The sequence below is a fragment of the Sedimentitalea xiamensis genome, assembly GCF_030164465.1.
Taxonomy (GTDB): Bacteria; Pseudomonadota; Alphaproteobacteria; order Rhodobacterales; family Rhodobacteraceae; genus Sedimentitalea; species Sedimentitalea xiamensis.
Map to the genome: position 1 here is coordinate 341,785 of NZ_JASNJE010000001.1, position 54,861 is coordinate 396,645.

Annotated in this window: 51 protein-coding genes, 1 tRNA gene and 1 pseudogene (1 of these 53 only partly in view); 21 read left to right on the plus strand and 32 right to left on the minus strand. The window is 62.8% G+C overall.

From position 1 onward, the window contains the following. Positions 1-143 carry the final stretch of a Smr/MutS family protein gene (locus tag QO034_RS01575; RefSeq protein ID WP_284483739.1) on the plus strand. The gene continues 424 nt to the left of window position 1, outside the view, so only the last 143 of its 567 coding nucleotides appear in the window; its start codon lies off the left edge, out of view; it ends in the stop codon at positions 141-143. On the opposite strand, the gene QO034_RS01580 is transcribed toward QO034_RS01575, so the two are convergent. The 11 genes from QO034_RS01580 to regB form a co-directional block, all read right to left on the minus strand. Continuing rightward, the gene (locus tag QO034_RS01580; protein ID WP_284483740.1) at positions 140-1,357 is read right to left on the minus strand and encodes an MFS transporter; all 1,218 of its coding nucleotides are present in this window, start codon (positions 1,355-1,357) and stop codon (positions 140-142) included. The genes QO034_RS01575 and QO034_RS01580 overlap by 4 nt on opposite strands. Positions 1,358-1,416: 59 nt before the next feature. Beyond that, the gene (gene hslU / locus QO034_RS01585; RefSeq protein WP_284483741.1) at positions 1,417-2,724 is read right to left on the minus strand and encodes an ATP-dependent protease ATPase subunit HslU; all 1,308 of its coding nucleotides are present in this window, start codon (positions 2,722-2,724) and stop codon (positions 1,417-1,419) included. Between the two features lie 125 nt (positions 2,725-2,849). Next, the gene (gene hslV / locus QO034_RS01590) at positions 2,850-3,407 is read right to left on the minus strand and encodes an ATP-dependent protease subunit HslV (protein ID WP_284483742.1); all 558 of its coding nucleotides are present in this window, start codon (positions 3,405-3,407) and stop codon (positions 2,850-2,852) included. A gap of 122 nt (positions 3,408-3,529) precedes the next feature. Further along, positions 3,530-3,850 (minus strand): thioredoxin, encoded by a 321-nt coding sequence (gene trxA / locus QO034_RS01595; protein ID WP_284483743.1) that lies wholly within the window; start codon positions 3,848-3,850, stop codon positions 3,530-3,532. Positions 3,851-3,889: 39 nt separating this feature from the next. Then, positions 3,890-7,273, minus strand: coding sequence for a double-strand break repair helicase AddA (gene addA, locus QO034_RS01600; RefSeq protein WP_284483744.1), 3,384 nt, complete (start codon positions 7,271-7,273; stop codon positions 3,890-3,892). After that, positions 7,270-10,209 (minus strand): double-strand break repair protein AddB, encoded by a 2,940-nt coding sequence (addB, locus tag QO034_RS01605; protein ID WP_284483745.1) that lies wholly within the window; start codon positions 10,207-10,209, stop codon positions 7,270-7,272. The genes addA and addB overlap by 4 nt, the downstream gene beginning before the upstream one ends. Beyond that, entirely contained in the window at positions 10,202-10,894 is a 693-nt protein-coding gene (locus QO034_RS01610) for a nucleotidyltransferase family protein (RefSeq protein WP_284483746.1), read from the minus strand. Before QO034_RS01610 ends, addB begins: the two co-directional genes overlap by 8 nt. Next, complete coding sequence (locus tag QO034_RS01615) at positions 10,891-11,889, minus strand: aminoglycoside phosphotransferase family protein (RefSeq protein WP_284483747.1); 999 nt, start codon at positions 11,887-11,889, stop codon at positions 10,891-10,893. The genes QO034_RS01610 and QO034_RS01615 overlap by 4 nt, the downstream gene beginning before the upstream one ends. Further along, positions 11,882-12,340: a tRNA (adenosine(37)-N6)-threonylcarbamoyltransferase complex ATPase subunit type 1 TsaE gene (gene tsaE / locus QO034_RS01620; protein WP_407696706.1), complete on the minus strand. Its 459-nt coding sequence runs from the start codon at positions 12,338-12,340 to the stop codon at positions 11,882-11,884. Before tsaE ends, QO034_RS01615 begins: the two co-directional genes overlap by 8 nt. A gap of 65 nt (positions 12,341-12,405) precedes the next feature. Continuing rightward, positions 12,406-13,953 (minus strand): PAS-domain containing protein, encoded by a 1,548-nt coding sequence (locus QO034_RS01625; RefSeq protein ID WP_284483749.1) that lies wholly within the window; start codon positions 13,951-13,953, stop codon positions 12,406-12,408. An 82-nt stretch (positions 13,954-14,035) separates the two neighbouring features. Then, positions 14,036-15,433, minus strand: a complete 1,398-nt coding sequence (gene regB / locus QO034_RS01630) for a sensor histidine kinase RegB (protein WP_284483750.1) — start codon at positions 15,431-15,433, stop codon at positions 14,036-14,038. 91 nt (positions 15,434-15,524) lie between these two features. Between regB and QO034_RS01635 the strand changes: the two genes are divergently transcribed. Next, positions 15,525-16,145, plus strand: coding sequence for an SCO family protein (locus QO034_RS01635; protein WP_284483751.1), 621 nt, complete (start codon positions 15,525-15,527; stop codon positions 16,143-16,145). Between the two features lie 80 nt (positions 16,146-16,225). Then, positions 16,226-16,780 carry an ActR/PrrA/RegA family redox response regulator transcription factor gene (locus QO034_RS01640; RefSeq protein ID WP_284483752.1) on the plus strand — a complete coding sequence of 185 codons (555 nt, stop codon included), beginning with the start codon at positions 16,226-16,228 and terminating at the stop codon, positions 16,778-16,780. A gap of 14 nt (positions 16,781-16,794) precedes the next feature. On the opposite strand, the gene QO034_RS01645 is transcribed toward QO034_RS01640, so the two are convergent. After that, entirely contained in the window at positions 16,795-17,391 is a 597-nt protein-coding gene (locus QO034_RS01645) for an HD family hydrolase (RefSeq protein ID WP_284483753.1), read from the minus strand. 165 nt (positions 17,392-17,556) lie between these two features. Between QO034_RS01645 and ahcY the strand changes: the two genes are divergently transcribed. After that, complete coding sequence (ahcY, locus tag QO034_RS01650) at positions 17,557-18,951, plus strand: adenosylhomocysteinase (protein WP_284483754.1); 1,395 nt, start codon at positions 17,557-17,559, stop codon at positions 18,949-18,951. Between the two features lie 57 nt (positions 18,952-19,008). Here ahcY and QO034_RS01655 read toward each other — a convergent pair whose 3' ends face one another. Beyond that, positions 19,009-19,794 carry a hypothetical protein gene (locus tag QO034_RS01655; RefSeq protein ID WP_284483755.1) on the minus strand — a complete coding sequence of 262 codons (786 nt, stop codon included), beginning with the start codon at positions 19,792-19,794 and terminating at the stop codon, positions 19,009-19,011. Positions 19,795-20,098: 304 nt separating this feature from the next. Between QO034_RS01655 and QO034_RS01660 the strand changes: the two genes are divergently transcribed. Further along, positions 20,099-20,440, plus strand: a complete 342-nt coding sequence (locus QO034_RS01660; RefSeq protein WP_284483756.1) for a DUF2853 family protein — start codon at positions 20,099-20,101, stop codon at positions 20,438-20,440. A 250-nt stretch (positions 20,441-20,690) separates the two neighbouring features. Here the strand turns inward: QO034_RS01660 and QO034_RS01665 are convergent, their stop codons facing one another. From QO034_RS01665 to tsaD, 4 genes are read right to left on the minus strand one after another with little or no spacing between them, the layout of a single operon-like run. Beyond that, the gene (locus tag QO034_RS01665; protein ID WP_284483757.1) at positions 20,691-21,113 is read right to left on the minus strand and encodes an EVE domain-containing protein; all 423 of its coding nucleotides are present in this window, start codon (positions 21,111-21,113) and stop codon (positions 20,691-20,693) included. Continuing rightward, a complete protein-coding gene (locus QO034_RS01670) occupies positions 21,113-21,385 on the minus strand; it encodes a YciI family protein (protein ID WP_284483758.1) in 273 nt (90 codons plus the stop codon). The genes QO034_RS01665 and QO034_RS01670 overlap by 1 nt, the downstream gene beginning before the upstream one ends. 1 nt (position 21,386) lies before the next feature. Continuing rightward, positions 21,387-22,349 (minus strand): NAD(P)H-dependent glycerol-3-phosphate dehydrogenase, encoded by a 963-nt coding sequence (locus QO034_RS01675; protein ID WP_284483759.1) that lies wholly within the window; start codon positions 22,347-22,349, stop codon positions 21,387-21,389. Further along, on the minus strand, positions 22,346-23,443 hold the full coding sequence (gene tsaD, locus QO034_RS01680) for a tRNA (adenosine(37)-N6)-threonylcarbamoyltransferase complex transferase subunit TsaD (RefSeq protein WP_284483760.1): 1,098 nt from the start codon (positions 23,441-23,443) through the stop codon (positions 22,346-22,348). The genes QO034_RS01675 and tsaD overlap by 4 nt, the downstream gene beginning before the upstream one ends. Positions 23,444-23,546: 103 nt before the next feature. Between tsaD and QO034_RS01685 the strand changes: the two genes are divergently transcribed. From QO034_RS01685 to QO034_RS01695, 3 genes are read left to right on the plus strand one after another with little or no spacing between them, the layout of a single operon-like run. Further along, positions 23,547-24,260, plus strand: a complete 714-nt coding sequence (locus tag QO034_RS01685) for a uroporphyrinogen-III synthase (protein WP_284483761.1) — start codon at positions 23,547-23,549, stop codon at positions 24,258-24,260. A gap of 53 nt (positions 24,261-24,313) precedes the next feature. Continuing rightward, positions 24,314-25,699: a COG4223 family protein gene (locus QO034_RS01690; protein ID WP_284483762.1), complete on the plus strand. Its 1,386-nt coding sequence runs from the start codon at positions 24,314-24,316 to the stop codon at positions 25,697-25,699. A 10-nt stretch (positions 25,700-25,709) separates the two neighbouring features. Beyond that, entirely contained in the window at positions 25,710-27,200 is a 1,491-nt protein-coding gene (locus tag QO034_RS01695; RefSeq protein WP_284483763.1) for a heme biosynthesis protein HemY, read from the plus strand. 422 nt (positions 27,201-27,622) lie between these two features. On the opposite strand, the gene QO034_RS01700 is transcribed toward QO034_RS01695, so the two are convergent. Genes QO034_RS01700 through QO034_RS01710 form a run of 3 tightly spaced genes read right to left on the minus strand, consistent with a single transcriptional unit; the run spans position 27,623 to position 30,293 of the window. Further along, complete coding sequence (locus QO034_RS01700) at positions 27,623-28,321, minus strand: hypothetical protein (RefSeq protein ID WP_284483764.1); 699 nt, start codon at positions 28,319-28,321, stop codon at positions 27,623-27,625. 28 nt (positions 28,322-28,349) lie between these two features. Further along, entirely contained in the window at positions 28,350-29,087 is a 738-nt protein-coding gene (locus QO034_RS01705; protein ID WP_284483765.1) for a DUF5058 family protein, read from the minus strand. 42 nt (positions 29,088-29,129) lie between these two features. Continuing rightward, a complete protein-coding gene (locus QO034_RS01710) occupies positions 29,130-30,293 on the minus strand; it encodes an amidohydrolase (RefSeq protein ID WP_284483766.1) in 1,164 nt (387 codons plus the stop codon). Between the two features lie 144 nt (positions 30,294-30,437). On the opposite strand from QO034_RS01710, the gene QO034_RS01715 reads away from it, so the two are divergent. Both QO034_RS01715 and QO034_RS01720 read left to right on the plus strand, forming a co-directional pair. Further along, complete coding sequence (locus tag QO034_RS01715) at positions 30,438-30,938, plus strand: MarR family winged helix-turn-helix transcriptional regulator (protein WP_284483767.1); 501 nt, start codon at positions 30,438-30,440, stop codon at positions 30,936-30,938. A 200-nt stretch (positions 30,939-31,138) separates the two neighbouring features. After that, on the plus strand, positions 31,139-31,495 hold the full coding sequence (locus QO034_RS01720; protein WP_284483768.1) for a hypothetical protein: 357 nt from the start codon (positions 31,139-31,141) through the stop codon (positions 31,493-31,495). 105 nt (positions 31,496-31,600) lie between these two features. Here the strand turns inward: QO034_RS01720 and QO034_RS01725 are convergent, their stop codons facing one another. From QO034_RS01725 to QO034_RS01750, 6 genes are all read right to left on the minus strand, one after another. Beyond that, positions 31,601-32,230 (minus strand): glutathione S-transferase family protein, encoded by a 630-nt coding sequence (locus QO034_RS01725; protein WP_284483769.1) that lies wholly within the window; start codon positions 32,228-32,230, stop codon positions 31,601-31,603. A 10-nt stretch (positions 32,231-32,240) separates the two neighbouring features. Continuing rightward, positions 32,241-33,068, minus strand: coding sequence for an SDR family oxidoreductase (locus QO034_RS01730; RefSeq protein WP_284483770.1), 828 nt, complete (start codon positions 33,066-33,068; stop codon positions 32,241-32,243). 1 nt (position 33,069) lies between these two features. Beyond that, on the minus strand, positions 33,070-35,061 hold the full coding sequence (locus QO034_RS01735) for an acetyl/propionyl/methylcrotonyl-CoA carboxylase subunit alpha (RefSeq protein WP_321169979.1): 1,992 nt from the start codon (positions 35,059-35,061) through the stop codon (positions 33,070-33,072). 93 nt (positions 35,062-35,154) lie between these two features. Continuing rightward, a complete protein-coding gene (locus QO034_RS01740; RefSeq protein ID WP_284483772.1) occupies positions 35,155-36,315 on the minus strand; it encodes an acyl-CoA dehydrogenase family protein in 1,161 nt (386 codons plus the stop codon). 12 nt (positions 36,316-36,327) lie between these two features. Further along, entirely contained in the window at positions 36,328-37,935 is a 1,608-nt protein-coding gene (locus QO034_RS01745) for an acyl-CoA carboxylase subunit beta (RefSeq protein WP_284483773.1), read from the minus strand. Positions 37,936-37,947: 12 nt separating this feature from the next. Then, on the minus strand, positions 37,948-38,802 hold the full coding sequence (locus tag QO034_RS01750) for a BKACE family enzyme (RefSeq protein WP_284483774.1): 855 nt from the start codon (positions 38,800-38,802) through the stop codon (positions 37,948-37,950). A 146-nt stretch (positions 38,803-38,948) separates the two neighbouring features. Between QO034_RS01750 and QO034_RS01755 the strand changes: the two genes are divergently transcribed. Together QO034_RS01755 and QO034_RS01760 are read left to right on the plus strand one after the other, a co-directional pair. Next, positions 38,949-40,100 (plus strand): acyl-CoA dehydrogenase family protein, encoded by a 1,152-nt coding sequence (locus tag QO034_RS01755; RefSeq protein WP_284483775.1) that lies wholly within the window; start codon positions 38,949-38,951, stop codon positions 40,098-40,100. 2 nt (positions 40,101-40,102) lie between these two features. Next, the gene (locus QO034_RS01760; RefSeq protein WP_284483776.1) at positions 40,103-40,687 is read left to right on the plus strand and encodes a TetR/AcrR family transcriptional regulator; all 585 of its coding nucleotides are present in this window, start codon (positions 40,103-40,105) and stop codon (positions 40,685-40,687) included. 103 nt (positions 40,688-40,790) lie between these two features. On the opposite strand, the gene QO034_RS01765 is transcribed toward QO034_RS01760, so the two are convergent. From QO034_RS01765 to QO034_RS01785, 5 genes are read right to left on the minus strand one after another with little or no spacing between them, the layout of a single operon-like run. After that, positions 40,791-40,919, minus strand: a complete 129-nt coding sequence (locus QO034_RS01765; RefSeq protein ID WP_284483777.1) for a hypothetical protein — start codon at positions 40,917-40,919, stop codon at positions 40,791-40,793. A 57-nt stretch (positions 40,920-40,976) separates the two neighbouring features. Continuing rightward, positions 40,977-41,120: a hypothetical protein gene (locus QO034_RS01770; protein WP_284483778.1), complete on the minus strand. Its 144-nt coding sequence runs from the start codon at positions 41,118-41,120 to the stop codon at positions 40,977-40,979. Beyond that, complete coding sequence (locus QO034_RS01775; protein WP_284483779.1) at positions 41,117-43,264, minus strand: 3-hydroxyacyl-CoA dehydrogenase NAD-binding domain-containing protein; 2,148 nt, start codon at positions 43,262-43,264, stop codon at positions 41,117-41,119. Before QO034_RS01775 ends, QO034_RS01770 begins: the two co-directional genes overlap by 4 nt. Positions 43,265-43,284: 20 nt before the next feature. Beyond that, complete coding sequence (locus tag QO034_RS01780; RefSeq protein ID WP_284483780.1) at positions 43,285-44,493, minus strand: acetyl-CoA C-acetyltransferase; 1,209 nt, start codon at positions 44,491-44,493, stop codon at positions 43,285-43,287. A gap of 26 nt (positions 44,494-44,519) precedes the next feature. Beyond that, positions 44,520-45,140, minus strand: a complete 621-nt coding sequence (locus QO034_RS01785) for a TetR/AcrR family transcriptional regulator (protein ID WP_284483781.1) — start codon at positions 45,138-45,140, stop codon at positions 44,520-44,522. Between the two features lie 140 nt (positions 45,141-45,280). Here QO034_RS01785 and QO034_RS01790 point away from each other — a divergent pair, with 140 nt between their 5' ends. The 9 genes and pseudogenes from QO034_RS01790 to QO034_RS01830 all read left to right on the plus strand — a co-directional run. Next, positions 45,281-46,156 carry a branched-chain amino acid ABC transporter permease gene (locus QO034_RS01790; RefSeq protein WP_284483782.1) on the plus strand — a complete coding sequence of 292 codons (876 nt, stop codon included), beginning with the start codon at positions 45,281-45,283 and terminating at the stop codon, positions 46,154-46,156. A gap of 4 nt (positions 46,157-46,160) precedes the next feature. Next, positions 46,161-47,255, plus strand: a complete 1,095-nt coding sequence (locus QO034_RS01795) for a branched-chain amino acid ABC transporter permease (RefSeq protein ID WP_284483783.1) — start codon at positions 46,161-46,163, stop codon at positions 47,253-47,255. Further along, the gene (locus QO034_RS01800; RefSeq protein WP_284483784.1) at positions 47,252-48,022 is read left to right on the plus strand and encodes an ABC transporter ATP-binding protein; all 771 of its coding nucleotides are present in this window, start codon (positions 47,252-47,254) and stop codon (positions 48,020-48,022) included. The genes QO034_RS01795 and QO034_RS01800 overlap by 4 nt, the downstream gene beginning before the upstream one ends. Positions 48,023-48,161: 139 nt before the next feature. Next, positions 48,162-48,923 carry an ABC transporter ATP-binding protein gene (locus QO034_RS01805; RefSeq protein WP_284483785.1) on the plus strand — a complete coding sequence of 254 codons (762 nt, stop codon included), beginning with the start codon at positions 48,162-48,164 and terminating at the stop codon, positions 48,921-48,923. Next, the gene (locus QO034_RS01810; RefSeq protein WP_284483786.1) at positions 48,914-50,743 is read left to right on the plus strand and encodes an AMP-dependent synthetase/ligase; all 1,830 of its coding nucleotides are present in this window, start codon (positions 48,914-48,916) and stop codon (positions 50,741-50,743) included. The genes QO034_RS01805 and QO034_RS01810 overlap by 10 nt, the downstream gene beginning before the upstream one ends. Before the next feature lie 30 nt (positions 50,744-50,773). Continuing rightward, positions 50,774-51,937, plus strand: coding sequence for an ABC transporter substrate-binding protein (locus QO034_RS01815; RefSeq protein WP_284483787.1), 1,164 nt, complete (start codon positions 50,774-50,776; stop codon positions 51,935-51,937). A gap of 74 nt (positions 51,938-52,011) precedes the next feature. Then, entirely contained in the window at positions 52,012-53,169 is a 1,158-nt protein-coding gene (locus QO034_RS01820) for an acyl-CoA dehydrogenase family protein (RefSeq protein WP_284483788.1), read from the plus strand. 341 nt (positions 53,170-53,510) lie between these two features. Then, positions 53,511-53,586 (plus strand) — tRNA-Thr (locus QO034_RS01825). A gap of 192 nt (positions 53,587-53,778) precedes the next feature. Beyond that, a pseudogene (locus QO034_RS01830) lies at positions 53,779-54,084 on the plus strand (IS1 family transposase); the annotation flags it as partial. A 127-nt stretch (positions 54,085-54,211) separates the two neighbouring features. Here QO034_RS01830 and QO034_RS01835 read toward each other — a convergent pair. Beyond that, a partial coding sequence (locus tag QO034_RS01835) for a biotin/lipoyl-containing protein (protein ID WP_284483789.1) occupies positions 54,212-54,861 on the minus strand: 650 nt, incomplete at its 5' end.

The following is a 54,861-nucleotide window of genomic DNA, read 5'->3' on the forward strand; positions in this document are numbered from 1 at the left end:
GAATGCGGGGCATCTTGCGGCGCAACGTGCCGATCTGGCTGTCGATGCCGCCCCTGGCGCAGGCGGTCATGCAGGTCACGCCGGCGCATGTCAGCCATGGCGGCGAAGGCGCGGTCTATGTCTATCTGCGGCGCTCGCGCTAAGGCGTCAGGTCCGCCCGCGCCTTCCGGATGCCCGCGAACATCAGAGCCGAGGTGATCAGGAAGTAGATCGAAATGCCGACGAATTGCCGTTCGAGCCCGATCCCGAGATCGATCAGCAGGCCGGTCACGCCCGGCCCCAACGCCGATCCCAGAACCATGACCGCCGCAGCCATGGCCTTGATCGCCCCGATATGTGCGGTGCCGTAGAATTCTGCCCAGAACGCGTTGGGCAAGGTCGAATTCGACCCGGTCGTCATCGCCAGGAACAGGAAGCCGATCAGTGCGCCCAGAAAACCGGACGCGGTCGAAAAGACGAGAAAGCTCAGGACCATGGGGAGCTGGTAGAACGGCATCAGCCGGGCGGTGCCGACCCGATCCAGTGCCCAGCCGGAAAGCACCATCGAAACGATTCCCATGGCCGTGAAGACCGGGAAGAATGACACCAGCTCCACATGGGACCAGCCCTTGATATCCGCGAAATGCACCTGGTGGAAAAAGAAGGCCGTGTTGAACGCCGACGGGCCGAGGATCGCCGGAACCATCATCCAGAAAAGCGGATGTCGCAGGGCATCATGCCGCGTCCAGTGCCGCCCCTGCATACCGGTGGAGGAATACTGCTCCGCCAGGCTTTGCAGGGTGCGTTCCTGTTTGAGCAGTGCAAGCAGCACGGGAATGCCCAGGAGGCTGAATGCGGCCGCCGCCAGCCACAGGAGATGCCAGTCCACAACGGTCATCAGGGCCACGAAACTGACGGGCAGGACCGCTTCGCCCAAGGCGAAACCCAGCGTGGCAATCGACAGCGCCCGGCCCCGCGTCGCGGTGAACCAACGGGCCATCGCAACGACCGCGATGTGGCTGCACATGCCCTGACCGAACAGGCGCAACGCGAAAACCACCGCCGGCAGGACCCAGACGGCGGAATTCACGGACATGGCGATACAGGATACCGCAAGGCCGACGAGGACGACCGGACCCAGCACCCGGACACGAAACTGATCGGTCAAGGCGCCCGACCAGACCATGACCACGGCAGCGGTGGCGGTTCCGAGCGAATAGATCCCGCCCCAGGCGCCGTGGCTCAGCCCGAAAGCGTCCCGGATTTCTCCGGCGAAGATCGAAATGAAGAAGGTCTGTCCGAAACTGGACATGAGCGTCATGAGACCGCCCGCCGCAAGCCATGGCGCATTCTGGTGCAGGAACGAAAGCAGGCGCATGGGTCCGGCTTTGCCGGTTCCGACCCCTCCTGGCAAGTCTTGATTCAGCGTCCGTTTCTCTAGAGGACGTATTGGCTGATGTCGGTGGACCGGGCCAGGGTGCCAAGGTTGGTTTCGACGAAGGCGGCATCGACAGTGATCTCGTCGCCCGCCCGGTCCGGCGCGGTGAAGGACAGTTCCTCGAACACCCGTTCCATGACGGTATAGAGCCGTCTTGCCCCGATGTTCTCGACCGCATGGTTCACTTCGGCGGCGATCTTGGCCAGCGCGGCGATACCGTCTTCGGTAAAGGCGACCGTGACCTGCTCGGTTCCCATCAGCGCGGTGTATTGCAAGGTCAGCGCGTTGTCCGTTTCAGTCAGGATGCGCACGAAGTCCGCTTCGGTCAGGGCGCGCAGTTCGACCCGGATCGGCAGGCGGCCTTGCAGTTCGGGCAACAGGTCGGACGGTTTGGCGATGTGGAACGCGCCAGAGGCGATGAACAGGATATGGTCGGTTTTCACCGGACCATGCTTGGTGCTGACGGTGGTGCCTTCGATCAGGGGCAACAGGTCGCGCTGCACGCCTTCGCGGCTGACGTCGCCACCACGCGCGTCCGAGCGGGCGCAGACCTTGTCGATCTCGTCGAGAAAGACAATGCCGTTCTGTTCGACCGATTCCAGCGCCGCGCGGGTCACCGTTTCATCGTCCAGCAGCTTGTCGGCCTCTTCCCCGATCAGGGTTTCATAGCTGTCCGCGACGGTCATCTTGCGCCGCACCGTGCGTCCGCCGAATGCCTTGCCGAAGATGTCGCCAAGGTTCATCATCCCCATGCCCGCGCCGGGCTGGCCCGGAATGTCGAGCATCGGCATCGGGTTGCTGGTATCGGCGAGGTCCAGTTCGATGACCGTATCGTCAAGCTCTCCGGCTTTGAGCTTCTTGCGGAACATCTCGCGCGTGCCTTCACGCGCATCCTCGCCGGCAATGGCGCTGATCACCCGCTCTTCGGCGGCGGTGTGGGCCTTGGCCTTGACCTCTTCGCGCATGTAGTCCCGCGTCTGGGCAATGGCGGCGTCCACCAGGTCGCGGATGATCTGTTCGACGTCGCGCCCGACATAGCCGACCTCGGTGAACTTCGTCGCCTCGACCTTGATGAAAGGCGCGCGGGCGAGCTTCGCAAGACGACGGCTGATTTCCGTCTTGCCGACGCCGGTGGGGCCGATCATCAGGATGTTCTTGGGATAGACCTCGTCTCGCAGGTCGTCGGAAAGCTGCTTGCGCCGCCAACGGTTGCGCAGCGCCACGGCGACGGCGCGCTTGGCGTCTTTCTGGCCGATGATGAATCGGTCAAGTTCACTGACGATTTCGCGAGGGGTGAGGTCGGTCATCAAGCGGCTCCTATCATTCGCGGAACACATACGCATCTGGTGCGGAATTCCAAGGGTGAAGGCGGTTCAAATTTCCCGAAGCCGACTGTCCGGGCTTCTGCGACGGGGTTCCTTGCGCCCGTCGTCTAGCCGCCGATCTTTTCCACGGTGAGGTTGCCGTTGGTGAAGACGCAGATGTCCGCCGCGATCGCCATGGCGTCGCGGGCGATCTGTTCGGCATCCCGGTCGCTGTCCATCATGCCGCGCGCTGCCGCCAGCGCATAGTTGCCGCCCGACCCGATCGCGGTCACGTCATGTTCCGGTTCCAGAACGTCCCCGGCCCCGGTGATGACAAAGATATCCTTGCCGTCGCTGACGATCAGCATCGCTTCGAGTTTTTGCAGATACTTGTCCGTTCGCCAGTCCTTGGCCAGTTCGACGCTCGCGCGGGCAAGCTGGCCCGGCGTGGATTCCAGTTTCTTTTCGAGCCGTTCGAGCAGGGTGAACGCGTCCGCCGTGGATCCGGCAAACCCCGCGACGACATCGAAACCTCCCGGCGACAGGCGTCGCACCTTGCGGGCCGATCCCTTGATCACGGTATTGCCGAGAGACACCTGACCGTCGCCCGCGATTACCACCTCGCCGCCTTTCTTGACGCCGATGATGGTCGTGCCGTGCCAGCCGGGAAAGGATTCTTTGGACATTGGGAGTCTCCAGTCGTTGGCCATCTATATGGATCGGCACCGATCGGGCTGCAAGGTGCCGGTCCGGCAACAGAAAGGGCGCCCGAAGACCGGACGCCCTGAAAAGCAGGCGAAAGATCCGGTCAGATCGATTCGTCGATCCAGTTTTGCAGCGCCGCTTTCGGTTTCGCGCCGGCCATGTTCGATACGACCTGGCCATCCTTGAAGATGAACAGGGCCGGGATGCCGCGCACGCCAAGGGCTGCGGCGGCATTCGGGTTGTTGTCCACGTCGACCTTGGCGATCTTGATCTTGTCACCGTATTCGGCGGCCAGTTCTTCCAACGCCGGGCCGATCTGCTTGCAGGGGCCGCACCATTCGGCCCAGAAATCCACCACGACGGGGATATCGGAATTCTTGACTTCGGCCTCAAAAGTGGCGTCCGTGACGGCAACGGTGGACATATTCGGGCTCCTGAATGAAAATGTCTTGGAGTGTTAGACCTAAGTAGACGCGCGGTCCGCGTCAAGACGCGGCGAACGCAGGAGCGCTTCGGTCACAAGATCGTCGGGCATCCGCATCAGCGTCGCGGTCCGGGTCCAGAGCAGGCTGGTGAGGATCCTGCGGTCCGGATAGATCTGCCGCAGGAGTTCGACATAAGCGCCCATCTGGCGCAGCAACCCTTCGGGACAGGTTTCGGGCTGGCCGGGAACGGTCGCGTTGGTCTTGAAGTCGATCGCGTGGATGAAATCGTCGCCGATCACAAGCCGGTCGATCACGCCATGGGTGCGCAGGCCGTGAACATCGCCGGAAACCGCAACTTCGCCCAGCGTTCCGGGCGCGAAAAGCGGACGGAGCGCCGGGTCGGCCAGCACCGCCGAGGCCTCGGCGAAGACATCTTCGCGTTCCGGGTCCGTGCAGTCGGGCAGCAGGAGCGGCAAGGCGGATGGCCAGGTGCGCGGCGCCAAGTCCGGCAGACGCTCCAGCAAGGTGTGAATCCGCGTGCCGCGCTGTTTCGCGGCCTCTTCGTCCAGCCCCGCGTCGCCAGGCAGCGCCTTTTCCCCTCCGAGATCGGACGGGCTCAGGGTGGCGGGAACAGGATCGGGCGGACGCGCCGGTGTCTTCAGGAACCCCGGCGCGGGCACCACGTGCCGCGTTGTTCTTGGCGGCGCTATCGGTTCGAGCGCGCCCCAGTCCGCGTGGGACAGGCGCAGTCCGGGGCCGAACGGGAACACGAACGGGTCCGCTCCGGCAGCGTTCAACCCGGACTCGATGATCTGATACCAGGTGTCCCCGTTCTTGTCCAAGTCGCCCGCCGCCGCGACGATCAGCCATTTCTCGGCGCGGGTCATCGCCACATAAAGCAGCCGCAGCCGTTCGTTCATCTGCCGGTCGCGCGTCTGGTCGCGGGCGTCCTGCAACGTGTCGGGCATTTCGGCGGCATTCATCCGCCAGAGCGGTCTGCCCCGGACGGTGACGATCTCGCTCCCCTGCGGCCCCCGACGGGCGGCGGTATCCGGCAGGATGACGATCGGCGATTCAAGCCCCTTGGCGCCGTGCACTGTCATCACCCTGACCATGTTTCCGACGCTGCCCATCTCGCGCTTTATTTCAAGATCGTCGGTTTCCATCCAGACCAGGAATCCGGTCAGGCTGGGAACGTCCGATTTCTCGTAGGCGAGAGCCTGTGACAGCAAGGCGTTGATTCCGTCCTCAGCCTCGGTTCCCAGCCGCCCCAGAAGTTTCCTGCGTCCGTCGTGCCGCGTCAGAATCCGTTCGATCAGATCGTAAGGGCGCATGAAATCGGTCCGGGACCGCAGGTCGTTCAGGATCGCCATGGTTCCTGGGTAATCCTGGTGCCGTTGCCGCAAGGCGGTCCATAGAAACGGCGTGTCGCGCCGGTGGGCGAGATCGAAAAGATCCTGTTCGCTCCAGCCGAACAGGGGCGACCGGAGCGCGGTCGCCAGCGACACGCTGTCTTCAGGCGTGGCAAGAAAGCCGAGCAGGGCGGCAAGGTCCTTGACCGCCAGTTCAGCGCCGACCTTGAGCCGGTCCGCCCCGGCGATTTCGAGCCTTTCCGCCTTGCAGGCCCGGATAATTTCAGCGAACAGATCCGACCGGCGCTGCACGAGGATCAGGAAATCACCGGCCTGAACCGGGCGTTTGCAAAGCGCGCCGGGCGTGTCGCCGTCAACCGGAATGGTTTCGCCGGTTTCGATCATCGTCCGGATGGTCCTGGCGATCCGTTCCGCCAGGATCAGGTTGTGGTTCTTTGGGCTGGGGCGATCGACCGGGTCGGTCCAGACGCGGTCATCCACATCGGCGGATTTTTCCACCACCGGCCACAGGTCCACCCGTCCGGGCAGGTTCGACTTGAACGCGTGATGCACGGAACCCACCGGAAACCCGGCTTCGGCGCGTCCCGTGAAGACCAGGTCAACCAGGTTCAGAATGGCCTTGGAGGAACGGAAGGAATATTCCAGCGTCCGGTTCTGCAGGCCTGTTCCGCTATGCCGCAACCGTTCGTCGAATTCGATCTGCATGCGGTCGAATTCATCCGGATCGGCACCCTGAAACGAATAGATCGACTGTTTCTTGTCTCCGACAACGAAGATGGTTCTTTGGACATCCGCGCGGGCGCCCATGCCGCTGGAGAATTCCTGCGCCAGCTTTTCCACCACGTCCCACTGGGCCGGGCTGGTATCCTGGGCCTCATCCACGAGAATATGATCAATCCCGCCATCCAGTCGATACAGCACCCATTGGGCGACCGACGGATCGTTGAGCAGGCGCCGCGCCTTCTGGATAAGATCGTCGAAATCGAGCCATCCGCGGATCTGTTTTCGCCGCGCATATTCCTTCAGGAACGCTGCGGCAAAGCGGTGCAGCACGAAGGATTTCCGCGCCGCCGCCAGCCCGATACGCAGGGCGCGCGCGGCTTCCACCCGCTGCATGAACGGATCGAGTTCCGACATCAGCATCGCGTGCGCGGCCTGAACGGGCTTGGTCGGAAAGGTGCCGACCTTGGCGGAAAAAGGGGTTTTCGCGCCGGCCCCGGTCAGGAACACGCTTTCCAGAACCGGCAGGTCGGCCAGTGTCGGCGTTGCAATGCCGGTCAGCTTGTCGAGGGCATTCTGGTCGAGCTTCGAGCCGGTTTGCAGCGCTTCCCGCAGATCCGCCAGGAGGCTTGCTTCGGACCCGAGAAACACGCGCCGCGCCAATTCGTCCTCGTCCAGGTCTGGCGGCAGGTCCAACAGGTTCTCAAGCGCCTGCCAGTCCATGGGGTCCTGAAAGGCTTCGTTGTGCTGAACGATGTTCCTGGTGAGGGTTTCAAACCCGGTATCGGTGACATGAACGGCCAGATCGTCGATCAGCGGCGCATTCGGCCCGCCGGCGAAATCCTCGACGATCTCCGCCTGCAAGAGGTCGGCGGCGCGGGTGCTCATTTCCGTGAACTGCGGGCTGACGCCAGCTTCAAGCGGGAACCGCCGCAAGAGCGATGCGCAGAAGGAATGGATGGTCTGGATCTTCAGGCCGCCCGGAGCCTCGATCGCGCGCGCGAACAGCGTTCTCGCGTGGGAAAGCCGTTCTGGCGGAATGGGATGGTCCGCTCCGAGGTCCGCAAGCGTGCGTTCCAGCGTATCGTTATCCAGCATGGACCATGCGCCGAGGCGTTTGAACAACCGGTTCTGCATCTCGCTGGCCGCGGCCTTGGTGTAGGTCAGGCACAGAATCTGTTCGGGCCGGACTCCGTTCAGCAGCAACCGGGCGACCCGGTCGGTCAGCACATGGGTTTTGCCGGATCCGGCATTCGCTGCCAGCCATGTAGAGGCATCCGGGCGGGCAGCGATGACCTGCGCCTCTGTCGCGTCGTTCCGAACAGTCATTCCAGATCCTCCGGAACCGGTTCGGCGCTGTTGTCCCATTCGCCGAACCGCGCCAGGTGATCGTAATCGCCATTGTCGGAATCCCTCTGCAACATGCGGCGCGCGGTAAATCCCTGATCCGGTTCAAGATAGGCGCCGATCAGAGAGATCAGATCGGCCAGCACCTTGGCAGCGGGTTCGCCTTGCAACGGTGCGGGAACTTCCTTGACGGACCCGCCGACGCCAAGGAAAACCGCCTCGGCGACCGGGGCCGGATCGAGATCCATGAAACCGCCCTGCTCCGCGATGGCGGCTTCGATCAGCAGCTGCTTGTCGAACCTGGCCTGCTCCGGTGCCGATGGCGGGTTTCCGGTCTTGTAGTCATAGATACGCAGCGCGCCCGACCTGTCCTGATCGATACGATCCGCGCGCCCGGTCAGCGTGAAATCCAGCGGCAGCAGCCTTGCGTTCATCCCGGCTTCGAACGCGATCGGAACCGCCGTGGCACGTCGCCGGATCTCGCCTGCCAGAAACGCATCCGCAATGCGGTCAAGACGCGCGAGCCACAGCCGGCGCGCGGCCGGCCAGGGGACAACCCGTTCCAGAACGTCGCGGGCCATGTCCATGAAGGCCTCACGGTTCAGCTGTTCCGGGTGGATCAGGCTGTTTCGGATGAAGTCTTCGAACAGTTCATGCACGGCATTGCCGCGGACCAGCGCGTCCGGCACCTTGACCAGCGGATTGAGCGGGTGCAGCCGCAGGACATGTTTCGCGTAGATGGCGTAGGGGTCGCGGATTAGCCTCTTGATCTCCGTCACCGACAGCCGCCTCGGGCGCGCGGCGACCGGAGGACGGGGCGATGGGCGAAGCGCGGGCGCGATTCTGGGGGCGGCGTCGAGTTCGGCGGCCCAATCGAGCCAGGTCTGGCCGCGCGCCTGCATATCCTGAACGGCCTTGGGGCCGTTCTGATCCGGCAATCCCTGAAGCAGGTTCAGGACCCGATTGAGCCAGCGCGCCGGAACCGTTTCCGCGTCTTCCGAGCGCCTGGACCGAGTCAGCCAGACCTCGGGCGCGCTGGCGGCCTGCTGGAAATCATGCGCCGACAGACCGACGCGCCGTTCCGGCAGCAGCAATCCCGCCCGCGCCCGCATGGTCCGGTTGAGCCAGGGATCGGGCGCGGTCGATTCCGGCCAGCTTCCTTCGTTCAACCCGCCGAGGATAACAAGGTCGGCCCCCTGGACCCGCGCCTCCAGCGTGCCCCAGATCATGATCCGGTCATGCGGCGCGTCCCTGTCGCGAACCTCTTCTCCGGACAGCAGTGATCCCAGCAGATCGGAGAATTCGCGCGGCGTCATTGCTCCGCCATGGGCGGCTTCGGATTCGAGGTCGGACAGGACCGCCAGGGCCTTCTGTCCGGCGTTCCTGTCCCAGAGCGTTCCGCAGCCGGTTCCGCCTGCCCCTGCCGCCAGTGCCTCGGCCGTTGACCGGAGCCGCCTTGTCCAGTCGGACAGGTCGAGCGTCGTCGCACCGTCCTGAGCGCAGAGCACTCTGCCAAGCCAATCCACCCAATCCTGTGGCGGGGCGTCCTTCAGCTGAAGCCGGATGTCTTTCAGGGCCGCTGCAGTTGGAAACGGCGGTCCATGGCGGCGCAGATGCAGTTCCAGGTCCCGCGTGTGCCTGAGATGATTGCCCCGTTCCGGACCGTCATGGCACAGAGGGTGCTTGAGCAGGGCAAGCAGCATTTCCACCGTCAGGGGTTTGGTGAACAGTTCCGCGACATGGCGCAGGAAACGGCCCGGCGGGGACAGTTGCAACGGCAGTCCGGCGCTGTCGTCGGGCAGGATATCCCACCGATCCAGCGCCGCGCTGACCCTGCGCGTCAGCATCCGGTCCGGGGTGATGAGCGCAGCGATCTGTCCGGTTTCGGCGGCCTGGCGCAGCCGCAGTGCAATCGCCAGCGCCTCGGTTCGGGGATCGGGTGCCTGGAGGATCGTGACATCGGAGGTCGCTATGTCGATATCGCGCAACAGCGGGCCTTCCGTCAGCCAGGCATCGGTGACAGGGGCCGGACGAAGCGCCAGGGATATCAGCCTGTTGCGACCGGGGGATGGCGGCGTCGCCCCGGTCCATGGCGCGATGTCGCCGGGTTCGATGCCAAGGATCTGCGTCAGTTTCTTAAAACGGAACTGCGGGTGGTCTTCGCAGTGAAGCGCGTTGTCCATCCCGTCCCAGACCGGTAGGGGCTGGTCGAAATCGAAGCCCGGCAAGACGATGGCGCCCTGCGGCAGGCGTGACACCGCCGCCATCAGCATCGCCGTGGTTCCCCGCGAGCCGGTCGAACCCGCAAGGATCAGCGGCGTTTTGGGAGGCGCCGTTTTCCAGGACCCGATCAGGGACCTGACCAGCAGTCTCTGCCTGGCCTGCCCGTCCAGTTCCATGTCGCCCTGTGCTGTGACGTAGTCATCGACGATGCCCAGGAACTGCTTCGTTCTTGCCCAGTGTCCTGACATGTCGCTGACATCGAGTGTCTGGATCACATCAGGGGAAATGCCTTCGCCCTGCATTTCGTCGAGAAGCTCCGCGAGACTGTCCGCAAGGCCAAAGATCGATTCCCGTGCGGCCAGGTCCGGTTCCCGGTCCAGCATTCGCCCGACCAGCTGCGCCAGTTCCAGCCTGCGGCGCAGCGGTGGGACCGGCGGCGGAAGCGGAGCTTGGCCGGGGGGCGTTTGGAGGCTGGTCAGCAAGCTGATGCGCGGCAGCAGCCTCGGCGGGCCCGCATCGAAGATTTCGCGGATGCGACGCGCCATGCGCCGGGTATTGACGACAAGGTTCACGCGCGCCAGGTCTTCGGGACGGGACGCATCGCTGCGTTCGGCCAACCCGTCGATCAGCGCCTTGGGAAAATCCACCCCCGGCGGCAGACCGAAGACGCGCGGCTTGTCGCCTGGTTCAAACATTCGCATCCTTCAGCAGGTCTTCCGCCAGTTCGAGCCCGGCGGGATGGCCGACGTCGCACCAGCGTCCGGGATAGGACAATGTGCGCAGCCTGCCCTTTTCCATCATCGCATCCCAGAACAGGTTCAGGGAAAAAGCCTTTTGAGGGATGGAGGCAAGCCCGTCGGTCTTGAGGATCTGCGCACCGCCATAGACAAGCCCCGCGCCACGGTGGATTCGTCCGCCTTGATCGCATGTGAAATCGCCAACCCCATCGTATCCGAAGGCCGAAGCGACCGGGACGCACATCAACAGAGCGTCCATTTCGTCGGGACGCCAGGCATCGCGCAGCAGGCGCAATGGATTCGGCCCGATCCAGATTGCGTCGGTGTTCATCGCAAAGACCGGCCCGGAACCAAGCAGCGGCAGGGCCGCCTTGAGTCCCCCTCCGGTTTCCAGGATTTCCGGCTGTTCCGAAGAGATTGCGACGCCGAGCGGCTGCAGGTGGCGTTGCATCTGGTCCGGTTTGTAATGCGTGTTCGCAACGATCCTGTCGGGCGCGATTTCCCTGGCCAAGGTTAGCGTATGGTCGATCAGGGCGCGACCCGCGACCGGGATCAGCGGTTTTGGCCGATCCTTGGTCAGGGCGCCCATACGGGTGCCGAATCCGGCGGCAAAGAGCATCACGGCCTTGGGCAGTCCAGTCATGGCATCCGCAATTTCTGAAGGTTTTCCGCTGTCGGCTGCGGCAGGGCGTCGTTCAGAATGAGGGCAACAGAGGCCAGGGCGGGATGTTGCAGCCCGCTTAGCAAATACCGCCAGACCCGTGGAATGAGGTCAACGTAGTGCGGTTTTCCGTAGTCTTTGCCAAGCCGGGCGAAGACCCCGAGAATGCGCAGGTTTCTCTGCACGCCGAGGCAGGTATAGGCGATATCGAATGCCGCGCGGTCGATGCCGGAGCCTTCGATGTAGCGGTCTTTCATCCCGGACTGAATGGCGTCCGGCACGTCGCGTCGGGCGTCCTGCAACAACGACACCAGATCATAGGCCGGATGGCCCGACATCGCGTCCTGAAAATCGAGAAGACCGACACGGGCAACGCCTTGCCGATCCGGCAGCCACAACAGGTTTTCCGCGTGATAGTCCCGCTGAATCAGGACCGGATCGGCCGGTTCGATGCGCGACAGGATGCCCGGAAACTTTTCCCGAAACAGGTCTTCGCCCGTGTTGTCGCCGACAATTCCCTGCCGGTATTTCGAAAAGGCCAGCGCCGCCATGTCGGTCATCCGTGCCGCGTCATAGGGATCGAGATCCGGCATCGGCGCCTTGTGCAACTTTAGCAGAACGTCCGTGGCGGCCTCGTAGAGAACAGGCTCCAGATCGGGGCGTTCGGGAATGACGCGGGCGAACAGGGCGTCGCCCAGATCCTCGATCAGAAGGAAACCGTGCACCGGATCCTCGGCCAGGATCCGGGGGGCGCTGAGACCGATCTTTTTGAGGTGCCTCGCGATCCGCAGGAACGGGCGCACGTCCTCGCCGCGTTCGGGCGGGGCATCCATCAGGACCGCGGTTTGTCCGGTGCCCGGTCTTGTCAGGCGTTCATAGCGCCGGTTGGACGCGTCCCCGGCGAGCGGCGCGCGATCGGTCGTCGCCCAGTCCGTGCCGGACAGGAAGGTTTCTGCAAGCGCATTTCTGTCAGGCACTGGTCAGGCACTCCGTTTTCAGGTCCCATTTCGGATCGTGCCAGACGAAATGCAGGCAGCGCAGGGTCTCCTGATCCGGGTCGGTTTCGATCCTGAGGTCAAGCGCGTTCTCCGGCGCGAGCGGGCCGAGATTTTCCGGCCATTCGACCAGGCAGATCGCCGTATCGAAAGCGTCCGTCAGGCCAAGTTCCTCGATTTCGTCCGGATCCGTCAGGCGATAGAGATCGGCATGCCAGATTTCCCCGTCCGGGATGTCGTAGGTCTGAACCAGGGTAAATGTGGGCGAAGGAACGTCTTCGGGCGTTTCCAGCCGCGACTGGATCAGGTGGCGTGCGAAATGGGTCTTTCCCGCGCCGATATCGCCGGTCAGCAGAATGCAGTCGCCGGCGGCCATACGTGCGCCGATGGCCCTGGCCAGTTGGGCGGTTTCATCCGGAGACCGGACGGCCATGGATTTGTGCCTGATCGTCATTGCGCCACAATGCAGGCGCGTGAATCCGGTCGCAAGCGGGAACGTCAGTCGGCGTTCAGTTCCAGCGCGGGTTCCCGGATCGGGGCCGGCGCCGCGGCCGACCGGCTGAAGTTGATCAGCGTGGACCCGCTGTGAATCGGATGGATGCTGCAAATCAGGACTTCACCCGATGTCAGGGCGATCTTGGCCCACCATTCCGCCCGGTTTTCCTGGATCAGGACAAAATCCCGGATGTCTCCCCAGACCGGTGTCGCCATGCATTTTTCCTGCCATACCCGGATCGCATCCAGAACGCCGGTCTGCGCAAAGCTCTTTTCCGGGTCCACGTTCCAGAGCTTCTGATAGGCCTTGTTGGAAAACGTCAGGTTGCCCTCCATCGAGAACACAGCGATGGCGTCGTCGATCTTGTCGAGGATCGCCTGGCCGAGTTCCAGGTCGGAACGGAACCGCCGGGTCAGGGTGATTTCCGCGGTTATGTCTTCGATCAGGAACGCGACGGCACCGTCCGGATGCGGGCGGCCGCTGACGGAATAAACGGAACCGGACGGCAGCGACCAGGTTTCCTGGTAGCGCCCGCTCGCTGCCGCTTCAACCAGATCCGCCATCTGGTCCCGCCAGCTGCCGTAGTTCTTGGGTTCCGGCATCATCTTCTGGTCGCGCAAACGGTCGAAAAACGACAGCAGCGTCGGCCGCGCGCTCAGAAAATCGGCGGGCAAGGCTGTCAGGTCGATCAGGGCGGGATTGAACAGGACCAACTGCCGGTTCCTGTCGAAGATCGCCAGGCCCGTCGACAGTTGCGCGAAGGTCTTTGCCAGAGTCTGCACGAAACTGCGCTGCGCCGCTTCCGCCTCGACCACCGCGTTGACATTGACCGCGTAGCACAGCGTTCCGGCGTCTGTTTGCACGACCGACACGTCGAACCAGAGCTTCTGGCCCGTTTCGGGCACCGTCAGGCTGCGGCGCGCCCTTTTGGTCGGGATCGGAGGCTCGTTCTGGCTGGCGAACAATCCGGTATCGGGTCCCGGTTTCTGTCCCTGCACGGTCATGCAAAGCGTTTCATAGGCGGTGTTGAACCACGAAACCGACCCGTCGTCATCGACCCGCCAAACTGGATAGTAGGCGTTGTTGATCGCGACGCGCAGTGTTCGCAGTTCCTCGGAATCCGATCTGGGGGCCCTGCCGATCCCTTTCGATTTCCGGACGGGCTGGTTGCGCATCTGGACGCGGGTAATCCCGTCGATCCATTCGCAAACGACTTCCTTGGCGTCGCGCAACCCGGAACCGGGAGCTATGATCTGGCCGCTTGCCTTCACCAGCGAGGGGCTGGTCGGAAAGCCGGGAAATCCTGGCACGAGCTTGTCCCGCAGATCGGACCAGTCGTCCGATCCCTGCGGCTGGCCGAAAATTTCCGATGCCTCGCGTGTTGCATCCAGAAGTTCCGAACCGTCGAAGATCCACACCGCATCGACACTGGATGACGGTCCAAGGGACGCGTTGGTTCCGCGTCGGGACAACAGGGTGACGGCCAGAAACGCCGTCGCCGCGCAGATCGCCGCGAGGGCGACCCATTCCATGATCATGAAATCCTGCATTCCGCAGCTTTGCCTTTGCTGGTTCCGGTCCAGTCTGCGATGAAAATGGTTAACGCGGGCTTAACCCGATGGAATCGCGGCGTCAGATTTCGATCGGCTTGTTCCGGCCGATTGGAACGGCGTTCTCGCCGAACTGCACATCGATCTTGCTGCGTGGCCAGACGACTTCGACAATGGCGCCCCGGCGTTCCTTCCTGAGCGGTTCGGGCTGATAAGGGTCCGATCCGTTGGCAAAGCTCAGTTCGGCGCCGGACCGTTCCAGAAGCGTCTTGGCGATGAACAGACCGAGGCCCATGCCCTCGTATTCCGGCCGCGTCTTGCGGTCGGTGTCCGTTCGGCGCCGGCGCACGAACGGGTCGCCTATCCGTCCGATCATCTGCGGGGGATAGCCGCGACCGTCATCCAGGATCCGGACGGAAATCACGTCTTCGGTCCAGGTCGCTTCGATCCAGACGTTCGCGCGGGCGAAATCGACGCCGTTCTGGATGAGATTGCGCAGCCCGTGGATCATTTCCGGTTTGCGCAGAACCGATGGCTGCTGGTAGCCGCCGCCGAGGCCGGGGCCCTCTTCGAAATGGACGTGCTTTCCGCGATGCATATGCGGTTCCGCGGCTTCGTTGATGACCGCGCTCAACGGAGCCTGGCGGAGGTGCAGGTCGTCCTTTCCCGCCCGGCCCATGTCGCGCAGGATGTCGCGGCACCGGTCCGCCTGCTCGCGGATCAGTTCCGCGTCTTCGCGCAGGTCCGGGTGGTCTTCGAGTTCTTCGATCAGTTCCGCGCTGGCCAGTTTGATGGTGGCCAGCGGCGTGCCCAGTTCGTGAGCGGCGGCGGCGACCACGCCGCCCAGATCGGTCAGTTTCTGTTCGCGCGACAACGCCATCCGCGTCGCCGCCAGAGCGTCGTTCATCGAGCGGATTTCGGAACTGATCCTGCGCGAATAGGCACCCATGAAGATGATGGCGATAATGATCGCGGCCCAGTTCCCGAACACGAACACGTCCGGAATACGCAGGATGAATCCCTGTTCCGTGCGCAGCGGCAGGTGGAACTGCGCCATGAGAGTGACGAGGATGATCGCCGTGCTGCCGATGAGAACGGTTGAGCGCAGCCCCATCACGCTGGCGGATATCGTGACCGGACCGACCAGCAGCAGCGCGAACGGGTTGTGCAGACCGCCGGTCAGGTAGAGAAGGAACGCCAGTTGCAGCAGGTCAAACAGCACCATCAGGAAGTTCTCCGTTTCCGTCAGGCGCTTGTTTTCCGGAAAGACGAAAATGGCGATCAGGTTGCCGATGACCGAAACCCCGATCGCCAGGTAGCAAAGACCGAGTTCCAGTTGCAGGTGATACATACGTTGCGCGACGGTGATCGCGATCAGCTGACCGGCTATGGCGACCCAGCGCAGCAGGATCAGGGTGCGCAGGCGAATCCAGTTGCTGCGCGATTGACCGTGCATAAGGCCCATGTCAAATTCGGTCATAAGTGCCCCATGTCGGTTGCAACGACTGACTAAGTTGATAGGTGTCCGGTCGCAAACGTCAACCGCCCAACGCATCCGGAGCGACCGCCCCATGGCCCGAACCTATTCCATTCTTGCCGCCGCAATTCTCGCCACCATGGTCGGCGGGATCTGGCTTGCCACTGTGATGAACGCGCCGGACGATCAGTTCGCGCAATGCCGCAGCGGACAGGTGGCTGGAGGCACAAGCCAGATCGGCGGCCCGTTCGAACTGGTGAACGCACAGGGCGAGACCGTCACCGACGGGGACGTGCTGACCGGACCGTCGCTGATCTACTTCGGGTATACGTTCTGCCCGGATGTCTGCCCCCTGGACACTGCCCGAAATGCAGAGGCGATCGACCTTCTGGAAGCGCGCGGCCAGATGGTGACGCCGGTTTTCATTTCCATCGATCCGGAGCGCGACACGCCCGAGGTGGTCGGAGAGTTCGCCGCCAATCTGCATGAACGGATGATCGGTCTCACCGGCTCACCCGAACAGGTCAAGGCCGCGAGCCAGGCCTACAAGACCTACTACAAAGCACAGCCTGCCGATGACGCATACTATCTCGTCGATCATTCGACTTTCAGCTATCTGGTCCTGCCGGAACACGGGTTCGTAGAGTTCTTCCGGCGCGATATTTCGCCGAAAGACATGGCGGACACGATCGCCTGTTTCCTCGACAACGCGTGATCTCAATCCGTGTTTGACCTTTGTCACGGCCTTGTTAATAGTTGACCGAATACCGGAAATACACGTCGTGGAGGACCCGTATGGCCGAACCAGCTCTGCATGAGATCGGGCCGGACCGATCGTTGCTCTTGGTGGACGATGACGAACCGTTTCTGAGAAGATTGGCCAAAGCGATGGAAAAGCGGGGCTTTGAAATCGAAACCGCGTCGTCGGTCGCGGCGGGTCGCGCGATCGCCACCGCAAGACCGCCGGCCTATGCCGTGGTGGACCTGCGGCTCGAGGACGGCAACGGGCTGGACGTGGTCGAGGTCCTGCGCGAGAAACGCCCCGACAGCCGCGTTGTGGTCCTGACGGGCTACGGCGCAATCGCCACCGCTGTGGCGGCGGTCAAGATCGGAGCGACGGATTACCTGTCCAAACCCGCGGATGCGACGGATATAACGAACGCCCTGCTCGCCACCGGAGACGAATTGCCCCCGCCGCCGGAAAACCCGATGAGTGCTGATCGTGTGCGCTGGGAGCACATCCAAAGGGTCTATGAACTCTGCGACCGCAACGTGAGCGAAACCGCGCGCCGGCTGAACATGCATCGCCGGACTCTTCAGCGCATCCTGGCGAAACGAAGCCCGCGCTGACCGCTTCGCATCGGTCAGGCGGTCTGTAGCATCAGTTCCGCATGACGTTCCGAGTAGGCGCGCCGCACCTCCACCGGCGGACGCAGCCGGATGTCCAGATCGGCGATAAGCGCCTGGTCGGGCTTGCCAAAGAACCGGTCTGCCTCGGCTTCCGAAAACCCGGCGATCCGGACCGCCTCCATCCAGGCGCTCATGCGGTCGGCCTTCTTGATCTGACGCTTCACCGCCACAGGCAGAGAGGCAGGCAGGCCAAACCGGATATGGATTGCGGCCGCCAGACGGGCGTCCAGGTCGCCGTATCCCGGTCCGACCGCCGCCTTGACCGGCGAAATCATGTCGCCGATCACATATTCCGGGGCGTCGTGAAGCAATGCGGCCAGGCGCCATTTCGGCGTCGATCTGGGCGCAAGTCGCCGGAACAGAATTTCGACCAGCAAGGAATGCTCCGCCACCGAATAGGCGAAATCGCCGACCGTCTGGCCATTCCAGCGTGCGACGAAGGCGAGCCCATGCGCGATATCCTCGATTTCGATGTCCACAGGCGTCGGATCCAACAGGTCGAGCCTGCGTCCCGACAGCATCCGTTGCCATGCGCGCGGTTGTTGTGCCATGCAGTTTTCCTTGTCCCCTGATCGTGCCCGCGTTCTTCCCACGAAGCCCGGCGCCGCAAAACCGTTTTCTTGGCCGCGCCGTCATTGCAGATGTGGCTCCGCAAGACGTTGAGAAAGCCGGACGAACCTGCTAGGGGCGTCCAAAGTTTCAAAGAGGGTGCCCACATGGCTCAGGATTATATCGTCAAAGACATTGGCCTTGCGGACTATGGCCGCAAGGAACTCGATATCGCGGAAACCGAAATGCCGGGGCTGATGGCCCTGCGCGCCGAATACGGCGACAGCAAGCCGCTGAAGGGCGCGCGCATTGCCGGCAGTCTGCACATGACGATCCAGACTGCGGTTCTGATCGAAACGCTGGTGCATCTGGGTGCGGATGTGCGCTGGGCCTCGTGCAACATCTTTTCGACCCAGGACCATGCCGCAGCCGCGATTGCCGCCGGCGGGACGCCCGTCTTCGCGATCAAGGGCGAAACGCTGGAAGAATACTGGGATTACGCCGACCGGATCTTCGATTTCGAAGAAGGCGGCGCGAACATGATCCTGGACGATGGCGGCGATGCGACGCTCTACGTCCTGATGGGCGCGCGGGTGGAAGAGGGTGAAACCGACCTGATTGCCGTGCCCACCAGCGAAGAAGAGGAATTCCTCTTCGCGCAGATCAGGAAGCGCATGGCCAAGAGTCCCGGTTGGTTCGTGAAGCAGCGCCACATGATCAAGGGCGTGACCGAAGAAACCACGACCGGGGTGCATCGCCTGTACCAGATGATGGAAAAGGGCCACCTGCCGTTCCCGGCGATCAACGTGAACGACAGCGTGACCAAGTCGAAATTCGACAACAAGTATGGCTGCAAGGAAAGCCTGGTCGATGGCATCCGGCGCGCCACCGACACGATGATGGCGGGCAAGGTGGCCGTGGTTTGCGGTTATGGCGACGTGGGCAAAGGCTCAGCCGCATCGCTGAAGGGCGCGGGCGCGCGGGTGAAAGTCACCGAGATCGATCCGATCTGCGCGCTTCAGGCCGCGATGGACGGATTCGAAGTCACCACGCTCGAAGACTGCCTGACCACGGCGGATATCTTCGTCACCACCACCGGCAACAAGGACGTGATCCGGATCGAGCATATGCGCGAGATGAAGGACATGGCCATCGTCGGCAACATCGGCCATTTCGACAACGAGATCCAGGTCGCGGCGCTGAAGAATCACAAGTGGACCAACATCAAGGACCAGGTGGACATGATCGAGATGCCTTCGGGCAACCGCATCATCCTGCTGTCCGAAGGCCGTTTGCTGAACCTCGGCAACGCGACGGGCCATCCGTCCTTCGTGATGTCCGCCAGCTTCACTAACCAGGTGCTGGCGCAGATCGAACTCTGGACCAAGGGCAATGAATACAAGAACGAGGTCTATGTGCTGCCCAAGCATCTGGACGAAAAAGTCGCGCGGCTGCATCTCGACCGGATTGGCGTCAAGTTGTCGACGCTCAGCCCCGAACAGGCGGCTTATATCGGAGTGACGCCAGAAGGGCCGTTCAAGCCCGAGCACTACCGGTACTAAGGGTCGCCCTATCGACCGCCTTTGCCATCTTCCGTGATGGCAAAGGCCTCGGGTCAATCAGAACTGAAAGTTGATGCCGGCGAAGACCGACCATTCCGGCATCCCGGTGCCGCGGCTGTCGAGCGTATACTGCGGTTCGATGAAGGTGTTGATCACGGCCCGATCGGTCTTTGTCACCTTGCCGGCGCCGAAACCCAAGGGGATCATGTAGGCGTCGTTTTCAAAGTTGTAGGTCCAGATTGCGGTGGACCTCAGATACCAGCCTTGACCCAGTTGATAAAACAGGAAGGGCTGGAAGGCGCCGGCATTCACGTCGGGTGCGGAATCCGGTCCGGCAAAGCTCGCCTGCCATGTCAGCAAGTATCCCCATTGCACTTTGGGGCTGGTCGCGTTGAACATGACATTCGCCAGCCCCGCCGACCATTTTTCACTGCCGAGATCGGAGTTGGTCGCCGTCGGCGCGGTCAATTGCGGCCCGATGCCGAAGCTGATCGCAGGATTGCCGGTGTCGAACAGATACGCGGCGAAGACGTTGAAATCGCCGATCCCGGTGTCGTGTGACAGCGAAGGGCCGGTCGGAAGCGTGTTGACCGGAAGCGTCGCCCGCATGATCCAGTCGCCGCCGAAGGCCTGAAACGGGACGGCTGCGCGAAAGTAGAACTGGTTGGCGTCGGTATCGAGGCCGGTGAGGTCTCCGACATAGAAGTTCTGGAAGTTCACCGAAGTGGTCTGGGCAAGGGGGTTATTGGCCTGAGCCGCCGAATTGTCCTGGGCGTCGGCGGATGCCGCCGCAAGACAGATGATCATCGACAATGAGGCCCAAATCGAACGGAATCGCGTCATCGAAGATTTGCCTTTCCAAATGTTGGAACGCGCGGTCCTGGTGAAGTTGCCTGTCACGCGATTATTCTGTCAAGACTGCACGCTTGACAGGCATTGGGCAACAGTCTGGTTTCGGTTTCCCGCTGTGCGCGGTCCCGGCTTGATGCGGTGGATCGCCGCCGCGTGCCGATGCTGAGTATGGCGGTTCCAGAGTGACTTCCCGCCGATACGGCCCGGCCGGCGTTTTTTGGTTTGTATTGCCGACGGCCACGGCTAGTCTTCGGACGACGGCCAGTTGGGGCTGCGGCATGAAACGGGAGTAATCATGGGAAAACGTGATGATTTGATCGCTCAGTATGCGGACGATCTGAAAAACAAGTGCAGCATGACACCGGACATGGACCTGCTGACAAAAGTCACGATCGGCTGCGGTCCCGCGATCTATGACGCCGACGCCGCGACGGTTGCGGGCACGGATGCGAGCGAACTGGAAACCGTGAAGAACAACTTTCTGATCAAGAAGCTGGGCCTACCCGATAGCCCCAGCCTGATGGAGGCGATCGACAGCGTGATCGAGACCTATGGCAAGTCCGAGCGCAACAAGTATCGGGCCGTCGTTTATTACATGCTGACCAAGCATTTCAGGAAAGAAGCGGTTTACGGCTGACCGCAAGCAGCGGACGGAATGTGTGGCGCCCGTTCTGTCGAGCGGGCGTCTTGCATTTGACTCATATGCTTTGCGCTTTGCATTTGCGGAATCGCCGCGCGGCAGGCTATCCATGGTGCACGGCTAGGACGGCTGTGACCTGAGATTTTCGAGACGCGTGTGGTGGCATGAACACGCGGGGTGAGAGGGAGGGTCCAGGCGCGTCCAGGACCCTCCCGATTTTTTCCGATAGCGACAACCGCGCGACGGATCAGTCCGGATCCGTCCGGCCCAGTTCGCAGACGACCTGCCATTCCCGGTCCGCCACCGGCTGCACCGACAACCGCGAATTCCGTACGAGCACCATGTCCGCGAGGCGATCGTCCGACTTGATCTGATCCAGCGTCACCGGCACGGAGAAGGCACGCACGGCCTTGATGTCGACGCATTCCCATCGGTCGTCGTCGGTCGTGCTGTCCGGGTGGGATTCGGCGCAGACTTCGACAATCCCGACGACCGCCTTGTCCTTCTGGGACAGATAGAAGAACCCGCGGTCCCCGATCTTCATCTCGCGCATGAAATTGCGGGCCTGGTAGTTGCGCACGCCGTCCCATTCCTCACCGGCATCGCCCTTTGCGACCTGGTCTTCCCAACTCCACGTCGTCGCCTCGGATTTGAACAGCCAGAACGCCATCAGCCGATCACCTTTTTCCACGCGGTCAGTTCGACGCGCTCGAACAGGCCGGCCCGCGCATAGGGATCGTTCGCGGCCCAGACCTGTGCGGCGGCCATGTCATCGACGTCCAGGATGACCAGCGAGCCGTTCATCTGGCCGTCATTGTCCAGAAGCGGCCCGGCCTGGGCCACGACGCCGGTTTCTTCGATATAGGCCAGGTGGGCCGCGCGATTGTCCATTCTGGTTTGCAGTGCGCCGGGTTTGTCGCGTGCGATCAGGGCTATCAGCATGTCATTCTTCCTTCAGGGGGCGCGACAGAAGATCCGCCATCGCGTCGGTTATCGTCAATTCCTTCGCCAGCAGACCGACGACGGACTGGGTGATTGGCATTTCCAGCCCCATAGCTGCGGCTTTCGTGGCCACGGCGCGGGCGGTCGCGACGCCTTCGACGGTCACGGACGAATCGAATGTTTCGCCGCGCCCAAGGGTCAGTCCCAGCCGGTAGTTGCGCGACAGGTCCGACGTGCAGGTCAGCGCGAGGTCGCCGAAGCCGGACAGCCCCGCGAGGGTTTCGGGCTCCGCGCCAAGGACAATCGCCATCCGCCGCATCTCTGCGTAACCGCGTGTCATCAGGGCGGCGCGGGCGCTCTCACCCAACCCGGCCCCGATCACGGAACCGCAGGCGATGGCCACCACGTTCTTCAGCGCGCCGCCGAACTCCGCGCCGGTCACGTCCCTGGTGCGATACAGCCGCAGGTTCGCGGTCGTCAGTTCGTGCTGCAGCGCCTTGCCCAGATCGCCGTCCTTGCAGGCCAGCGTCAGTGCCGTGGGCAGGCCCCGCGCGATGTCATGTGCGAAACTCGGCCCGGTAAGCAGCGCCGCCCGGGCTGCGGGCAGGAGCGACGAGATCACGCCAAGCGGACCGATGCCGCTGTCCAGTTCGATGCCCTTGCAGCAGGCGACCAGAAACCGATCCCGGAAGTCCGGCGCGTGGGCTTGAAGGACCGAACGCAGTTGCTGCATCGGCACCGCCAGCAGGAGGATTCGGTTGCCCGCGACCCGTGTGATGTCCGATGTGACCCGCAGCGCGTCCGGCAGGGCCACGCCGGGCAGACGCGACCTGTTCTCCCGGTCTGCCCGCATCGCGTTCGCATGAGTTTCAGAGCGTGACCAGAGATCGACGGGACCGTTTCGCGACAGCGAAATCGCGAGCGCGGTGCCGAAGGCGCCGGCACCAATCACACCGACGCTCATGCCTTGGCCCCTTTCCTGCCGCTGCCCAGAAGGGCCGGACTGGACCTGTCCAGCGGCCAGCGCGGCCGGGCGGTCATGTCCATCGCGTCGAACTTTCCGGCGCGAAACCGTTCGATCCCGGCATAGGCGATCATCGCCGCGTTGTCCGTGCAAAGGGCCAGGGGCGGTGCCAGGAACCGCGCGCCCGATTCGGCACAAAGCTGTTCCAGGGCCGTCCTGATCGACGCGTTTGCCGCAACGCCGCCGGCGACGGCGACAACCGGGTGCGCCGGATTTTCGGCCAGGTAGAGCGCCAGGGCACGGCGGGTCTTTTCGATCAGAACATCGGCGATGGCCCTCTGGAACCCTGCGCAGATATCGGCGCGGTCCTGCCGGTGCAGTCCGCCCTTTTCGGCCACGATCTGATCGCGCAGCCGCAGCAGCGCGGTTTTCAGACCCGAGAAGGACAGGTTGCAGTCGGGGCGGTGCACAAGCGGCCTTGGAAAGCTGAACCGGTCCGGGTCGCCGTTTCGCGCTTCCGCTTCGACCGAAGGCCCGCCGGGTTGCGGCAGGCCCAGCAGCCGCGCGGTCTTGTCGAAGGCTTCGCCGGGGGCGTCATCGATGGTGCCGCCGAGGCGGGTGAAATCATCCAATCCGCGCGCGATCAGATACTGGCAGTGACCGCCCGATACCAGAAGCATCAGGTAGGGATACGCCACGGAATCCGTGAGCCTCGGGGTGAGAGCGTGGCCCGCGAGATGATTGATGCCGATCAACGGCAATCGCGTCGCGGCGCAGATGCCCTTGGCGCACATGACCCCGGACAGGACCCCGCCGATCAATCCGGGGCCGGCGGTCACGGCGACCGCGTCCAGATCGCCCAGCGACAGCCCCGCCGCCCGCAACGCATCCTGCACGCAGATATCCAGTTTCTCGGCGTGGGCGCGGGCGGCCAGTTCCGGAACGATGCCGCCATAGCGATCATGCAGTTCCGTTTGCCCGAAAACGACGGAGGACAGGATTTCCGATCGCTCCGAACCTGTCTGGCGCACGATTGCCGCCGCCGTATCGTCGCAGCTGCTTTCCAGTCCAAGGATTGTGAGAGTCTGCGTCATCGGTCCGGATTGTTGCACCCTGTTCCGGCGGGGCGTATCATCCTATGCTTTTGCAAACAATCCCGGTGCGATGGACAGGACCTTGCTGACCCCGATCTTGCTGATGACCCGACCCCGCGAGGCGTCCGAACGGTTCGTCGCCCGATTGCCGGACGATCTGAAACGCCGCGTGGAACCGGTCTATGCGCCGCTGATCGAAATCGTGCCGACCGGCGGCGAGATCGAATTTGGCGACGCCCGCGCCGTGATCTTCACTTCGGCCCATGGCGTCGCCGCCGCCTCTGGCGGAACCCGACGTCGCGACCTGCCCGCCTATTGTGTGGGCTTGTCCACGACCGAAAGCGCACGGCGAAAGGGCTGGACCGCCCTTTGCATGGGCGAAACGGCGCAGGAACTCGCACGAGCGCTGCTGAAATCCGACGAGCCGGGTCCGATGCTGCATCTTTCCGGGGTGAATACCCGCGGCGATATTGCGGAAACGCTGTCCGCCGGAGGACGCCCGACCCGCAGGCAGGCGATCTACGATCAGCCCCTGCGGTTTTTCGGCGCGGCGGAGCAAGCCCTTCTCGCATCCGACCGGTCCGTGGTCGTGCCGATCTTTTCGCCCCGGACGGCGCGGCAATTTGCGGATCAATGTCCGGCCGGCGCCGCGAGCCACCTGGTCGCTCTCAGTCCGGCAGTGGCGGAACCGCTGTCGGAGCTGACCGATCACGCCGTCGTCGTGTCCGAAGAGCCGACTGCGGACAGCATGGTTTTGGCCATCGAAAGCCTCGTGAACCGACTCTGCCGGGTTGAGAGTGGCGGGGGCGCGCAGTAACATCGCCTTCATCCGGGCGTCGATCGAGTTGAGAATCAAAGGGGTATCCCAAGTTGGCTGACAAAAAGAAACTCGAACAGGACAATGGCGTCGACGCCGATGACAGCAGTTCCGATCCGATTGCTCCCGCGGGTGAAAGCCAGCCGTTCAAGCTGGAAGATTCGGCGCGCGTGAACCCGACCGACGCAGAGGAACCGCAGGATGCCGGCCCTGACTCAGGGGACGTACCGGCGGAGATTGACGCCGATACACCCCTGGTCGATTCCGTTCCTGAGCCTGAGCCTGAGCCTGAGCCTGAGCCTGAGCCTGAGCCTGAGCCTGAGCCTGAGCCTGAGCCTGAGCCTGAGCCTGAGCCTGAGCCTGAGCCTGAGCCTGAGCCTGAGCCTGAGCGCGTCGTCGAACGGTTAGTTGAAAAGCGCGGCGGTTTTGGCGCTGCGCTTGCCGGCGGAATTGTCGCGGCCGCGCTTGGTTTTCTGGCTGCCCGGTCCGACGTTCTGGATCCGATCCTGCCCGAAGCATGGAAAACCCCGGATCTGTCCGGTGAAATTTCCGCTCTGGACGGCAAGGTCACGGATCAGTCAGGCGCCATTGCCGCCCTGGAAAGCCAGGTTTCGGCAATCGAGATCCCGACACTCGCACCGCTGGAAACGCAGATATCCGAAATCGCGGCCCGGCTTGGGCCGCTGGACGACGGGATCGCGGCTCTGCGCGGCGATGTCGAAACGCTTGGCGGCAATCTGACGGCCCTGGATAACCGGCTGACGGATCTGGAAAAACGGCCCATCGACGAAGGGGTATCCGAAGCCGCGATCCGGGCCTATGAACGCGAATTGGCAAACCTTCAGGCGGCCATGGCGCAACAGCGGACCGAGGTCGAGGGGCTGATCGCCGAGGCGCGGGCCGTCAAGGCGGATGCGCAGGCGCTTGAACAGGAAGCCGCCGCCACCGCGCAGGTCACCGCCAATCGCGCCACCATGGCGAGGCTGCGGGCGACGCTGGAGTCCGGCGGGTCCTACGCCGGAGATGTCGCGACCCTGGCGGAGGCCGGGATGGAAATTCCCGCGGCCCTGGCGGATCCGGCGCAGGACGGGGTGGCGACGCTCGCGGCGCTCGCGTCGGCCTTTCCCGACGCGGCGCGGGCGGCCCTGGCGGCGGCGCGATCCGAAGGCGATGCCGCCGATGGCGGTTTCAGTTCATTCCTTCAACGCCAGCTTGGCGCCCGTTCGGTCGAACCGCGCGATGGCGACGATCCGGACGCAATCCTGTCCCGTGCCGAAGCCGCCGTGAACGACGGCCGCCTGCCCGACGCGCTGTCGGAAATCGCCTCGCTCCCCGACGCTGCCCGAAACGAGATGGCAGATTGGGTTGTCCTCGCGCAACGACGGACCGCTGCTCTGGCCGCGGCGGATGCGCTGGCGGCATCCCTGAACACCAACTGAAGGACCTGCCATGCTCTGGTCATTGATCAAGATCCTCGTCTTCGTCGCGATCATCGCGTTGCTGGCCCTTGGTGCCGGGTATCTGATGGAATCCGAAGGCGGCGTACAGATTACCGTCGCGGGCACCGAATATACATTGGGTCCGCTGCAGTCGGTCATTGCCGGCCTTGTCTTCGTGCTTCTGGTCTGGCTGGGTCTGAAGCTGCTGTCGTTGCTGGTCGCGACGCTGAAGTTTCTCAACGGGGACGAAACGGCGCTTTCGCGATACTTCGACCGCAACCGGGAACAGAAGGGATATCAGGCGCTGTCCGACGGAATGATGGCGCTGGCCTCGGGCGAAGGCAAGCTGGCCATGACCAAAGCGACCAAGGCGCAGAAATACCTCCGGAACCCTGAACTGACGAACCTGCTGACAGCGCAGGCGGCGGAAATGACCGGTGACACCCGAAAGGCGGCCGAAACCTACAAGCAGCTGATCCAGAGCGAAGCAACGCGCTTTGTCGGCGTGCGCGGAATCATGAAGCAGAAACTGGCCGAGGGCGATACGGATACCGCGCGCAAGCTGGCCGAAAAGGCGTTCGAGTTGAAGCCGAAGCACGAAGAAACCCAGGATGTCCTCTTGAAGCTGCAGGCCCAGGCGCGCGATTGGGCCGGGGCGCGCAATACGCTGAACGCAAAACTGAAGTCAGGCGCGCTTCCGCGCGACGTCTACACCCGCCGCGAAGCGGTTCTGGCCCTGTCCGAAGCGCAGGATGTGGTGGCGGAAGGCGCGACGATCGAAAGCCGCGAACAGGCCATCGAAGCCAATCGTCTGTCTCCGGACCTGGTGCCTGCGGCGGTCATGGCGGCGCGGTCCTATATCGCCAAGGGCAAGCCCCGAAACGCCGTTCGGGTCTTGAAAAAGGCGTGGGAAGCGCAGCCCCACCCGGATCTTGCCGCGGCTTTTGCCGAGATCGAACCGAACGAAAGCCCGGAACAAAGGATCAAGCGGTTTTCGGCGCTTACCAAGATCAAACCCGATCATCTGGAAACCCGTCTGGTTCTTGCCGAACTGAACATCGTCGCCGAAGACTTCCCCGAAGCCCGCCGCGCCTTGGGCGACCTCGCGCAGTCGGCTCCGGACGCAAGGGCGCTGACCCTGATGGCCGCGATCGAACGCGGCGAAGGCGCGTCCGACGCGGTGGTTCAAGGCTGGCTGGCAAAGGCGCTGAACGCGCCGCGCGGGCCGCAATGGGTCTGTGAATCCTGCAACCATATTCATTCGGTCTGGGTTCCGGTTTGCGAGAATTGCGACAGCTTCGATACACTGGCCTGGAAAACGCCGCAGACACCGGAAATCGGCAGTGCCACGGGGGTCCACATGCTGCCCCTGATCGTCGGAAAGCCGATTGCCGAGGAGGATGTCGATTCAGACGTGATCGACGCGACAGCCGCGCCGGAAGACGGCTCCGAACCCGAGGTGGAGGAAAACGAACCGCCAACCGATCCGCAACCCAGATGACTCCTATGAGGTGCTCCCGGATTCGGAGACGCTTTGCCCCAAGGTCCGAGGCAGGGAAGCCAACAGGGAGACAAGCAGTAGCGGCGACGCGTTCAATCGCGACATCCTGAGAAAGGCGGCTGCCTGCGTCGCGCGCCAGTCCCGATGAAGCATGCTTTCAATCGGGCACTTCGCAGCGAGTTCCGTGGCCGGGCCTCGTGCCGGGTGCTGTAGGTCCATTTCGGTGCCTTCTATGCATGGCTTGAGAAACCGTCGGCCGCTTAGGGGCTGCGCGCAGCACTCGGGTCGGACGGGGAAGGATCGCATCACTGATCTTCTCCCGTCCGACCTGTGAAAAGTTCTCGATGTCTTGCCGATAATATCCGCGGTTTCCATCATCTGGCCGGAGGCATGATGGGGCCGGCCAGAATGTCGGCAGCGCTTCAGGCGGACTGGGTCTCGGCAGTTGCACGCCGCCGTCCCATGTTCAGAACCACGGCGGTGACGATCGCGAGGATGCCGGCGGCAGCCGAACCGAAGATTTCCGGGATGGGCGACAGGAATACGGCGAGACCGACGAGAACCCCGGTCAGCGCGTTGCGCCGCGAGGCACTGCTCGCGAACATCACCAGCACCGCGCCATAGAGTCCCGGCAGGGTATATTCCTTAATCGCCACGGCGACGGGTGCGGGGAAGACTTCGATCAGGGCGCCGCCGATCAGCACCAGGGCGATCAGGAAGATCAGGTTCACGAGGACCGAGATAGCGATGCCGATCACCGCGGCAACCTCTGCCTTCCGGCTGCCGGCCTCCGCCTCGATGGCATTCTGGCAGGAAATCACTACGGGCATACGCATGTTGCCGATATTGCCTGACAGGAAGCTCATGTAGGTGCCGCAGACGCCCAGGACAGGGAAATAGGAGATTGGTTCAACGACCCACATGATGCCGACGAATGCGAGGATCGCGAGAAATCCGGTCAGGATCGGACCAACGCCTGGAAAGGCGCCAAGGCCGAAGGAGAGATAAAGAGCCGGACACACGCAGAGGAGCATGGCGACAAGCAGCGTCGTGCGGCCGATACGGTGGGCGCGGGGGATGAAACGGGTCCTGTAGAACCCCTCGAGAGTCTGGTCGGTCATTTGGAAAGGTCTCCTGTTGGGGTCTCGTTCAGGCCAGCGTCTGGCCGACGAGGAATCCGGCGGCGATGCCCGCGACGAGGCTCAGCCCGACACTCCACTCACGCAGCCATGTCCGGTGCTTGCCAGCGTAATGCAGGACGATCATGCAAAGGGCGCTGACCAGGATGGCGGACAGATCGTCAGCAGCGATGGCGAGACTGCTGAACCACTGCTTGTCCACGGCGGCATTGGCGGCCAGAACGAGGAAGATCGCGATCGGTGTCGCGGTGCCGGCGGCGCGGATCAGGTCCGGATTGCTGACACTGAGCTTGTCCTGAGCGCGATCCAGGCTTCTGGTCATGAAAAAGGTGGTGAGCAGCCAGCCCATGCCGCCCAGCGTCATGACCCAAACCGATGCGGTGAAAGCCTTCAGGGTGTAGCTGTCGGTGCCAAGCTCCGCGCCGACGGCCTTCGCCCCCTGATCGGCGGCGACAAACTCGAAGATCGCCGAGCCGATGACGCCCACCCGCATCAGGGTGACGGGGCCGCCGACCATCGCGATCAGAGAAACCGCGACGAAGAAGATTGCCACCGCCGGCCCGATCGAATTGATTGCGGCGGTCTTGTAGACGACCTGCCGCTCTTCTTGCGACAGGATTTCGAAACGGTTGGAGAATGCGAGTGTCATGCGCAGATAGAGCATGGCCTGCACGACGACAACGCCGACGATAAGGATTGCCAGAAGCCACAATGCAGGGCCGTTGGCGATCTGAAGAACTTGGTCCATGGTATTCCTCGATTTCTGGAGATGGGCCTGCGCCGATGTCGGTCAGGGCAGTTCGATCCGGACCAGCTCGCAGAAGTAGCTGGCCGCAACGGGCAGGATCTCGTCGTTGAAATCGTAGCCGGGGTTGTGCGGCATCGCGCCTGGGCCGGCGCCGACCATGACGTAGTTGCCGGGAACGTCTTCGATCATGTAAGCGAAGTCCTCGCTGCCGGTGAGCGGGGCCACATCGTCATGGACCCGATCGGCACCGACGGTTTCGGCTGCGGCCGACAAGGCGACGGCTGTCGCGTCCTCGTCGTTGATCAGCGGCACGAAGATATCCTCGAACTCGATTTCCGCGGTGCCGCCATAGGTCGCCGCGACGCCCTTTGCGACCTCTTCCAGTCTCCGCAACATCAGGGTGCCGACATCCTTGCTGAAAAAGCGCAGGCAGCCCTTCAGCGACGCCTTGTCGGGAATCACGTTGTGGCTGTTGGTCCCGGCATAGACGTCGGTGAAGGACACGATCCCGGATTCGATCGGATCCAGATTCCGCGCCACGATGCTTTGCGCTGTCACCACGATGTTCGAAGAGATCTGCGCGGCATCGATCGTGGTCTGCGGCAGGGCTGCGTGACCGCCGCGCCCCTGGATGCGGATGGTGAAGAACGTGCTTCCTGCCATCATCCGGCCGGTTCGGGTGAAGATATGGCCTTTTTCATAGCTCGGCGCGTTGTGATAGGCATAGATCCGGTCGCAGGGGAACCGCTCCAGCAATCCGTCTTTCAGCATCGCGAGCGCGCCGCCCAGACCCTCTTCCGCGGGCTGGAAGATGAAAACGACCTTGCCGGAGAAATCGCGGCTGCGCGCGAGTTGCCAGGCCGTGGCCAGCAGGGTCGCGGTATGGCCATCGTGGCCGCAGGCGTGCATCACGCCCGGCACCTTCGAGGCATAGGGCTTGCCGGTTTCCTCCGTGATCGGCAGCGCATCCATGTCCGCGCGCAGGCCGATGGTCCGGTTCGATGGGCGGTTGCCCAGGAGCACGCCCACCACCCCGGTGCCGCCGATGCCGGTATGAACCTCGTCAAACCCGAATTCCTTCAGCTTTCGCTCTACCAGCTCTGCGGCGAAATCCTCCTTGAATCCGATCCCCGGGTTCTCGTGCAGCGCATGGCGCCAGCCAATGAATTCGTGCTGTTGCGCCGCAATGTCCGTCAGGATGCTCATACTGTCCTCCTCATGCATCAGTCCTGTTTCAGTTTAAAATAGTATCATAAAACAACTATTGTGCATAGAGATCATGTAGCGTTAGATGCGAAAGCAAACGCCGATCCGAAGGATGTGTCTGAAATTGCTCGGAATGACGGGAAAATGATCCGAAACTGGTCCAGGGATTTCAGCCGGGGAAACCCGGTCTATCAGTTGAACATGCTGGCCAGCGTGATGAATGATTCGGTCCAGGAACGATTCCTGGAACTCGTGGGCTTCGATATCCGGACAATCCGGGTGCTGCGCCTGATCGGAGACTCTCCCGGCATCACGTTCGCCGAGATCACCGACCGGACCGCCCTGGAGCGAAGCCTCACGTCGCGGCTGATCCAGAATCTCGTGAAAGGCGGTCTTGTCGAGCGGCGAAACTTCAAGACCGATGCCCGCCGGTTTGGCCTCTATATCACCGAGACCGGAAAAGCCGCGAGGGCACGCGCGGACCATCTGACACAGATCGGGCTGGATCTTGTTTTCCGGAAACTCGGGCCAGACGAAATCGCCGCCTTCGTCCTTACGATGGAAAAACTGGCGGAGTGGATCGACAGCGATGAGTTCGAACGCAAGATGGAAAAGGCTTTCGACTCGGTCACCTTCGGAAATTAGGGTCTCGGCCGACCAGGTTGAATCGGCGCGAATTCGTGATTCCCTTGCATTGCCGGACGGAGGCAGCGTCGATGTGCGGCAATCCGGTAGCGTGAGGGGCGAGTGGAAACCTTGGCGATGGGTGGCGACAGACCCTCGGATGCGCGGGAAGCGCAGTCTCGAACGATTTTGGACTGGATCGCGGGGCAACCGGATCTGTTTTGCGCGAGATCGTGGAACGCCTGGCTGACTTGAACGTCGAAATGTCCACCAGCGGCGTGGCGCGTCTGCTGGACCGGCACGGCGGGAGTCGCAAAATGACATTGCTCGCTGCGGAACAGGCGCGCGACGATGTTGCCGAAACCCGCTCCGCATGGCTGACGGATGTCACGGAGCTTGATGCGTCAAAGCTGGTATTCATCGATGAAAGCGGGTTCGACACCAGGATGAGCCGGGGCTCCGCCCGTGCGGGGCTGAAACCATCCCCCGGATGGTTTCCCTTTCGCCCCTCACCCCCATCGAAATGGTCTTCGCGAAGATCAAGCGAATCGTCCAAGCGCTGCCGCCGGATGTCTTGACACCCTGTGCAAAGCCATCGGAGCGGCGCTGGCAGCAATCAAACCGGATGAATGCGCCAAATACCTCCGTCACCCGGATAGGCTTCAACTTGATCGAGGCTGACTCTAGAACCCTGGCGCATCCTTCTGCCGCATCAGGGCGCGCTTGAATCCGTCCCGCGCCAGCAACCGATCCAGATAGGCGCGGGTCTGCGGGGTGTAATCCTCGGCGGCCCCGGTGAAACCGCCAAGATAAACCGCGTAACCCACCGCGATATCGGCGACGGTAAAGCGGTCCGCGACCAGCCATTCATGGCGTTCCAGATGCGCGTCCAGCCACCTGAGCCGGCCCAGGTACCAGGCGCGGTAATCTTCAACCACCCGAGGCAGCTTCTTGTCCTCGGGGGCGAACACGCCATAGCGCAACATCAGCGCCTGCGGGAAAGTAAAGGTTGCATCGCTCTGATGCAGCCAGTTGAGATAGGCGCCGTATTCGGGATGATCCTTGTCCACCCCGAATTCGGGCGCATAGCGATCGGCTAGGTACTGGCAGATCGCCGCGCTTTCCGTCATGCCCGTTTCGCCATCGCGCAGGAAAGGCACGGTGCCGAGCGGATTGACGTCGAAATAGTCCTTGCGGAGAGCACGCGGCGGGAAAGCCAGAATTTCGAGCGCGTAGTCGAGCCCCATCTCTTCAAGTGCCCAGAGCGGTCGGAAGGATCGCGCGTCCTTGCAGTGCCAGAGTTTCAGCGTCATCGGAGACGTCCTATTCATCAACAAATAAATCGATCTGCAGTCGGTCGCAGCCGGGATCGTTCTTGTAGAGATCGAAGTTCTTCACACCCCGCGCCCGCAACAACGGCTCGTCGATGAAAGTGTTGCCGGTGACATCGCGGGCGTTGCTGGTCAGGATCTCGTAGGCCGCATCGGCCATGATCCGAGGCGTGCGCGACGCGCGCAGCAATTCGGGGTCGATGGCGAATTCGACGGCTGCGGTTGCAATCGTGGTCTGCGGCCAGAGCGCATTGGACGCGATGCCGTCGGCGCGCAGTTCCTCGGCCAGACCCAGGGCCAGAAGGCTCATCGAATATTTGGTCACCGTATAGGGAATGTGCAGCCCCAACCAGTGTCTGGCCAGGTTGATCGGCGGCGACAGGGTGAGGATGTGACCATTCTCGGATGCCTTCAGATGCGGGATCGCGGCTTTCGAGCACAGAAGCGTGCCGCGCACGTTGATCGAATGGATCAGGTCATAGCGTTTCGTATCGGTCTTTTGCGCCGGTGTCAGGGCGATGGCCGAGGCGTTGTTGACCAATGCGTCGATGCCTCCAAAGGTATCGACGGCCTGGGCAAAGGCGGCCTGGATATTGGCTTCGTCCCGCACGTCGAGCTTGATGGCCAGCGCCCGCCCGCCGGACGCCTCGACCTCATCCGCGACAGAATGGATCGTTCCGGGCAGCTTTGGATGCGGGGTGTCGGATTTCGCGGCAATCACCACGTTGGCGCCATCCTTGGCGGCCCTCAGCGCGATCTCGCGGCCGATGCCGCGGCTGGCGCCGGTTATGAAGATCGTCTTGTCCTTCAGGTTTCGCATCTTATCTGCCTTCCTCTGCATCATCGGGTGAAATGGTGATCAGCATCTGCCGGATCTTGACCTGCGCGCCAGCGCTGACAAAGACTTCCGTGACAGTGCCGGCGGTGTCGGCCTGAAGCTGGTGCTCCATTTTCATCGCTTCGAGGACGGCCACGGTCTGACCCTTGGCCACCCGGTCGCCTATGGCCACGCTGACCGCCAGAATAGCCCCGTCCATCGAGGCGACAACCCGGCCGCTGCCGCCCGCGTCGGCGCCCGCGGTCGGCTGGTGGGTGAGATTGCGGAATGCGATGTTGCCGAAGGGGCCGTCGAGATAAACGGTATTTCCATCGACGGCAAAGCGAAGCCGCCGCCGCACGCCATCCGCCAGGTAAACGCAATGGGTGGCGTCGATGCTGATCAGATCGATTATGGTCTCGTTGTCGCCGGCTTGCGCGGTGCATCGCATATGGGTCCGGTGCGGATCGACGATCAGTGACAGGTCATAGGTTTTGCCCTCGGCCTCGAGTCTGTAGTGCCATGGGGTCGAGGCGGTATTGCGCCAGCTGAGAAGCTCGGGGGCGTGGGCGCTTTGCCGGCCTGAACGCGCATGTATCAGCGTTGCCGCCAAGGTCAGCACCCGCAGGTCGGGCGCGGCGGCGGTAACGGTCGCGTCGCCCTCGAAATGGTCGGCCAGGAAGGCGGTTGTAGCCTCGCCCCGTGCAAAGACCTCGTGTCGAAGCGTTTTCGCAAGGAACGCCTTGTTGTTGTTCACTCCCAGCAACACGGTATCCTCGACCGCGCGAACGAGCTTTCGCCGGGCTTCCTCGCGGGTGGTGCCATGGGCGATGATCTTGGACAGCATCGGGTCGTAGTTCGGGCTGACGGCGTGACCTTTGCGCAGGCCATGGTCGATGCGGAGTCCGGGGCCTTTCGGCAGATCCCAGACAAGCACGGGACCGGTCTGCGGCATGAAGCCGTTTCGGGGGTCTTCGGCATAAAGCCGGACTTCCATCGCCCAACCGTTCAGGCTTATGTCTTCCTGCCGGAGGGGCAGCGGTTCGCCCGCGGCCACCCGAAGCTGCCATTCCACAAGGTCCTGCCCGGTGATGAGTTCGGTGACCGGGTGTTCGACCTGAAGGCGCGTATTCATTTCGAGGAAATAGAAACTGCCATCCGCATCGGCGAGGAATTCGACCGTCCCCGCCCCGAGATAGTTGCAGGCGCGCGCCGCGTTTACGGCCGCTTTCCCCATGGCTTCACGCATCCCGGGGGAAACGAAGGGCGAAGGCGCTTCTTCGACCACCTTTTGATGCCGACGCTGGATGGAACAGTCGCGTTCTCCGAGATGGACGACATTCCCATGCGCATCTGCAAAGACCTGGATTTCGATATGGCGCGGGTTCAGCACTGCGCGTTCGAGGATCAGTTCACCCGAACCGAAGGCCGATTGCGCTTCGGAACGCGCGGTGCGGATGCTGTCCATCAGGTCTTCGGATTTCCGGACCAGACGCATTCCGCGCCCGCCGCCGCCGGCGGATGCCTTGGCCATCAGAGGATAGCCGATGCGCGCCCCCTCGGCGGCCAGCCTTTCGTCCGACTGGTCGCTGTCCTGATAGCCGGGAATGCAGGGCACATCGGCCTTTATCATGGCGAGCTTGGACAGTCGTTTCGATCCCATCAGCTCAATCGCCTCGGCGGGAGGGCCGATGAAGGTGACGCCGGCATCGGCGCAGGCGCGGGCGAAATCGGCGTTCTCCGACAGGAAGCCATAACCCGGATGCACCGCATCGGCGCCTGACAGGCGGCAGGCTTCGATCAGCTTGTCGGCGGCGAGGTAGCTTTCGCCCACCGGTGCCGGTCCGATCGGCACGGCTTCGTCCGCTTCATGCACATGCAGCGCATCTGCGTCGGCCTCGGAATAGACCGCCACGGTGCGGTAGCCCATGTCGCGGGCCGTCCGGATGACCCGGACGGCAATTTCGCCGCGGTTGGCGATCAGGATCTTGCTCATCTCCGGCATCTTGGCTTCCAAACCCCTATTTTCTGCGCCCGGTCGGCAGCGCGCTTTCGAACAAAGGCCCGCGTGCCTTCCCGGTCTTCTTGACTACGCACATCCTCTTGCGGGCGCGATGCCCATCAGCTTGCAGATAATGCCCTGCATCACCTCGTCGGCGCCGCCCCCGATGGGAACCAGCCGCATGTCGCGGTAAAGCCGGTTGATGAGGGTCTCCTCGACAAAACCCATGCCGCCCCAGAACTGGAGACACTGATCGGGAATGGTGCGGGTCAGCCGCCCGGCCTTGAGCTTGGCCATCGAGGCCAGCAGCGTCACGTCCTCCCCCGCCACGAAGGCCGCTGTGGCCCGGTACAACAACGCGCGCAGCGCCTCGATCTCGGTTTGCATTTCGGCCAGTGCGAAATGCACGATCTGATTGTCGAGGATCGACTGACCAAAGGCCTTGCGGTCGCGGGTATAGTCAATGGTCGAACTGACGCAGAGTTCCAGTGCCTTCACCGCCATCGCAGCGCCGAACAGGCGTTCTTCCTGGAACTGCTGCATCTGATAGGTAAAACCCCGCCCCTCTTCACCGATGCGATAGGATTTCGGCACCCGGACGTCTTCGAAGAAGACCGGGGCGGTGTCGCTGGCCCGCATGCCGATCTTTTTCAGCCGCGTCCCTGCCGACACGCCCGGCAGCTCCGACGGCACGATGAAGAGCGACTTGTTGCCATGCCGGTCATCGCCGCCGGTATTCGCCAGCACGCAGAAGAAATCGGCCTGGGTCGCGTTGGTAATCCACATCTTTTGACCGCTGATCACATAGTCGCCACCGTCTTCGCGCGCCGTCGTGCGGATGGCAGCCACGTCGGACCCCGCATGCGGTTCGGAAACGGCAATGGAAGCGACCTTTTCACCGGCGATCGCGGGAACCAGAAACGCCTCGCGCAGCGCGTCGCTGCCATACCGGGCCAGTGCTGGCGTCGCCATGTTCGACTGCACGCCGATTCCCAGCGGCACACCCGCGGCATGGGCAGCGCCGATTTCTTCGGCAAAGATCACTTCATAGCTGTAGTCGAGCCCCAGCCCGCCGAAGGCCACGGGCTTGGAAATGCCCAGGAGTCCCAGACCGCCAAGCTTCTTGAACAGTTCATGCGCGGGAAAGGCGCCGGCTTCGTCCCATTGATCGGCATAGGGATTGATCTCGTTCTCCACGAAACGGCGGACGGTTTCGCGCAAATCCTTGTGTTCCGGTGTTTCCTGCATGGGTGATCTTCCTCAGAACCGGGCAATGCCGAAAGTGTTGCTGCGCAGGTCACGCCTGTCGGCCTCGCGGCAGATATCGAGCACATAAGCCAGCACCCGGCGGGTGTCGCGGGGGTCGATGAGCCCGTCATCTTCCACTCGCGCGGTCGAGGCGATCGCCGTGGTCTGGCTGTCCATCTGTTCCTGGGTCTTCCTTTCCAGCGTCGCGAGCTTGTCCTCGTCGATCGTGCCGGCCTTGGCCATCTTGGCCCCGGTGACGATCCGCAGCACCATGCCCGCCTGCGCGCCGCCCATCACCGCGGTGCGGCTCTGCGGCCAGGAGAACAGGAACCGCGGATCGAAGCCGCGGCCGCACATGGCATAGTTCCCCGCGCCATAGGAGCCGCCCACGTTGATCGAGATCTTCGGCACCTTGGCGTTCGCCACCGCCTGGATCATCTTCGATCCGTGCTTGATGATGCCGTTCTGTTCCGGATCGGTGCCGACCAGAAAGCCGGTGATGTTGTGCAGGAACAGGATCGGGATACCGGCCTGTTCGCAAAGCTGGATGAACTGCCCGCCCTTGGCGGCGCCCGCGGCGGTGATCGGGCCGTTGTTGCCGATCACGCCAACAGGGTGGCCTTCGATCTGGATATGGCCGCAAACGGTCTGGGTGTCGTATTCCGGCTTGAAGTCGAGGAACTCGGATCCGTCGGCGATGCGCGCGATGATCTCGCGACAGTCATAGGGCATCTTGGGATCGGCCGGGACGACGCCGATCAACTCCTCGGGCGAGAAAAGCGGTTCGGCAAAGTCCCGTCCTGCGGGCCGAATGTCATTCCAGGGCAGTTGCGCCATGATCTCGCGGGCAATCCGGATACCGTCGGCATCGTTCTGCGCCAGATAATCGCCCACGCCCGAAACCCGGGTGTGCATTTCGGCACCGCCAAGTTCCTCGTCGGTGGCGATCTCGCCGGTGGCGGCCTTCAAGAGCGGCGGACCGGCAAGATAGGTCGTCGCCTGGCGTTTCACCATCACGATATAATCGGAAAGGCCGGGCTGATATGCCCCGCCCGCGGTGGCCGAGCCATGCACGACGGTGATCTGCGGAACGCCCGCCGCCGACATCCGCGCCTGATTGGCAAAGGCCCGCCCGCCGGTCACGAACAACTCTGCCGCATAGGCGAGATTTGCCCCGCCGGATTGCGCCAGCGTCACCAAGGGCAGCTTGTTTTCCAGCGCGATGTCCTGCAGGCGCAGTTTCTTCTTCAGCCCGATGGGGGAAATCGTGCCGCCCTTGACCGCGAAATTGTCCACCACGATCAGGACGCGCACGCCCGACACGGTGCCGATACCGGCGATGCACCCGGCCCCTGCCCCGGTGCCATCCCGGTCGTCGAACATCATGTAACCCGCGAGCGAACTCAGCTCGAGAAAGGGCGATCCCTGATCCAGGAGCAGGTTCAGCCGGTCCTGCGGCATGATGTTGCCGCGTTTCTCGTATCGCGCCCGCGCGGCCTCGGCCGCCTCGATCACCTTGGTCTCGATGGCACGGAACGCGTCAATATGCGCTTGCATGGCCTCGGCATTCGCCCCGAATTCGGGCGATCGCACGTCGATACGGCTTTCGATTGCCGGCATGGTCGGCCCTCCTTACAGGAACAGTTCGCGCGCTTCTTCGGGCGAGGCAACGGTGCGCCCTGCATCTTCGGCGATCTTGACAATCGTCTCGATCAGCTGGCCATTTCCAGAGGTCCGGCTACCGTCAGGCAGATAGAACGTGTCCTCGACCCCGGTACGCAGATTGCCGCCCAGTTCGGCCACCTTGCGGTGAACCGGCCAGATTTCCTGCCGCCCGATCAAAGTGGCCTGCCAGCGCGTGTCGGGAGACATGTACGTCTTCAATATCGGCAGCAGGTCGGCATCGCAGGCCATTCCAGAGGCGACTCCCATCACGAGGTTCACGTCGGCCCGGTCGATCATGCCGACCTGCTTGTACATCTCGACCGAACGCACGATGCCGGTATCGAAGCACTCGAATTCCGGCCGTGTGCCGGTTTCGGCCATTACCGCCAGAAGCTCCTCGATCTTCTCGACCGGGTTTTCGAACAGCATCGGCGGCCAGGCCCATGTGCCATCCGATTTGACCTTGAGATAGTTCAGGCTGCCGGCGTTGCAGGCGGCAATCTCGGGCCTGGCCGCACGGATACAGTCGATTGGTCCCCGCTGGTCGCGGGAAATCGTGCCGGTGGTGAAATTGAGGATCACGCCGGGACAGGCATCGCGCACCGCATCCGCGATTTCGGCCGCAATGACCGGTTCCCAGCACATCAGATGTCCCTTGCCGGGTTCCTGTTGGCGGAAATGCATGTGGATGACCGAGGCGCCGGCATCATAAGCCTCACGCGAGGCAGCGGCCATCTCTTCGGGCGTGACCGGAACCGGATGCTGGCGCGGGTCCGTCAGAACGCCGGTAACCGCGCATGTAACCACAACCTTGTCGGACATCTCGTGCTTCCCCTGCGGTTTGGCGACGTCGCGTCGCACGGATCGGAATCGGTTGCATGAAGGGTAGCAACAGATCAAATTACCAAGCAAGTGCTTGGTTTATGTTCTGATGTATGACGTTGGGTAATACCGAAAGAGAGACGCAAATGACGCTGAGCTATTTTGACGACACCCACGAAATGATCCGCGACACCGCCCGCACCTTCGTCGAGCGGGAGATCAGGCCCCATATCGACGAATGGGAGGAAGCCGGCGGCTTCCCGCGCGAGATCTACAAGAAAGCCGGTGACGCCGGGCTGCTGGGTATCGGTTATCCCGAGGAACTGGGCGGAACCGGCGGCGACGTGTTCCAGAAGGTTGTTTGGGTCGAAGAGCTGATGCGCGCGGGCTCGGGCGGGCTTGTGGCCAGCCTGGGATCGCTCGATATCGGCATGCCGCCGCTGGTCAGGTTCGGCTCCGACGCCTTGAAGCGGAAGATCCTGCCGCAAGTGCTGGCGGGCGAGAAGATCTATGCGCTCGCGATCACCGAACCGGGCGGCGGTTCGGACGTGGCCGGCCTCAAGACACGGGCTGAGCGCAAGACCATCGGCAACCGGGACTACTATCAGGTCAACGGCTCAAAGACCTTTGTCACGAGCGGATTCCGTGCCGATTATTATACCGTCGCGGTCAGGACCGGCGAGGAAGGGCACAAGGGCGTCAGCCTGATCGTCGTGCCGCGCGACACGGAAGGGTTTTCCACCGGTCAACCGTTGAAAAAGATGGGCTGGTGGGCATCGGACACCGCCGAGCTGTTCTTTGAGAACTGCCTTGTCCCGGTCGAAAACCTGATCGGCGAAGAAGGCCGCGGCTTTCCGATGATCACCTCGAACTTCCAGTCCGAACGGTTGACGCTGGCGGTCATGGCCAATGTCACCGCTGAACTGGCGCTGGATGCCGCACAGACATATGCGCGGGACCGCAGGGCGTTCGGAACGCGCTTGTCCGGACATCAGGCGATCCGACACAAACTCGCCGACATGGCCACGCGTCTTGAGGCCAGCCGCGCCTTCACCTATTCTTGCGGGGCGCGGATGGAAGCAGGCGAAACGATCTTCAAGGAGATATCGATGGCCAAGAACTTTGCCACCGATGTCTGCGATCAGATCACCTACGATGCGGTGCAGATTTTCGGCGGTATGGGATATATGCGCGAAAGCCTGGTCGAACGGCTCTATCGCGATGCGCGGATCCTGTCGATCGGTGGCGGCACGCGCGAAATCATGAACGAGATTATCGCCAAGCAGATGGGGCTGTGAGCGTGGATAGTTCTGCGAAGACCGGCAAGCGCCCCGGCAAGGCCAAGCGCCGGATCCTCACCGCCGCGGCGAGACTGTTTCGCGGACGCGGCTTCGACCGCTGCACGGTGCGGGAGCTGGCCGACGAGGTCGGCATTCTGTCGGGCAGCCTGTTTCACCATTTCAGAAGCAAGGATGACATCCTTTTCGCGGTGATGGAGGAAGTCATCGTGGACATGGACGCCACGCTTGCCGCAGCGCTCGATTCCGCGCCGACCACGCATGACGAATTGCGGGCGCTCATCCACAACCAACTCGAATTCATACATGGGCCGCAGGCGGATGCCACGGCCGTCCTGGTCTATGAATGGAACGCGCTTTCACCCGACGGTCAGGCGCGGCTTCTTGCTCGCCGCAACGCCTATTTCCGGCGCTGGCAGGAAGTTCTGACCAAAGCGCGGAGCGAAGGGCTGACCAATGTTGATCCTGTGGTGTCGCGTCAGTTGATCCACGGCGCCTTGGTCTGGAGCGCCAACTGGTTCGACACCAACGGAGCGATGACCGTTGAGGAACTGGAACAGGCGGTAATGTCGATGATCCTGGTCTGAGGCTCTCCCGGAAAGCGGGGTGACGTCCAATGGAACAGGGCCAAAGAGAACCATGTCTGTCCGTCGGGTTCATTTCCATGCGACAGAAGCTGCATCGCGATAGTCACAACTCAGAATCCGTGCCGCCGCCGTGGTCTGCGCAGATGTTCAGGAGCGGCGGGGGCGCTGCGTCGGAGAGCCTGAAAGCGTTCAGGAAGCCGGTCAGGCCGAGATTGTTGATGTCCTGTTCCACGGTCCTTGTCGGCGGGGCGGACCCCCTCGATCGGGACATCTACCTTGCCGAGGCTGTTCACATCCGCCGGGTCGGCGGGACAGAAGCGCGGATGACCACCGTCACCTCAGCGCCGAGATTGGCAAGGAACTGGCCCTCCAGCGGGTCAGGTCCAATTCCCTGCATCTCGACAACCTTGAATCCGGCGAGCGGCCCGCTCATGCCGCCTTGGCCGCGCTGTCGCGCAACCGGTCATAGATCGAATCCGGAACGGCGAAACGGTCGCCATACTGCTCAGCCAACCGTTTCGCGCGGGCGGCGAAATGGTCGATGCCCTCGCCTCGGATGAACTGGATCGCTCCACCGGTCCAGGCCGGGAAGCCGATGGCGAAGATGCCGCCGAGGTTCGCTTCCACCTCGGTGTTCAAAACGCCTTCGTCGAGACAGCGCAGCGTCTCGATGGCATGCCGGTAGAGGATCCGGTCGACTGCGTCGTCGAGCGATGCCCCGGCATTGCCGCGCGCGAACTGTCCGAGATCGGGCCAGAGAGTCCGCCTTCCGTCGCTGTCGTAGTCGTAGAAGCCGCCACCGTACTGGCGTCCCCCGCGGCCCATCTCGATCATCTTGTCGATGACCTCGGCCGTGGCGGTGTTGTGGCGGCCGAACTTGCTGTCGACACCAAGCCGTTCGTCCAGCGCCGCATGCGTCTTGCGGACTTTCTGGCCGAGGATCAGAGACACTTCGTCAAAGACCTGAAGCGGTCCGACCGGCATGCCGGCCAGCCACGACGCGCGCTCGATGGCGGCCGGGACCATGCCGTCGACCAGCAACTGGCAGCCTTCGTCCATGAAGGTCCCGAATACACGGGAGGTGAAGAATCCGCGCGAATCGTTCACCACGATCGGCATGTAGCCGATCTGCTGAACGTAATCGTAGGCCTTTCGCAGTGTATCCTTCGAGGTCTTGCCGCCCATGATGATCTCGACCACCTTCATCTTTTCGACCGGGCTGAAGAAGTGCAGCCCGATGAAACGGGTCGGATCAGGGCATGCCTCGGCGAGGATGGAAATCGGAAGGGTCGACGTGTTGGAGCCGTAGATCCCCTCTTCGGACAGCATCGGCCAGGTGTCGGCTATGACCTTTTCCTTGAGGTCGATATCCTCGAACACCGCCTCGATCACGATGTCGAGGCTGCCGGGGGCGGCGTTGTCGGTCGCCGGGACGATCTGGTCCAGCAAGGCGGCTTTGGCGGAGTCATCCATTCGGCCCCGCTTGATGGCCTTGTCGCAGAGCGTTTCCGAGTATCGCCTGCCCTTCTCGGCATTGGCCGTATCGGTGTCCTTGAGCCGCGTCGGCAAGCCCCGGCTGGCATGGGCGTAGGCGATACCCGACCCCATCATGCCCGCGCCAAGCACCGCGGCGGAGCCGGCTTTCCAATGGTCGCCCACGGGACGAACCTTGCCGGACTTGATTGCCTGCATGCCGAAGAAGAAGGTGCTGATCGCCGCCTTGGCCTGTTTCGACGCCATCAGGCCGATAAAGCGCCGCGTCTCCATCCGCAGCGCCGCATCGAAATCCATCCGCATGGAGTTCACGGCCACGTCGAGGATTCTCTCGGGTGCCGGGAGTCTTCCACGTGTCTTCTTGTAGAGCATCGCGGAGGAGACCTGAACCATTTGACGTATCTTGGGGTGATTTGCATCGCCGCCCGGATAGCGGAAGCCTTTCCGGTCCCAAGGTTGAACCGAAGCTCCTGGGTTCGCTTTGATCCAGGCCCTGGCGGCGGGGATCAGGTCGTCCTGCGTCTCTACGATCTCATTGACCATCCCGATTTCGAGCGCCTCCTCCGGCCGGGCCTGTTTGCCTTCCAGCAGATAGGGCATGGCCCTTTCGAAACCGAGCAGCGCCGTCAGACGCACCACGCCGCCTGCGCCGGGCAGCAGGCCGAGCGTCACTTCGGGCAGGCCCACGACGGCTTTCGGACTGTTCAGAACGATGCGGTGATTGCATGACAGGCAAAGCTCATACCCTCCGCCAAGCGCCGCCCCATTGATCGCGGCGACGACCGGTACGGGCAGCTTTTCCAGACGGCGGTATGTCGACTTGCTGGCTTCGATCAGATTGAACAAGGCTTCGTCCGCGACTTCGGTCGCGAGAATGTTGTTCAGGTCGCCACCGGCGAAGAACGTCGACTTGACCGAGGCAAAGATGACGCCGGTCAGCCTCTCTTCGGCCTCCAGCCTGTCGCAGACTGCGCGCATGCCCGGCTCGAACCGCCCGTTCATCGTGTTGGCGTTCTGACCCTGCATGTCCATCGTCACGGTGACGATGCAGTCGGCGTCTTTCTCATAGATGAAATCTTCCATTGGAACCTCCTCCCGGTCCGTCACACGCGCTCGATGATGGACGCGATGCCCATGCCGCCGCCGACGCACATGCAGATCAGCGCGCGCTTGAGAGTCCGGCGCTCCAGCTCGTCCAGCATCGTCGAGACAAGACAGCCACCCGTTGCGCCAAGAGGGTGGCCCATGGCGATGGCACCGCCGACCACGTTCAGCTTTTCGCCGGGCACGTTCAGGTCACGCTGAAGGCGCAGGGCGACAGAGGCAAAGGCTTCGTTGATTTCGATCAGGTCGATGTCGTCGATGGTGAGCCCCGCCTTGGCCAGCGCCTTTTTCGAGGCCGGTCCGGGGCCGGTCAGCATGATGGTCGGCTCGGTCGCGGTCAGGGCGATCGACAGGACGCGGCCGCGTGGGTCGAGGCCGATATCCCTGCCGGCTTTCTCGCTGCCCACCATGACAAGCGACGCGCCGTCCACGATGCCGGAGGAGTTGCCGGGCGTGTGGACGTGATTGATCCGCTCGACCTGGGGGTATTTTGACAGGGCGACGGCGTCGAAGCCCAACGCGCCGGGCATTTCGAAGCTCGCCTTCAACGCGCCCAGCTTCTGCATGTCGGTGTCCGGCTTGATGAAGTCGTCGCGCCGTAGGATGGTGATACCATTTTCGTCCTTGACGGGGACGACCGAGCGGTCGAACCAGCCACTGTCGCGGGCATGGGCGGCGCGCTTCTGGCTTTCCAGCGCAAAAGCATCGACATCGTCGCGGCTCCAGCCTTCCAATGTCGCGATAAGGTCTGCGCCGATCCCCTGCGGAACGAAACCGGTCTTGATCGCGGTCTCGGGATCCTCGGCGAAAGGTCCGCCATCGGCGCCCATGGGGACACGCGACATGGATTCGTAGCCACCTGCGCAGACGAGTTCCTCCCAGCCCGACGCCACCTTGGCGGCCGCCGTGTTGAACGTGTCGAGGCCGGAGGCGCAGAAGCGGTTGACCTGTGCTCCGGGAACGCTTTCGTCCCATCCGGCTTTCTGAAGCGCGATCTTCGGAAGGACCGCGCCCTGTTCCATAACCGGGGCTACGCAGCCCAGCATGACGTCATCGACCCGGCCCGTATCCAGATCGTGACGCTGCTGCATTTCCTGAAGCAGCGTCGTCACCAGGTTGATCGGCTTGACCTCATGCAGCGATCCGTCGGCCTTGCCCCTGGACCGCGGCGTGCGGATTGCATCGTAGATAAAGGCTGGTTCAGCCATGTCGTTCCTTTCCGGAAATCCTGCCGTCAGGCCGCGTCGAACACGGTCATCCTTGGCAGGGGTTCCAACTCTTTCTGGGTGATGTTCCGGGCCTCGGCCAGGCTAAGGCCGATGCCCCTGAGTATTATCTCTGCGGTGTCGCTTCCGGCTTGCCGCCAGGTCCGGTGTCCTTCCAGGACCAGTGTCATGGCGCCAAAAGTCGCGCCACCGGCACTGGCGGTGATCGAGGCGATCTGGTCGCGGTGAAAGCGGAAGCGTCCCGATGCAAGGCCGCGCCGCAATTCTTCCGCGGGCATGGTGCCCCAAAAACTGCCGAGGCGGGGTTCGAGCATGGCGTAGCGCGCGATGAACCGGCCCCAGTGCGGCTCCTCATGCACCCTGCGGACGCAAAGGCGGATAGCGGCCGAAATCTTCTCGGCAGGATCCTGCATGTCCTTCGTGGCTTGAAGGATCGAACTCGTGAACTCCTCGGCCACGGTGTCGCAGACAGAAGAGAAAAGATCCGCCGGCTCGTCGAGATTGTTGTAGATCGTTCCGCGCGACAGGCCGGCCTCGCGTGCCACGTCGCTGACGGAAACGCTCGTCCCGCCCTGGTCGGCAAAGAGCCGCATGGCGGCCTGATGAATGCGGAGCGTGGCGGTGTTCATGGGGGTGAGGTTCTTGAAAAATCATTGTTGACTGAATTTGAACACAAGTGTTTAAATCATGTCAACCACGTTCATCGCCGCTGGGGAGGAGACGGCATGATTTTCTGCGCAACGGGCAATTGCCGCCCGAGGCTCCCGTGATGGAGCTTTTGCAACTTGTCATAGGGGGGCTTGCCAACGGTTGCATCTACGGCCTTGTCGCGCTTGGCTTCGTCATGATCTACAAGGCCAGCGAAGGGGTGAACTTCGCTCAGGGCGACATGATGATGCTCGGGGCCTTCGTTGCTCTCGGCTTTGGCAACTCTGACCAGATGGGCCTGCCGTTCGGGCTGGCCGTGATCGCCGCCATGGTCCTTATGTTCGGGGTTGGCTGGGGGGTCGAGCGGATCGTTGTCCGGCGCATTTTCGGCCAGCCGCAGTTCGCGCTTGTCATCCTCACTATCGCGCTCGGCTTCGTCTTCCGCTTCATCGCCGGATCGATCTGGGGTTTCACGCCGCTTGTGCTGGAAACTCCCTTTGCCGGACAGAACCTGCGGGGCGGCGGCATCGTCATCTCTCTCGCCGACCTTGTGACCATAGGGGTGACGCTGGCGCTGACCATTGCGCTCTGGGCCTTCTTCGCCTTCACCAAGGTGGGGCTGGCCGCGCAGGCCGCGTCGCAGAACCAGATGGCCGCCTACATCGTCGGGGTGCCGGTGATGCGGATCAATTCTCTGATCTGGGGGTTGTCGGGTGCTGTCGCGACCTTGGCCGGGGTGCTGTATGCGACGCGGGGCGCCATCGATCCGAACATCGGGCTACTGGGCATCAAGGCTTTCGCCGCAGCCGTGATCGGCGGGCTCGGGTCGTTGCCGGGTGCGCTGGTCGGCGGGCTGATCATCGGCGTGGTCGAACCGGTCGCCGGGCGATATGCGCCGGGCGAGCTGGCCAAGATGTCGCCCTACATCATCATGCTGATCGTCCTCGTGACCCGTCCCGGCGGCCTGTTCAGCCAGATCCAGATGAAAAAAGTCTGAGCGGATGCGGGTCGTTTTCAAGACCAGCTACGACCGGGACATCGACCTGCACGAGCACGGCCGGAGCCGGGCCAGGATCGCAGTCCTTCTGGCCATCATGATCGTGTTGCCTTTCCTCGTCGGGGATTACTACTTGGCCGAGGCGACCAACACATTGATCTGGGCACTGGCCGGAATGGGGCTGATGGTGGCGGTCGGTCATACCGGACAGGTCAGCCTTGGGCATGCCGCATTCCTGGCCATCGGTGCCTATGCGGACTCGGCTTTGATGAACACGGGCCTGCCCTTTCTGGTCAGTTTCCCTCTGGCCGGGCTCGTCACCGGCCTTTTCGGGGCGTTGATCGCCGTCCCCGCGGTGCGTATGTCGGGCATCTATCTCGCCATAGCCACTCTGGCGGTCTTCGTCATTGTCGAAGAACTCGTCATCATGCTGGAGCCGATCACCGGAGGCGTGGGCGGAATCATGGCGCCCTCGATCTCGATCCTCGGACTCACCTTCGACCGGTATGCGGCTCTCGACCATTTCTACTGGCTCTGCCTCGCCGTGGTTGCGCTGGTGACCTGGGGCTACGCCAATCTGATGCGTTCGCCCACCGGACGATCGTTTCTGGCGGTTCGTGACAGCGAGGTTTCGGCACGCGCGCTCGGTATCAACGTGACGCGAACACGGGCGCTGGCCTTTGGTCTGTCGTCAGGCGTAACCGGCCTGGCAGGGGCGCTGATGGGGCACTATATCGGCTTCTTCAACTACGAACTCTTCTCTATCTTCATCTCGATAAACCTGCTGCTCGTCGTGACGATCGGGGGCCTCGGCTTCATCCAGGGCGCGTTTCTTGGCGCGATCCTGATCACCGCCGTCCCGCAGCTGATCGCGATCCTGCGCGACAACCTCGTCGCCGTCGGCGTGGACCTGTCGGGCGTCCCCGGCCTCGACACGATGATCTTCTCGTTGATCCTGATCTGCTTCATCATCTACGAACCCACGGGCCTGTATGGCCGCTGGCTGAAGATCCGAACCTGGTTCGAGGTCTTTCCGCTCGCCCGGCGCGATATGTTCCGCCGCCAGAAATCCTACCTCAAGACGGAGCGGATGAAATGAGCCTGCTGGAAGTGGAGGACCTCGCCATCCATTTCGGCGGCGTGAAAGCGGTCGACGGAGTGTCATTCAGTGTCGAAAAGGGCGAGGTCTTTGCCATCATCGGCCCGAACGGTGCCGGCAAGTCGACGATCTTCAACCTGATCAGCCGCATCTACCAGTCGACCCTGGGCCGTATACAGTTCGACGGACAGGACATTACCGCATCCAGGGCGCATGACATCGCGGGGCTGGGGATCGCGCGGACCTTCCAGAACATCGAACTGTTCGATCATTCGACCGTGCTCGACAATCTTCTGATGGGACGGCACACGCATCGCAGGACGAATTTCGTGCAGGACATATTGTTCCTGCCCAAGGTCAGGCGCGAGGAGCGCCAGCACCGGCGCCGGGTCGAGCAGGTGATCGAGTTTCTCGAACTCGAGGCCTATCGCAAGAAGATGATCGCGGGCCTGCCCTACGGTGTCCGAAAGGTGGTCGAGATCGGGCGGGCGCTGGCAACCGGACCCAAGCTGATCCTGCTGGACGAACCGGCTTCCGGGCTTTCGGTCGAAGAGACGCGGGATGTCGCCTTCTGGATCGAGGACATGCGCCGCGACATGGGTCTGACCGTTTTGATGGTGGAACACGACATGAGCCTCGTGAACCAGGTCTCGGATCGCGTCATGGCGGTTGCCAATGGCCGGACGCTGGCCATGGGCACGCCCGCCGAGGTGCAGGCCCATCCGGATGTCATGGCGGCCTACCTGGGGACAGGGGCGGCGGCATGACAGCCTCCGGAACCTTCGCCGAAGGCCACGCCCGACCTCGCCGGCGTGCCTTCCCGGAAGGAGCACCGGGCGTGATCAAGGGCTGGTTGCATCGCGCCGGACAGGTTGCAAGCCAGACATCCGGATCGGAGGCCGTCGCATGAGCGTCCTTTCCATCCGCAACCTCGAAACCTTCTACGGGGCGATCATGGCCCTGCGCGGTGTCTCCATCGATGTCCAACAGGGGGAAATCGTGGCCATTCTCGGTGCCAACGGCGCCGGGAAGACGACGCTGATGAAGACCATCGCCGGACTCATGGACCCCGAGAAGGGGACCATCAGCTTCATGGGCGAAGCGATCTCGGGGCTCGATCCGGACCGGGTCGTGGCGAAGGGCATTTCGCTGGTCCCCGAGGGCCGCGAGGTCTTTCCCTATCTCACCATCGAAGAGAACCTGAAGCTCGGCGCCTATACACGCAAAGACAGCGCCTCCGACGATCTGGAACTGGTTTACTCCTACTTCCCGATCCTAAAGGAACGCCGCCGCCAATCCGCCGGGTTCCTGTCCGGCGGGCAGCAGCAGATGCTGGCCATCGGGCGCGGGCTGATGGCGCGGCCCAGGCTGATGATGCTGGACGAACCCTCCCTCGGTCTCTCGCCGCTGCTGACACAGGAGATATTCGGGATCATCGCCCGCCTCAATTCCGAGCAGGGCGTGACGATGCTGCTGGTCGAACAGAACGCCCATATCGCGCTGGCCACCGCGCACCATGGGTATGTCCTCGAAATGGGACGGATCGTCATGGCGGGCACGGCCGAAAAGCTGCGCGCCTCGGCGGACATCCAGGAATTCTATCTCGGCAGATCCGGTGAAACTCAGCGCGATCAGAAACGCTGGAAAAGGCGCAAGACATGGAGATGAGCCGCGTGGATATCGTTGAGTATCTCAACTTTGACGGGCACGAGACAATCACCTCGCTCTGGGCCGACCGCTGCGCCCGGTACGGTGACCGCGTCGCGCACAGACAGAAAGAGTTGGGCATATGGCAGGCCTATTCCTGGCGCGACTACTACGAGAGCGCGCGCAAGATTGGCCGCGCCCTGATGCGGCTTGGCGTGCAGAAGGGCGAGCCGGTTCTGATCCTGTCCGAGGACCGGCGCGAATGGCTCTACATCGATCTCGGCGCGGCCTCCATCGGTGCCATACCGGCCGGGGTCTACACCACCGACAGCCCCTCCCAACTGGCCTACCTGGCCGGCGACAGCGGCGCGCGGACGCTCTTCGTCGAGAATGACGAACAGCTTGACAAGTATCTCGAAGCCCGTGCGGACATGCCGGGGATCGAGACTGTCGTCGTGCTGGATCGCGACGGTTTGGCCCATTTCTCTGACCCGCAGGTGATGTTCCTCGAAGACCTCTATGCCATGGGCGAGGCCGAGGAGCGGCACGAACCGGGACGGTTCGAAGAGGCGATGAAGGCGATACGTCCGGAGGACCCGCGAATGCTGATCTACACTTCCGGAACCACGGGGCCGCCGAAGGGCGCGATGATCACGCACCGCAACATGATCTTCCAGCTGCGCGCCGGACGCGAAGTGCTGGAGTTCCATGAAACCGACAATCTGCTGTGCTTCCTGCCGCTCTGCCACGTGCTCGAACGCCTCGTGTCGGTCGAGGCGCCGATCGCCAACGGCTGCATCGTGAACTTTGCCGAGAGTCCGGAAACGGTCTTCGACAACTTGCAGGAGGTCAGCCCCAACAGCTTTTCCGGCGTGCCCCGGATCTGGGAGAAAATCTATTCCCGCGTGATGATCCTGCGCTCCGAGGCGGGGAGGGTCGGGACTTGGGCCTTTGACTGGGCATTGGCGATCGGGGACCGCTACGCGCGTGCAGAGGCGCCGGGGCCCGGCTTGCGGCTGGCGCATTTCATTGCGGACGTCACCGTGCTGTCGAACCTGCGCCGGATGCTCGGGCTTGCCAATGCGCGGCGCGTGACCTCCGGGGCCGCGCCGATTTCGCCCGACCTGATCCACTGGTTCGCGGCCCTTGGCGTACCGATGATCGAGGGTTATGGCATGACGGAAACCGCCGGGATCGCCACGATCAACACGGTCGAACACAACCTCATCGGCACAGTCGGCCCGGCCCTGCCGGGGGTCGAGATGCGGATCGACGAGACGGGGGAACTGATGATCGGCGGGCCTTGCGTCTTCGGCGGTTACTGGAACAAGCCCGAAAAGACCGCCGAGGCAATTACCTGCGACGGCTGGCTGCACACCGGCGATGTCGGGCGGATCGGCAATGACGGCGCGCTGACCATCACCGGGCGTCTCAAGGACATCATCATCACCGCCGGGGGCAAGAACATCACCCCGGCGGAGATCGAGAGCAAGCTGAAGTTCAGCCCCTATATTTCGGACGCGGTGGTGATCGGGGACCGGCGCAGATACCTGACCTGCCTGATCATGATCGACCAGGAAAATGTCGAGAAATTTGCCCAGGACCGGCAGATCCCCTTTTCGGATTTCGCTTCGCTCACCCGCGCGGGCGAGGTGCGGGAACTGATAGGCAGCGTCGTCTCCGACACCAACAAGCACTTCGCCAATGTCGAGCAGCTGAAAGATTTCCGGCTGATCGACATCCTGCTGACGGCTGAAGACGAGGAACTGACGCCGACCATGAAGCTGAAACGGAATTTCGTGAACCAGCGCCACGCCGCGCTGATCGACGAGATGTACTGACCCGTCACGGGTCGCATTAGGGAGGAACAAATGAAACTTCTGAAATCTCTGACAATCGCTGCGTCCATTGCGGCCTCTCCGCTGCTGGCGCAGACGCCCGGCGTCACCGATACCGAAATCAAGATCGGCGGCGCACATGACCTTTCGGGTATTTTCGCGCCCTTTTCGGTGCCTGCCGTATCGGCGGCCAAGGCCTATTTCGATCAGGTAAACGCGAATGGCGGCGTCCACGGGCGCAAGATCACTTACATTGTCGAGGATCACGGCTACCAGGTGCCCAAGGCCGCGCAGGCCGCGAACAAGCTGATCAACCGCGACGAGGTCTTTGCGATGCTGCTGAACCTCGGCACGCCGCAGAACCTTGCCATGTTCCAGATGATGGAGCCGCAGGGAGTCCCCAACGTCTCCCCCATCACTGCCGCACGCCAGATGGTCGAGCCTTTCGCGCCTTGGAAGTTCGCGGGGACGTCCAGCTACTACGCGGCGGTCAAAGCGGCCATCGCCTTCATGAAGGAAAACGAGGGAACCAGGAAAGTCTGTCTGATGATCCTGCCCACGGATTTCGGCAAGGAAATAGAGGCAGCGGTGCATGAACTGGCCGATGCAGGCGATATCGAACTGGGGGCCGAGATCGGCCACAAGCCGGACGAGAGCGATTTCACCGGCGCGCTCGGCAAGGTGAAGGACTCCGGTTGCGATACGGTCGGCATGGCGCTGGGCATCTCGCAGATGATCAACGCCATCACCACCGCGCGCAAGTTGGGCATGGATGACCTGAAGTTCATGCTGTCAAGCGCCGGGTTCCATACCGTTGTCGCAAAGGGTCTCGCCGCGCAGGGCGTGACGGACGGCGTTTACTCCGCCGCCGGATGGCAGGATCTCGAGGCGCGCCTGGGTGAACCGGAAGTCGCCGAATGGGTTGCGCAATACAAGGCTGCGACCGGCGAGGACTATCCCGGCACCGGCGCACTTCTGGGGCGTGCGGGTGCGGGCATCATGGTTGCCGCGCTCGAGGCCGCAGGCCCGGACCTGACCCGCGAGAGCTTCATCAGGGCGATGGAGACACTCGACTACGAGGACAAGATCGCGGGCAACCACGTCGACTTCAGCGCCGAGGATCACGAGGCGGCAGACGAGGTCTTCGTCAACCGGATCGAAAACGGGTCATGGGTGCTCCTTCAGACCATCGAATGATGCCTGCTCGCGGGGCGGCAACCTGCTGCCCTGCGACCTGGCCCAACCACAACGCATATCAGCTGGAGGTCCGGATGCTGAACCGCACCATCTATGAAGAAGAACACGAGATTTTCCGGAAATCGGTCCGGGCCTGGGCAGAGGCCGAAGTCTTTCCCCACGGCGAGATCTGGCGCGACAACGGTTGTGTCAGCCGCGAGGTGTGGAAAAGCGCCGGGGAACAAGGGTTTCTCTGCATGTATGCGGATGAGGCATACGGCGGTCTCGGCCTGACGGATTTCCGCTACGACATGATCCTGTGTGAAGAACTCGGGCCGCGCGAACCGGGCTTTTTCGTGGGTTTGCAGAATCGCATCGCCGGGCCCTACCTGCAGAATTCTGCCGACAAGCCGCAGCGCGAGAAATACATGCCCGGTGCCGTGTCCGGCGACACGATTCTTGCCATTGCGATGACCGAACCGGGTAGCGGGTCGGATCTTGCCGGGATCAAGACCCGCGCGGTCGAGGATGGTGATCACTGGGTTCTGAACGGATCGAAGACCTACATCTCCAACGGCTTCCTCGCCGATCTGGTGCTGGTCGCCGCCAGGACCAATCCCGACGCCAGCCATGACGTCGGGCTGTTCTGGGTCGAAACCGACACGCCGGGTTTTTCCAGAGGCCGGAACCTCAAGAAGGTGGGGCTGGAGAGTCAGGACACGGCCGAGCTCTTTTTCGACAATGTGCGCGTGCCCAGGGAGAACGTGCTTGGCAATCCGAAGGGCGGTTTCAAGACCATGATGATGAATCTCGCCGAAGAGCGGATGATCGGGGCCGTCGGTTTCGCCGCCCGGGCGGAGCATGCGTTCAACATCACCATGGCATTCATCATGGAACGGCGCGCCTTCGGCCGCGCCATCGGCACCTTCCAGAATTCACGCTTCAAGATGGCCTCGATGCGCACGGAGCTGGACGCCGCCTGGGCGCTGACCGACCACTGCGCGCGCGAACACATGCAGGGCCGTCTCTCGGCCGAGATGGCGGCGGAAGCCAAGCTCTTCACCTCCGAGGTCGAAGGGCGTGTGGTGGACGAATGCCTGCAATTGCACGGCGGAGCGGGCTATATGGACGAATACGAGATCTCGCGCCTCTATCGCGACGCCCGGATCAGCCGCATCTATGCCGGCACCTCCGAGATCATGCGCGAAATCATCGGCCGAGGCCTCGGCCTGGACGAGCGGCAGAGGAACTGATGTCGGGTCCGTGCCGCGCCCTGCCACTCGCCAAGGCGCGCGACGACCAGCCGGACGGCACGGGAGAGGGCGTTTCCGTTCATGGACAGCGATTCCCGCTGGCCGGTCGATGGCGACAGACAGCAGAAGAGTGGCCGGGGCGACGATGAGGCCGGCTGTCCGCTCTGATTCCGCCTTGCGCGACCTGCAGGTTGCGTTTAAACGAGCATCCGCGTGGCCCCAATAGCTCAGCTGGTCGAGCAACTGTTTCGCAAGTAGCGGATCCGCCCGCGAATGACTTGCAAAACCAGTCGCTTACAAACGGAGCAAAGTAACTGGTAGGGCCACGACGAGAGAGGAATGCCGCTGTAGCTCAGCTGGTAGAGCACGTCATTCGTAATGATGGGGTCGGGGGTTCGAGTCCCTTCAGCGGCACCATTCCTCACCGTCACCCAAGAGAATTTACTAATGTAATCAGCACCTTCGGCATAGCCGCAAGGTGACGTTTGCGCTTTCGATTTTCAGAGATCCGGGCAGGCGGCGCTCAGGATTGGCAGAAAGAGCCGATCTCGGGGCGTAGTAACCCCACCGCAAGCGGCCGGTGTCGGCCGAAATGACGCCTCCTCGAATCCCGCAGGCAAGCGCGCTGAGCACAAGTATTCCCCAGCAGAGTGCACCGGGATCAAGAAGCGCACCGTCGAAGGCCGCCCAGATAAAGCGCATATCAGCACGTCCTATGTGAAGCGCCAGAACCTCACCATGCGCATGGGTATGCGCCGCTTCACTCGTCTGACGAACGGTTTCAGCAAGAAGCTGGAAAACCACCTTCACATGCTTTCGACATACTTCGTGCACTACAACTTCGTTCCCATCCGCAAGAGCCTGAAAGTTACTCTGGCGATGGCCGCTGGCGTTTCCGAAACTCTGCAAGATATGGAAAAGATCAGACATACCCACCGCTCGTTTTCCGAACCGTGAATCACCCCGTCAGGCGGAAATCAATGGGTCCTGACCCTAGCCACTTTCGGACATAGCCATTCGGACAATTCCCGGCCGCGGCGGTTCATTCCATTTCGATGAGGAGGTCTTTTGCGTCGATCTGGCTGGCGGGCTGGACGTGGACGGCCTTGACGGTGGCGTCGCGTTCGGCGTGCAGGCCGGTTTCCATCTTCATCGCCTCGATGGTCAGCAGGAGGTCGCCCTGCCTGACCTTCGCCCCGGCCTGCACCGCCACGGTGGCGACGACGCCGGGCATCGGCGCGCCGATGTGGCGGGGGTCGGCCGGGTCGGCCTTGGGGCGTTGGGCGGTAGCGGACTTGACCATACGGTCGGGCACCCGGATCACGCGGGGCTGGCCGTTGAGTTCGAAGAACACCTTCACCTCGCCGTCCTCGCCGGTCTCGCCGACCGCCTGCATGCGGATTTCCAGCGTCTTGCCGGGGTCGATTTCGGCCGAGATCTCGTCGCCCGGTTCCATGCCGTAGAAGAAGGTGGTGGTCGGCAGGGTGCGGACCGGGCCGTAGATCCGGTGCCGGCCCATGTAGTCGAGAAACACCTTGGGATACATCAGGTAGCCGTTCAGGTCCTCGTCGTCGACCTCCTTGCCTTCCATCTCGGCGCTGGCCCTGGCGCGGGCCTCTTCCAGGTCGGTCGGGGGCAGGTGCTTGCCGGGGCGTTCCATGTTCGGCGCCGCGCCCTTCAGCACCTTGGCGG

Bases quoted from the DNA above. Each gene is read 5' to 3' on its own strand.
- QO034_RS01580 (WP_284483740.1), bottom strand. From the start codon at position 1,357: ATGCGCCTGCTTTCGTTCCTGCACCAGAATGCGCCATGGCTTGCGGCG.
- hslU (WP_284483741.1), bottom strand. From the start codon at position 2,724: ATGACCGACCTCACCCCTCGCGAAATCGTCAGTGAACTTGACCGATTC.
- hslV (WP_284483742.1), bottom strand. From the start codon at position 3,407: ATGTCCAAAGAATCCTTTCCCGGCTGGCACGGCACGACCATCATCGGC.
- trxA (WP_284483743.1), bottom strand. From the start codon at position 3,850: ATGTCCACCGTTGCCGTCACGGACGCCACTTTTGAGGCCGAAGTCAAG.
- addA (WP_284483744.1), bottom strand. From the start codon at position 7,273: ATGACTGTTCGGAACGACGCGACAGAGGCGCAGGTCATCGCTGCCCGC.
- addB (WP_284483745.1), bottom strand. From the start codon at position 10,209: ATGTTTGAACCAGGCGACAAGCCGCGCGTCTTCGGTCTGCCGCCGGGG.
- QO034_RS01610 (WP_284483746.1), bottom strand. From the start codon at position 10,894: ATGACTGGACTGCCCAAGGCCGTGATGCTCTTTGCCGCCGGATTCGGC.
- tsaE (WP_407696706.1), bottom strand. From the start codon at position 12,340: ATGGCCGTCCGGTCTCCGGATGAAACCGCCCAACTGGCCAGGGCCATC.
- QO034_RS01625 (WP_284483749.1), bottom strand. From the start codon at position 13,953: ATGCAGGATTTCATGATCATGGAATGGGTCGCCCTCGCGGCGATCTGC.
- regB (WP_284483750.1), bottom strand. From the start codon at position 15,433: ATGACCGAATTTGACATGGGCCTTATGCACGGTCAATCGCGCAGCAAC.
- QO034_RS01635 (WP_284483751.1), top strand. From the start codon at position 15,525: ATGGCCCGAACCTATTCCATTCTTGCCGCCGCAATTCTCGCCACCATG.
- QO034_RS01640 (WP_284483752.1), top strand. From the start codon at position 16,226: ATGGCCGAACCAGCTCTGCATGAGATCGGGCCGGACCGATCGTTGCTC.
- QO034_RS01645 (WP_284483753.1), bottom strand. From the start codon at position 17,391: ATGGCACAACAACCGCGCGCATGGCAACGGATGCTGTCGGGACGCAGG.
- ahcY (WP_284483754.1), top strand. From the start codon at position 17,557: ATGGCTCAGGATTATATCGTCAAAGACATTGGCCTTGCGGACTATGGC.
- QO034_RS01655 (WP_284483755.1), bottom strand. From the start codon at position 19,794: ATGACGCGATTCCGTTCGATTTGGGCCTCATTGTCGATGATCATCTGT.
- QO034_RS01660 (WP_284483756.1), top strand. From the start codon at position 20,099: ATGGGAAAACGTGATGATTTGATCGCTCAGTATGCGGACGATCTGAAA.
- QO034_RS01665 (WP_284483757.1), bottom strand. From the start codon at position 21,113: ATGGCGTTCTGGCTGTTCAAATCCGAGGCGACGACGTGGAGTTGGGAA.
- QO034_RS01670 (WP_284483758.1), bottom strand. From the start codon at position 21,385: ATGCTGATAGCCCTGATCGCACGCGACAAACCCGGCGCACTGCAAACC.
- QO034_RS01675 (WP_284483759.1), bottom strand. From the start codon at position 22,349: ATGAGCGTCGGTGTGATTGGTGCCGGCGCCTTCGGCACCGCGCTCGCG.
- tsaD (WP_284483760.1), bottom strand. From the start codon at position 23,443: ATGACGCAGACTCTCACAATCCTTGGACTGGAAAGCAGCTGCGACGAT.
- QO034_RS01685 (WP_284483761.1), top strand. From the start codon at position 23,547: ATGACCCGACCCCGCGAGGCGTCCGAACGGTTCGTCGCCCGATTGCCG.
- QO034_RS01695 (WP_284483763.1), top strand. From the start codon at position 25,710: ATGCTCTGGTCATTGATCAAGATCCTCGTCTTCGTCGCGATCATCGCG.
- QO034_RS01700 (WP_284483764.1), bottom strand. From the start codon at position 28,321: ATGACCGACCAGACTCTCGAGGGGTTCTACAGGACCCGTTTCATCCCC.
- QO034_RS01705 (WP_284483765.1), bottom strand. From the start codon at position 29,087: ATGGACCAAGTTCTTCAGATCGCCAACGGCCCTGCATTGTGGCTTCTG.
- QO034_RS01710 (WP_284483766.1), bottom strand. From the start codon at position 30,293: ATGAGCATCCTGACGGACATTGCGGCGCAACAGCACGAATTCATTGGC.
- QO034_RS01715 (WP_284483767.1), top strand. From the start codon at position 30,438: ATGATCCGAAACTGGTCCAGGGATTTCAGCCGGGGAAACCCGGTCTAT.
- QO034_RS01725 (WP_284483769.1), bottom strand. From the start codon at position 32,230: ATGACGCTGAAACTCTGGCACTGCAAGGACGCGCGATCCTTCCGACCG.
- QO034_RS01730 (WP_284483770.1), bottom strand. From the start codon at position 33,068: ATGCGAAACCTGAAGGACAAGACGATCTTCATAACCGGCGCCAGCCGC.
- QO034_RS01735 (WP_321169979.1), bottom strand. From the start codon at position 35,061: ATGAGCAAGATCCTGATCGCCAACCGCGGCGAAATTGCCGTCCGGGTC.
- QO034_RS01740 (WP_284483772.1), bottom strand. From the start codon at position 36,315: ATGCAGGAAACACCGGAACACAAGGATTTGCGCGAAACCGTCCGCCGT.
- QO034_RS01745 (WP_284483773.1), bottom strand. From the start codon at position 37,935: ATGCCGGCAATCGAAAGCCGTATCGACGTGCGATCGCCCGAATTCGGG.
- QO034_RS01750 (WP_284483774.1), bottom strand. From the start codon at position 38,802: ATGTCCGACAAGGTTGTGGTTACATGCGCGGTTACCGGCGTTCTGACG.
- QO034_RS01755 (WP_284483775.1), top strand. From the start codon at position 38,949: ATGACGCTGAGCTATTTTGACGACACCCACGAAATGATCCGCGACACC.
- QO034_RS01770 (WP_284483778.1), bottom strand. From the start codon at position 41,120: ATGAGCGGGCCGCTCGCCGGATTCAAGGTTGTCGAGATGCAGGGAATT.
- QO034_RS01775 (WP_284483779.1), bottom strand. From the start codon at position 43,264: ATGGAAGATTTCATCTATGAGAAAGACGCCGACTGCATCGTCACCGTG.
- QO034_RS01780 (WP_284483780.1), bottom strand. From the start codon at position 44,493: ATGGCTGAACCAGCCTTTATCTACGATGCAATCCGCACGCCGCGGTCC.
- QO034_RS01785 (WP_284483781.1), bottom strand. From the start codon at position 45,140: ATGAACACCGCCACGCTCCGCATTCATCAGGCCGCCATGCGGCTCTTT.
- QO034_RS01790 (WP_284483782.1), top strand. From the start codon at position 45,281: ATGGAGCTTTTGCAACTTGTCATAGGGGGGCTTGCCAACGGTTGCATC.
- QO034_RS01795 (WP_284483783.1), top strand. From the start codon at position 46,161: ATGCGGGTCGTTTTCAAGACCAGCTACGACCGGGACATCGACCTGCAC.
- QO034_RS01800 (WP_284483784.1), top strand. From the start codon at position 47,252: ATGAGCCTGCTGGAAGTGGAGGACCTCGCCATCCATTTCGGCGGCGTG.
- QO034_RS01805 (WP_284483785.1), top strand. From the start codon at position 48,162: ATGAGCGTCCTTTCCATCCGCAACCTCGAAACCTTCTACGGGGCGATC.
- QO034_RS01810 (WP_284483786.1), top strand. From the start codon at position 48,914: ATGGAGATGAGCCGCGTGGATATCGTTGAGTATCTCAACTTTGACGGG.
- QO034_RS01815 (WP_284483787.1), top strand. From the start codon at position 50,774: ATGAAACTTCTGAAATCTCTGACAATCGCTGCGTCCATTGCGGCCTCT.
- QO034_RS01820 (WP_284483788.1), top strand. From the start codon at position 52,012: ATGCTGAACCGCACCATCTATGAAGAAGAACACGAGATTTTCCGGAAA.